This is a genomic window from Pseudomonas sp. LBUM1653, from assembly GCF_059716115.1.
Window position 1 is genome coordinate 1,440,293 of sequence record NZ_CP166803.1, and the last position, 55,374, is coordinate 1,495,666.

Below are 55,374 nucleotides of genomic sequence, written 5' to 3' on the forward strand. Positions count from 1 at the left end.
GGCTGGCAACCGCCTGGCCTGCCGCAGCCGGTGCACTGGTGTTGACCTGCGTGGTGTGCAGCCTGTTTGCCAGTCGTGAGAACGGTGCGCAGATCGGCATGAGTTTTATGCGGGGTATTTTCCTGGCCATTCCAGCGGCCTTTATCGTCGGGCAGATTTTGCTGCCGCAATGGAGCAGTTTCGCGATGCTTTGCCTGGGCATGGGTGTGCCGCTGTTTTTCGGCGCGCTGGGCATGGCCAAGGCGCAGATCGGCGCTACGGCCACTTCGTTTTGCCTGCATTTCATTGTGTTGGTCGCGCCGCTGAACCAGATGCAGTTCGGCGTCGCGACGTTCTTCAACAGCGTGCAGGCCATGGTGATCGGTGTCGGCGCGGCCGTGCTGGCGTTCCATTTGCTGATCCTGCGCAACCCGACCTGGCATGGCCGACGCCTGCTGGCGGCAACCCTTGACGATCTGGTGCGCCTGACCCGGCGCAACCTGGCCGGCGCCGAAAGCTGGTTCGGCGGGCGCATGGCCGACCGCTTGCTGCAACTGGCGCGGCATTATCCGGAACTGCCGGAACCGGCGCGCAGTCGCTGGGACGACGGCTTGCTCGGCCTGGACATCGGCGACGAATTGCTGCACCTGCGCTTGAGTCTGGCGGTGGCACAGGTGCCGATCACGGCGCCGCAACGGCGTTATCTCGATGACCTGGAAAAGGTCCTGCGCCAAGGTCCGGCCGGTAGTCGCGCCGAGGCATTGGCCGAGCCGAGCGAAGCGTTGCTGCAAACCTTGTACGCCTTGCCCCCCAGCGACGCGGTGAAGCTGGCCCAGGGCGCGGTGTTGCAATTGCAAAACAGCTGGCGCGCCTGGTGCCATCAGCAGGAGGAAATTGATGGGCTTGCGTGAGTGGTCGCTGGGCGGCGTGCTGCTCAGCCCGTTCCTGATTTATGTGGTGCTGGCACTGTTGGTGACCGGCGCCTTGCGCCTGTTATTGCGCCTGACGCCGGTGAGCCGCTGGATCTGGCATGAAGCATTATTCGATTGCGCCTTGTACGTCTGCGTATTGACCGTGATCACCGTCGTCCTCGGACCTTTGTAAGGAGTTGAATATGCGGACCTCCGTACGTGTCGTGGTCACCCTGTGTCTGGTGGCGGTGGCGATTTTTGCAGGTTGGCATTTGTGGCAGTACTACATGCTGACACCCTGGACCCGCGACGCGCGCATCCGCGCAGACGTGGTGGTGATTTCCCCGGATGTGTCGGGTTGGGTTCGAGAGCTCAAGGCCTACGACAACCAGCAGGTCAAGGCCGGCGATCTGTTGTTGAGCATTGACCGCGACCGTTTCGAAGCCGCGTTGGAAAAGGCCCAGGCCGTGGTGCAGACCCGCCAGCAGCAACTCAATTTACGCGAGCGCGAAGCCAGCCGACGCGCCAGCCTCGGGCCGCAGGCGATCAGTGCGGAGCTGCGGGAAAACGCGCAGATCAACGCCGGTATCGCTCGTGGCGAACTGCGCGAAGCCCAGGCCGAAGCCAAGGCCGCGCAAATCAATCTGGACCGCAGCCAGGTCCATGCCCCGCGCAACGGGCACATCACCAACCTGCGCCTGGCCCAGGGCAACTATGTGAATGCCGGGCAATCGGTGATGGCCCTTATCGATGACTCGACCTTCTATGTGCAGGCGTATTTCGAAGAAACCAAACTGCCGAGGATTCGCGTCGGCGACCCGGTAAAAGTCTGGTTGATGAGTGCCGGGGATGCCTTGCAGGGGCGGGTGGAAAGCATCAGTCGGGGGATTACCGATCGCAACACCACGCCGGATGGCCAGTTGTTGGCGGAGGTGGAGCCGACGTTCAACTGGGTTCGGCTGGCGCAACGGATACCGGTGCGGATCAAATTGGACAAGGTGCCTGAAGGGCTCAACTTGAGTGCGGGGATGACCGCGAGCGTGCAGGTGCAGGAGGGTTCACGCTGAGTCTTGATCGTTCCCACGCTCTGCGTGGGAATGCAGCCCGGGACGCTCCGCGTCCCTTCAACAGCCGAACGCGGAGCGTCCGTGGAGGCATTCCCACGCAGAGCGTGGGAACGATCGATCGAAGCGGGCGGATCAGCCAATGCTGATCGGCGGCAACTCGGTCAAGGTCACACTCTGTTGCTTGCGCGGCGCCAGGATCTCCGCCTCGCCATCCACCACCAGCTCATCGCGCTGGTTGAACACGCGGGTGGCAATGCGCACACGAAACTTCGGCAGTTTCTCGAGAATTTCCAGGCGCACCGTCAGGGTGTCGCCAATCTTCACCGGCTTCTGAAAGCTCATCTGCTGGCCGATGTAGATAGTGCCCGGCCCAGGCAGCTCGCAGGCGACCGCGGCACTGATCAGCGCGCCGCTGAACATGCCGTGGGCGATACGCTCCTTGAACATGGTGCTGGCGGCGTATTCGGCGTCCAGGTGCACCGGGTTGTGGTCGCCGGACATCGCGGCGAACAGCTGGATGTCGCGCTCTTCAACGGTTTTGCTGAAGCTGGCGGTCTGGCCGATTTCGAGGGCTTCGTAAGGGGTGTTGGTAACCTGGGTCATGTGTCTCGATTCCTGTGACGAATTAAAAAATTCACAAAAAACTATTCGGTTCGCTGTGGTCGCGGATTGCTCAACGACTGGTTGATCCAGGCCAACACGTCGGTCGTCACTTCATCGCGGTTGATGTCGTTGAACAGTTCGTGCCGTGCCTGCGGGTAAACGGTCAGTTGCAGGCTCTGGCTACCAGCCTCGCGCAGCGCGTTGGCCAGATCCTTCAGACGCTTGCCTTCACTCACCGGATCACATTCGCCGCCAATCACCAGCAGTGGCAGGCCCGGATCGATCTGGGCGAGATTGGACGCTTTACTGATTTGCTGCAACCCGCCGAGCAAATCGATCCACAGCTGGTTGGTACAGCGAAAGCCGCACAGCGGATCGTTGGCGTACAGGTCGACTTCCACCGGGTCACGGCTGAGCCAGTCGAAGCGGGTGCGCGCCGGTTTGAATTTTTTGTTGAACGAGCCGAACGACAGCCATTCGATCAGGGCGCTACGCCCCTTGGGGCCCTGGCGCAGGCGTTCAACACGAGCGATTTGTCGGGCCGCGCGATAAAGGGCCACGGGCTGGAAGTTCGAACCGCTGAGAATGGCCCCGTGCAGGCTGGCGCTGTGGTGCAACAGATAGGCCTGGGCGATGTAGCTGCCCATGCTGTGTCCCAGCAGCACGATGGGCGCTCCGGGGCGCTGCTGGCCGATTTGCTGGTTGAGGCACGCCAGATCGCCCACCACTTTGGCCCAGCCGCCTTCGTCGGCGAAATGGCCGAGCGTCCCGTCTTCGGCAGTTTTGCCATGTCCACGCAGGTCTGGCGCATAGACGCCATAGCCCTGCTCGCAGAGTTTTCCTGCCAGGCGCGCGTAGCGACCGCTGTGTTCTGCCATGCCGTGAGCCAGCAGGATCACGGCCTTGAGCCTGCCAGCAGGCAACCACTGATTAACGAAGAGGCGGCTGCGGTCACTGGTGGTCAGCCAGAACGTGTCGTGGATCATGGCGATTCCTTTCCATGCATGGAGCGCGAGATGGTTGCATTGTATAGCGCATTGCGCCGCTGGCATCAGCCCACCCCACGGCGGGAAGATTCACACGGTCAATGACGCCTTTGCCCATATTTGCCTGATTCGCCATAGCTGCTAGTGTCCGTGAAGCTCCGCGTTCTGTTTTTGAGAAATGACAGATCAGCGGCCCCGGATCGGTTCAGGTAAAGAGGACAAGAACAATGCAACCTGATTTCTGGAATGACAAACGCCCGGCCGGCGTCCCCCTGGACATTGATGTCGCTGAATACAAGTCGGTCATCGAGGTGTTCGAGCGTTCCTGCAAGAAGTTCGCTGATCGCCCGGCTTTCAGCAACATGGGTGTCACCCTGACCTACGCCGAACTGGAACGCTACAGCGCAGCGTTCGCCGGTTACCTGCAAGCCCACACCGACCTGGTGCCGGGGGATCGCATCGCGGTGCAGATGCCCAACGTCCTGCAATACCCGATCGCCGTGTTCGGCGCCTTGCGCGCCGGGCTGATCGTGGTCAACACCAACCCGCTGTACACCGCGCGAGAGATGCGGCATCAGTTCAAGGACTCCGGTGCCCGGGCACTGGTGTACCTGAACATGTTCGGGGCCAAAGTCCAGGAAGTGCTCCCGGACACCGACATCCAGTACCTGATCGAAGCGAAGATGGGCGACCTGATGCCCGCCGCCAAGGGCTGGCTGGTCAATACGCTGGTGAGCAAGGTCAAGAAAATGGTCCCGGCCTACGCCTTGCCCCAGGCCATTTCCTTCAAGAGTGCGCTGCGCCAGGGTCGCGGCCTGGGGATCAAGGCGCTGAAAGCGGGCCTCAACGACATCGCCGTGCTGCAATACACCGGCGGTACCACCGGCCTGGCCAAGGGGGCGATGCTGACCCACGGTAACCTGGTGGCGAACATGCAGCAGGCGCGGGCCTGCCTCAGTCAGTTTACGGGCGATGGCCAGCCGCTGCTGCGCGAAGGCCAGGAGGTGATGATTGCACCGCTGCCGCTGTACCACATCTATGCGTTCACGGCCAATTGCATGTGCATGATGGTGACCGGCAACCACAACGTGCTGATCACCAATCCGCGGGACATCGGCGGTTTCATCAAGGAGCTGAAAAACTGGCGGTTCTCGGCATTGCTGGGGCTCAACACGCTGTTCGTCGCGCTGATGGACCACCCGGATTTCAAGACCCTCGACTTTTCCAGCCTCAAACTCACCAACTCCGGCGGCACCGCGCTGGTCAAGGCCACCGCCGAGCGCTGGGAGCAGTTGACCGGTTGCCGCATCACCGAAGGTTACGGCCTGACCGAAACCTCGCCTGTGGCCTGCACCAACCCGTATGGCGACCAGTCGCGCATCGGCACGGTCGGCCTGCCGGTGCCGGGCACCACGTTGAAGGTCATCAACGACGAAGGTGTCGAGCAGCCGTTGGGCGAGCGTGGCGAACTGTGCATCAAGGGCCCGCAGATCATGAAGGGCTACTGGCAGAAACCCGAAGCGACCAACGAAGTGCTGGATGCCGAGGGCTGGTTCAAGTCCGGCGACATTGCGGTGATCGACCCGGACGGCTTTGTGCGCATCGTCGATCGCAAGAAGGACATGATCATCGTCTCGGGCTTCAACGTGTACCCGAACGAAATCGAAGACGTGGTCATGGCTCACCCGAAAGTCGCCAACTGCGCGGTAATCGGTGTGCCGGACGAGCGTTCGGGTGAGGCGGTGAAGTTGTTCGTGGTGGCCCGTGAGTCGGGGGTCAGCCTTGAAGAGCTGAAAGCCTACTGCAAGGAAAACTTCACCGCATACAAAGTGCCCAAGCACATCGTCTTGCGTGAATCGCTGCCGATGACGCCGGTGGGCAAGATTCTGCGGCGGGAGTTGCGGGATATCGCATAACCGTTGAAATCCCGATCCCTGTAGGAGCGAGCATGCTCGCGATGGACGTCAACGATAACGCGCCCTGTCTGGATGATCGCGTTGTCCGGACGTTTTTCGCGAGCATTCGAGCGTCGACCGGCTGCTCCTACAGTTTTCAAAGCCCCGAATTTCGGGGCTTTCAGCGACATATAGGTTTTTTGCTCTAAAATGACCGGCTGCTATTCTTGAGTCACAAATGTGACCGTAGAGGCCGTTTTTGGCTCTAGTCGACCCTATTCAAAGCTGCTACTCTCGGCGCGCTTTGTGACTTCTCGGCTTGTAAAATAGCCAGATTCACCAATGACCAAACACCAATAATAATCGCATCAAATGCGGTGCTGAATTCGCGTTGCTGAGGAGTGGGCTTCCATGATCGAAGACTTTTGGAAGGATAAGTACCCAGCTGGAATTGCTGCCGACATCAATCCAGACGAGTACCCGAATATTCAGGCAGTGTTGAAGCAATCCTGCCAACGCTTCGCCAACAAACCTGCATTCAGCAACCTGGGCAGGACCATCACCTACGGTGAGCTGTACGAATTGTCCGGTGCCTTTGCCGCGTACCTGCAACAGCATACCGATTTGCAGCCGGGCGATCGAATCGCCGTGCAGCTGCCTAACGTGTTGCAGTACCCGGTTGCCGTCTTCGGTGCCATCCGCGCCGGCTTGATCGTGGTCAACACCAACCCGCTGTACACCGCACGGGAGATGGAACACCAGTTCAACGACTCCGGTGCAAAAGCCCTGGTTTGCCTGGCCAACATGGCGCACCTGGCGGAAACCGTGGTGCCGAAAACCGGGGTCAAGCACGTCATCGTCACGGAAGTGGCGGACCTGTTGCCACCACTCAAGCGTCTGCTGATCAACAGCGTGATCAAGTACGTGAAGAAGATGGTGCCGGCCTATCACTTGCCAAAAGCCGTCAAGTTCAACGACGTGTTGAGCAAGGGTCATGGTCAGCCAGTGGCCGAAGCCAGCCCGGCCAGCAGCGATGTCGCGGTGCTGCAGTACACCGGCGGTACCACCGGCGTGGCCAAGGGCGCGATGCTGACCCACCGCAACCTGGTGGCGAACATGCTGCAGTGCAAGGCGCTGATGGGTTCCAACCTCAATGAGGGTTGCGAGATCCTGATCACGCCGCTGCCGCTGTACCACATCTACGCCTTCACCTTTCATTGCATGGCGATGATGCTGATCGGCAACCACAACATCCTGATCAGCAACCCGCGCGACCTGCCGGCGATGGTCAAGGAACTGTCGAAGTGGAAGTTCAGCGGTTTCGTCGGCCTCAACACCTTGTTCGTGGCCCTGTGCAACAACGAAGGCTTCCGCAAGCTGGATTTCTCGGCATTGAAAGTCACCCTGTCCGGCGGCATGGCCCTGCAACTGGCGGCGGCGGAACGCTGGAAAGCGGTCACCGGTTGCGCCATCTGCGAAGGTTACGGCATGACCGAAACCAGCCCGGTGGCCACGGTCAACCCGATCCAGAACATCCAGATCGGCACCATCGGCATTCCGGTGCCGTCGACCCTGTGCAAAATCGTCAATGATGCCGGTGTCGAGCAGCCGATGGGCGAAATCGGCGAGCTGTGTGTGAAAGGTCCGCAAGTCATGAAGGGCTACTGGCAGCGCCAGGACGCCACTGATGAAATCCTCGACAGCGAAGGTTGGTTGAAGACCGGTGATATCGCCCTGATTCAGCCCGATGGATACATGCGCATTGTCGATCGCAAGAAAGACATGATCCTGGTGTCCGGTTTCAACGTGTACCCGAACGAGCTCGAGGACGTGCTGGCGACCCTGCCGGGCGTTCTGCAATGCGCGGCCATCGGTGTGCCGGACGAGAAGTCGGGGGAGGCGATCAAGATTTTCATCGTCGCCAAACCGGGCGTGACCTTGACCAAGGAGCAGGTGATGGAGCACATGCGCGCCAACGTCACCGGCTATAAGGTCCCGCGTTCCGTGGAATTCCGTGATGCGCTGCCGACCACCAACGTCGGCAAGATCCTGCGTCGGGAACTGCGTGATGAAGAGCTGAAGAAGATCAAAGCGAAGAACGCCGCATAAAACAAAAAGCCCCGCAGACGCGGGGCTTTTTGTTGCGCCTGACACAGGTAGACGACCTGTAGGAGCCGGCTTGCTGGCGATTGCGGTATATCCGACGCATCAATGTTGACTGATACACCGCCATCGCCAGCAAGCCGGCTCCTACAGGCGGAACGGCGCGAAATTGACGTTGGTGCCCGCCGGGCGCATGTCCTGCAGGTACGAATCCTTGTCGGCACTCAGTTCCAGGCTCAGGGCTGCCTTGCGCTTGCCTTCGTTGCGCACCACCAGGCCTTCGAGCTTCTCGCGCAGGAACACTGTCGGCACTTTCAGGTGCAGCAGTTCGTCGGTGTCCGGGGTATGCATCAGCAGGTGAATCCACTCGTACTGACCAACGGCCAGGCGCGACACCGGGATGTCGAACCACCAGATGTTGCGGTTGCGGTTCAGTTCGGTGAAGTGGCAGTTGTTGACGCCTAGCACAGCACCGCCCAGTTCCAGGTTTCTGCGGGCAATGGCCTGCTTTTTATCGAGTTTCATAACATTCCTACAAAATTGGATCTTCAGCGCCAGGGCCTGAATTCGTTGCGCATTCTCGGGGGTTGGCCGGTAAACATAAAGCCCAACCTGCTCGGATCGATGAAATGTCGCGCTAAAAATAAATGAAACTCCGTACAAACGCCTCCGGTCAACCTTCTGTAACCACTTTATTCATCGACATGTTCACAGGAGAAACACCATGAGCAGCACAGGCGATAAAGTTAAAGGCATGGCCAACGAAGCCGCTGGTAACGTCAAACAAGGCGTTGGCAAGGCTACCGGCAACGACAAAATGCGCGCCGAAGGCGTAGTGCAGGAAAAGAAAGGCGAAGCTCAGCAAGCAGTGGGCAAAGCCAAGGACGCTGTGAAAAAAGGCGTCGACAAGGCCTGATTCGGCCTTTGATTGGCGAAAGCGACGGCCATCCACGGATGGCCGTTTTTGTGTCAGCCTGAACTTGAGCACGGAAATTGTTTCCAAGTCGCCAGGTAAACTACTTTGATGTAGAAAACAGCCCCTGAGTCGCCACGACTTCAACCCTATCTTGATTGCGGCGAATGGAGACGCTAATGATTTTCCCGGACATGAGAGGCCTGCCTATCCACCGTGTGATGATGCGCACGGTCACTGAGTTCGTCGACGACGAAATGTCGACCTATGCCTCGGCGCTGGCTTATCAGATGCTGTTTTCGCTGTTCCCCTTCATTCTGTTTCTGATCGCCCTGATAGGTTTCCTGCACCTGCCTGACTTCTTTTCCTGGCTGCGCTTGCAGTCGGAACTGGTGTTGCCGCCCCAGGCGCTGGAGCAGGTTAACCCGGTGATCGACCAGCTCCAGCAATCCAAGGGTGGCCTGTTGTCAGTGGGTATCGTGATTGCCCTGTGGACCGCCTCGGCCGGTGTGCGGCTGATGATGAGCGCGATGAACGCCGCTTACGATGTGGTCGAAGGCCGTCCGGCGTGGAAGCGTTTTCCATTGTCGATCATCTACACCGTCGGTATCGCAGGCATGCTGTTGATCGCTGCCGCGCTGATGGTGCTCGGCCCGCAAGTGATGAGCTGGATCGCGGCGCAAGTCGGTCTCGAGTACTTCATCGTCACCCTCTGGACCATCGCCCGCTGGCCGGTGATCGTGATCCTGCTGATGGTCGCCGTGGCGCTGATCTATTACGTCATGCCTGACGTCAAGCAAGAGTTTCGCTTCATCACACCCGGCTCGGTCCTGGCGGTGGTGGTGTGGATCATTGCATCGCTGGGCTTCGGTCTGTACGTCAAGGAGTTCGCCAACTACAACGCCATGTATGGCAGTATCGGCGCGATCATTGTGCTATTGCTGTACTTCTACATCTCAGCCGCCGTGTTGCTGCTGGGCGCGGAGATGAATGCGGTGATCGAGCACATGTCGCGCGAGGGCAAGGACCCTGGCGAAAAGGTTCCCGGTGAGAATGGTCCCGTCCATGAAGAAAAACACCACGTGTCGGGACTGGGCCGCGATCATTCACAACCCAAACCCACCATTGACGAAACCTGACCATGATTCGTGAAATTCTGAAAATGGGCGATGAGCGCTTGTTGCGCATTGCCCCGCAGGTGCCGGCCGAAATGTTCGACAGCCCCGAGTTGTGGCAACTGATCGACGACATGTTCCAGACCATGGAAAGCGTCGGCGGGGTTGGCCTGGCCGCGCCACAGATCGGCGTCGACCTGCAACTGGTAATCTTCGGGTTCGAGCACAGCGAACGTTACCCGGACGCCGAAGCGGTGCCGCAGACCATTCTGATCAATCCACTGATCACGCCGCTGAGCCCGACTTTGGAAGAGGGTTTCGAAGGGTGCCTGTCGGTGCCTGGCCTGCGTGGCGCGGTGGATCGATATCAGCACATCCGTTACGAAGGGTTCGACCCCAAGGGCGAGCCGATCGTGCGTATCGCTTCGGGGTTTCACGCGCGGGTGGTGCAGCACGAGTGCGATCACCTGATCGGTCGGTTGTACCCGTCGCGCATCAGCGATTTCAGCAAGTTCGGGTTTACCGAGGTGATGTTCCCGGATCTTGATCCCAACGCAGACGACTGACCTGTTACGGCTCCAGGCCCATGGCAATCATCGGCTTGCTGCGGGCGTAGCGACTCAGGCGCTCGATCATGGCGTAGGGCATCGGCGGATCGAAGACAAAGCCACGACGCTGATAAAAATCCCGCAAGTCCGGATGACAGAACAGCCATACGGGGCTTTCAATGTGGCTGACGGCGGCGGCGATTAACGCGGCGGCGACACCCTGTCCGCGACAGGCCGGGTCGACAAACAACCCGGTCAACCAATGCCCGCCGGACACCGGACGCAAACACAGCGCTCCAACGATCTCGTCGCGCCGCGCAACCCACAATTGTGCGTCGCGGACCGCCTTCATCGACGATTGGTGGGCGCGATAAAACTTGTTCATCAATGGCCATAACGGCTCGTCGAGCCGGGTGTACTGGGTATCGGGCATGGTCTGGGACTGTCGGTACGCAAAGCGGACGATTATAAAAGAACACGCCGGCAGCGATAGGTGTATACCTGATCTCACATCCCCAGTCTGTGGAGTACGCATCATGTCCAAAGGTATGGATTCGAAGAAAGCAGCGAAGAAAAAACCGCTGAAGACCGCCATTGAAAAGCGCACGGAAAAGAAAGCCAAGAAGGTGGGCGTGTTCGGTCATTGAGCCCGCGCGGGTGATCGCTCCCATGCAATATGGGAGTGATCCTTATGAAAGAATCTGCAAAATCTGCCCATACAATTCAACCCTGTCTGAGAAAAGTCTGCATGGAGCTAAAGACCAACGCGACGCTGATCATTATCGACCAACAGAAAGGCATCCATCATCCGAAACTCGGTCGCCGGAACAATCTCCAAGCCGAGGAGCGCATGCTGGAACTGCTGGGCCATTGGCGCCGCAGCGCTCGGCCGGTGATCCATGTGCAGCATTTGTCCCGTTCAGAGGATTCAGTGTTCTGGCCTGGGCAGTCCGGGGTGGAATTCCAGGAGCGATTTCTGCCTGCGCCTGGCGAACGACACATTCAAAAACGGGTACCGGATGCGTTTTGTTCGACGGCTCTGGAAGCTGTTTTGCGCGAGGCGGGGATCGACCAATTGGTCATCGTTGGCGTGGCGACTCACAACTCGGTGGAGTCCACGGCGCGCACGGCAGGCAACCTGGGGTTTGAGACCTGGGTCGTGGAGGATGGCTGCTTTACCTTCGACAAGGACGATTTCTTCGGCAATGCCCACTCAGCCGAAGCGGTCCATGCGATGTCGCTGGGGAACTTGCATGGCGAGTACGCCACGGTCATCAGCACCGCACATATTCTGAATAACGACTGAATCTTCGTAGGAGCCAGCGGGCGGCGATCCGACTTGCCGGCGAACCAGGCAGTGCGGTGTGCCAGGCAGGCCGCTTGCTGCGACGCGGCGACCCGACAAGCCAGTCCTACATATCAGACGATCAAGCGCCGTGGCACTTCTTGAATTTCTTGCCGTTGCCGCATGGGCAAGGATCGTTGCGGCCAACGTCTTTCAAGGCGTTACGCACCGGTTCCTGGTGGGCGTGGCCGCAGTTCGGGCCGTGAACATGGCCATGGTCATGATCATGCTGGTGATGGTCATGATCGTGGTTGCAGTCTGGGCCATGGACATGGGGTTGCTGGGTCATCGGGGTTACTCCGGAATTAGATCGGCGGGGATTATCACGCCATTACGCGCCAGGTGCACGTAGTGAGCGATGAATAAACCGGTTTCCATCTCACCTTCCAGACGATAGGGAACAGCCTGCTCGGGGTTTTTCAGCTGTTTGACCAGGTCCTTGACCTTGGGCCACAGGTTGGTACGGATCGGCACCTTGTAAAAACGGCTGCTCCTGGGGTTAACGGAGACCCAGTGTTCATGCTCGCCTTCGGCCAACAGGATGTCGCCCAAGTGGATGCGATACTCCAGGCCACGCACGGTCAACTCGCTGTCGCGGCGATTGTCGATGCGAAAGTGCAGGACGAACCGTTGCTCCATCAGCTTGGCCCGCACGACTTCGACCCTGACCAGATGTACCTCGGGGTCTGGCTCGTCGGTGCTGAACCAGGATGCGCAGCCGCCGAGCCCCAGACAAAGAGCCAGCGTGAGCAGGATGTGTGCGAGTCGCTGGGTGATCATGGTCGTTTTTCTCCCTTGATCCCAGTCTAGCCGTTAAAAGATCGCAGCCTGCGGCGATCCGACTTGCCGGCGGGCGCCCTGACAGCCGACCATTCGCTTGCGGCTGTACCCGGTCCACTGTGGGAGCTGGCCTGCCGGCGATGGCGGCCTGACAGCCGACCTGGATGTTGTTGACCGAGTACATATCCATTCCTGCGGTAACGGCCACTTATGGTTTCGCTCTTACAGCGAGTCACTTGGAAGAGCCTGTAGATACTCTGTTCACGGTCAAGCTTTCGCGAGATGTTTTTTGCTAAAAAGCTTGGCCGTATTAAATTCTTCTCCGGAGCGCATGCATGCCCATAACCCGGTTAGGTATTTGCGCATGACCGCGCCGATGGCTTGCATTTTCTTCTTGCCGCGCGCTACCAGTGCCTCGTAGAAGGCCTTCACATTCTCATCACAACGGATTGCCGTCATCGCCGGCATGAACATCGCTGCACGCAAGTAAGCATTACCGCACTTGGACATTCGTCCTGGCCGGTTCACGCTGGTGCCTGACTGGGTCAGTCTGACATCCAGGCCTGCATAGCGGCTTACCTGTGCCGATTTAAGCGTCACTGGAAGGGTCGTCAGCTCAGCCAGTGCGGCGATGGCCGAGGCCTCTCCAACGCCGGGCGCCGCCATCATGCAGCGAAACTGCAAACTCAGATCCGGGCATTTGGCGATGGCCTCACGTGCGGCTTTCTTCAAGCGATCAATCCGGGAGTCCAGTCCTGCAATCGCCTCCTTCTCATCCTCGATCAGCAGCTCCACACTCGTTTCTGTTGCTTGTAGGGCGTGTAATTCGTTTTTGGCTCGTGTTCGATGGCCAATCAGTCGGTTGATGTGGCGACCAATCGCACGCAGCATCATCTGTTCCGCAGTGGGCGGGACCCACAGCCTAGGCCCCATACGCTCGCCGTATTCGGCCAGCAGTTGGGCATCGATCTGGTCAGTCTTGCTGTTTTGCAACATCAGCTTGGCAAAGTTGTGGAAGCTTTTGGGATTGATCACCGAGACCGGCAAGCCGGCGGCGTGCAACTCCATCGCAAGATCCAGGTAGTAAATACCGGTGGCCTCCATGACAACGCTTAGCGGCTTGAGACGTAGCAGCTTTTCCACAGCGGCCTTGCGACCTTTGGGTGTGTGCTGAATGTCTCCATTGCCTGCTGCTTTGCCGTTCTGCCGCCATCCCATGGCTGAACTGCGAGCACTGATATCTATGCCGACATGCGCATTCATTGCTTTTCACTTCCTTGGCTTTAGGTAAGATTGCACCTGGTTCCCCCGACCTCGAACTTCATGCCACTGCAACCTTGTAATGCGAAGTCCGACTTGTCGGCTTCTCGATACTCTTCGTGGTGGGCAATGAGGCGGGGGGGCCTCTCTACAGACAAGGTCAGGAGCAAATCCTGCCTTCAGGAGCGATCGGCCTCCCCCAGAAACGCACTTACTTGTGTGTACGCTGCCGAGCTTAACCTCTCTCGCTGGGTACAGGGACAACATACAAGGAGCGAGCATGCTCGCGATGGAGGTCAACGATGACGCGGGGAGCCTGACACCCCGCGTGCTCTCAGGTTTTTCGCGAGCATGCTCGCTCCTACAGAGCCCGCCGCGATGGGCCATCCTTGGCCCAGCGCGGCTAAACCGGCATCCATGCCGGTTTACCCACTGCGCAGAACCTCCACTCGGCCTCTCGATGGGGCAAGAAAATCAAAAGCCAAAGCAAAAGCGAGGCGGCCTTAAAGCCGACCTGATTACAGGCTTGTCCGCGATCCAATTGTGGGAGCGAGCCTGCTCGCGATGAACTTCCAGACAACGCGATCATCCAGACAGGGCGCGTTATCGTTGACGTCCATCGCGAGCAAGCATCGCTCCTACAGGGAAACGTGTTCACTTGAAATCAGGTCGGCTGTCAGGCCGCCTCGCTTTGGCTTTAGATTTGGGCGCCCCGTTAACCACGATGGCCGAACGCAGGCATTGCGCAGTGGGTAAACCGGCAGGACGCCGGTTTAGCCGCGCTGGGCCAGGGACGGCCCATCGCGGCGACCCACGGAGCAATGCCGGAGTGAGGGCATGCCGAGCCCAGGCGAGGCACCGAGTGGTGGGGCAAAGCCTTTTGGTTCCTTTTTGCTGGGCCGGCACTCCGGCGTTTGAAAAAGGGACTCGCCGTAAGGGCGAAACCCTAAGTGGCCGTTACCGCAGCAATGGATATGTACTCAGACAACAAATCTCCCACAGGTTTTGACGCGGCGTGGATCAACGTTGGTAGAGGCGCCGGTGGAGGTAGTCACGGGTTGACGGACAGGCTCAGGGCGTGATGGGGCAAGAAAATCAAAAGCAAAAGCAGAGCAAGAGCCGAAGCGAGGCGGCCTACCGGCCGGCCTGGTCGGCAGCCGTGCGCATAAACCACTGTAGGAGCCGGCTTGCTGCGGGCGGCGTTCCGACGATGGGGCCGTTGAATGTTGCATCAGGCTTTCGGACGCCTTCGCCAGCAAGCCGGCTCCTACAGATCGGGGTCAGCTACCGAAGTACCCCGAGCAGCACTTCTTGAACTTATGCCCGCTGGCGCAAGGGCAGGCGTCGTTGCGCCCGATGTCCAGTTGCACCGTAGGGTCGATGAAGTACCAGCGCCCGGCATTCTGCACGAACGACGAGCGTTCGCGATGGCTGTGTTCGCCGCTGCCGTCGTGCCAGCGTGCGATGAAAGTGACGAAGGCATGCTCCGGCTGGCCGCCAAGCACTTCGGAGCTTTCGACTTCAAGGCCCAGCCAAGTGCTCTGGGCGCTCCAGTCAGTGATTGATTGACGATCGAGCCCGGTCTGCTGGGCGGGCAGGGTGGTTGCCACCAGATAATCGATCAGGCCCAGCACGTAGGCGCTATAGCGCGAGCGCATCAGGGCTTCGGCGCAAGGTGCCGGATGTCCGGCATGGTAATGGCCACAGCAGGCATCGAGCAGGGTGCCGCTACCGCAAGGGCAAATGGATGTACTCATTGCGTTACCACCAGTATTTCCCGAAATTTTCCGGATTGGCCCAGAACCGTGAGTTGAGCCAGTCGGGTACTTGTTTATAGTCAAGCAGATCATAGGTGAACAGGGTCAGCACCTGCTCGTCACGCTGGAAGCGTTCGCTGGCTTGCAGCGCCAGGGAGAAAAAATCCGTTTCCTGCCAGCCGCTTGCCGGCAAGTCGGCCAGTACCGCGATGCGGCTGGCGTTGAGGTTGCGAATGCCCCCGAGCAGGTTCAGGCCATCCCGCTTGGGCAAGTGTTCAAGGCAGTCGACCACCAGCGCCAGGTCAAAGCGGCGCGCCGCCAGTTCTGCGGGCAACGGCCCGGGCGCCGTATGCGCCACGCTGCTGTCCGGGTGCGCAAGCTTGAACGCCTCAAGCGCGGGGAATTCGCTGGCGCCAATCAACAACAGGCGCGCGGGGGCGTAACGGTCCAGCAAAGCGGCCAGTGCCTGCTGCGGTGTGCGCGAAGAAATACCTGCAATCATCGAAGATCCTCAATCAGATTTGCCAAGACTAGCCTGCCCGCCGGTTCGAGCCTAGAGCCTGTTTGCTTCAAAAGAGACGATCTCCCGTGAACACGAGACTAAACTGCCATGGCCTATTGCTGGCGGAGATTAAAACTCCGGTCTTTACTCCCTGAATCGGTTCTAAGCCGATCCTTCAGGAGAAAACTAGATGAGCATAGTTCGGACAGCATTACCCCTGGTTCTGCTAACCAGTGTGTTGACTGGTTGCGCAGGTTTGCAGAAAACCGACTGGCCGACCTGTGCGGCGGTCGGTGGTGTCGTAGGTGCGGGTCTCGGCGCGACCGAGAGTTCATCATGGGCCGGTTATGGCGCGTTGGTAGTCGGTGCTACGGCGGCAGCCTATTGCTGGGTTCACGGTGATGGTGACGAAGATGGCGATGGTGTGCTCGACAGCCGCGACAAGTGCCCGGGCACGCCAAAAGGCGTGCGGGTCGATGCCGATGGTTGCCCACCACCAGCACCTGCTCCAGTGGTTGAAGAGGTCGTAGTGGTCAAGGAAGAAGTCATTGTCATTCGCGATGTCAACTTCCAGTTCGATTCGGCCAAGCTGACAGCCGCCGATAAAGACAAGCTCAACACAATTGCCAGTCGCCTGAAACAGGAAGCGGCCAGCGCCCGGCTGACCGTGACCGGTCACACCGACAGCGTGGGCAGCGATGCCTACAACCAGAAACTGTCGGACCGCCGCGCACATTCGGTGGTGGAATATCTGATCGAAAGTGGTGTGCCTCGCAGCAGCTTCGTGTCGGTCACCGGGGCCGGTGAAAGCCAGCCGGTTGCCGACAACAAAACCGCTGACGGCCGCGCGATGAACCGTCGCACGGAAATCAAAATCAACCGCTAGACCCCTCGCGTCCACGGCTTGTGCAGTCGTGGATGCGGGTCTTTACTCCTGTGTAACCGGCATCGGCCGGTGACACAGGAGCTTTCAAAAATGAGCAATCTCACACGGACCGTCTTGCCGGTTCTGCTGCTTGGCAGCCTGTTGACCGGTTGCGCTACTCACAGCGATGGCACCGCCCCCCTCAATCAACGTACCTGGCCGATCTGCAGCCTCATTGGCGGACTGGTCGGCGGAGGCCTGGGCGCTATTGGAAGTAGCGGTTGGGCGGCCGGTGGGGCGGCGCTCGGTATCTTGTCCGGTGGCTTGATCTGTTATGCCCAGGATGGCGACGAAGACGACGATGGCGTATTCGACCGTCGCGATCGCTGCCCTGACACACCTGCCAATACGCCTGTGGAGCATCATGGTTGCCCGCTGCCGCAATACCCGGCCAGCGTGAAACCTGAACCTGTGCAAGCCGAAGTCATCACCCTGAGCGATGCCGACGATGTGTTGTTTGCCTTCAATAGCGCTGACTTGACCCCCAGCATGCAAAGCAAGCTGGATTCAGTCATGGGTAAACTGCAGGACCCCAGCGTCGAGAGCATCAAGGTGATCGGTCATACCGACAGCGTCGGATCGGATGAGTACAACCAGGACCTGTCGCAAAGACGTGCCAGCAGCGTCGCTGGATATCTGCTCAGCCAGCACGTTGCGCCAAATAAAGTCACCAGCGAAGGCAAGGGTGAAAGCGAGCCTGTTGCCGATAACGAAACCGAAGAAGGACGCGCGAACAATCGCCGCGTGGAATTGCACATCAATCGCTGAGCCGCGCAATAGAGCCGTCGGGCGATGATTTACGTCGTTCCGTCGGCCATTTGCCATCTTCATCAAGAATTTTCGCATGTCCTCTGGCTTATCCCGCGTGGAAGCCGTTACTGTGCGTGCAAACAATAATTCTGATCGGGGGCGCGTATGAAGGTGATATGGGGGCTGGGGAGGCTGTTGACCCTGGTGTTCTGGCTGGTGGTGCTGGTCAATCTGCTGATGCCGTTCATCTATCCACTGCACCTGCTGGTCAACCTGGCCGGCTGCCTGCTGGCGGGGCTTCATCTGCTGGAGGCGGTGTTCTGCTACCGCAGCCTCAGGGGCCGTGCCCACCCTTGGCTCGATCGCTTGAAAGTGCTCATTTTCGGCGTTTTTCACCTGCAAACCATCCCGGCTCCTACCGCACGTAAGGCTTCCCATGCGTAAACTCTGTCTGCTCGCCGCCCTCATTAGCCCATTGGCTTGCGCCCAGGTAGTGAGTGTCGAAACCAACTCGCTGATGCGCCTGCCCAACACCACCAGCACCTTGCAACTGGAACGCCTGGAAGTGGCTGACTACGGCACCTTGCTGATTCCCTCGAACGTGATCGAAGTCAGCGTCGGCGAACTGCATCTGGGCCGCGACGCGCGAATTACCATTGTCCCCGGCGAACAGGCGCTGGAGCTGAAGGTCAATCGCGCCGAGTTGTCCGAAGGCAGCCAGATCACCGCGCGCGGCGCACCCGGGACTTACCAGAAGGCTGCCCGCTCCGGGCGCAATCTGAACTTGCAGATCAAGGCACTGAAGGCGCCGCAACTACTGGTGGATGCTCGCGGTGGCGCGGGTGCGCCGGGGTTTGTCGGCCTCGACGGGGCCAACGGCCAGGCACCGGGTTGCACTTGGGGCCAGGCGGGTCGCGGTGCCGATGGCAGCGATGGCAGTGATGGCCAGGCAGGTGCGCCTGGCGCGGCGGTCAGACTGGCAGTGCCGCGCGATTACCCGGCAGAACAGATCAAGGTTCAAGTGGCTGGCGGTGCAGGTGGCGTGGCCGGACCTGGTGGCAAGCCAGGGGCAGGCGGTAAAGCCAAGGGCTGCCTTGTCTACAAAGCCGATGGCGGCAAGAGCGGCAAGCCTGGCGTTGACGGGCAACCAGGGGCTGCGGGGGTTGCGGGTTCGGTGTCTGTTCAGCGGTTGTAATTCCCGAGACCGATCGTTCCCACGCTCTGCGTGGGAATGCCTCAAGGGACGCTCCGCGTCCAGTGACGCGGAGCGTCACGGGCTGCATTCCCACGCGGAGCGTGGGAACGATCAAAACATCGGTCGTGCCGCGGCAATCGCCACCAACACCAGGCCAACAATCAAATTGATCCCCACCAACCGGCGAATCCTTCCCAGCACCGCAGCCCCCGCCGGCCAATCCTGGGCCGTCACCGCGGTGCGCAACTCCGGCAACATCAACGCCTGGATCCGGATAAACAACGCGGTCATCACGACATACAACCCCATCATCACCTGCACGTAACGTGGCGCCGTTTCAAAACCGGTGTATTGCAAATGAATCATGCCGACACCGCTGATCGGCAACAGCACCACCGCGACCCAAACCCAGCGAAAAAAACCCTGAAACACTTCTAGCCAGAGCTTCAGCCGGGCAGGGCCTTCCAGTGCCTTCAAAGCCGCGGGGCGCAAGACCATCCAGGCGAAAAACATGCCGCCGACCCAGACCAGGGCCGCCAGTACATGCAGGCTATAAATGAGGCTAAAAGGTGTCATCGGGTTACTCCGTTCTGCGCGGGATTAATTAGCGGGGTATGATAGCGACCGAACCGAACCACTGAAAATTTATCCAGCGTTTTTTGCGCCCGACAATCCATGATCAGCACCGAACTCAAAACCACGATCCAGGGCGCCTATTCGCGTTTTCTCGAAGCCAAGAGCCTCAAGCCGCGCTACGGCCAACGTCTGATGATCGCCGAAATCGCCAAGGTCCTCGGTGACATCGACACCGACGACGAAGGCCGGCGCAGTGGCGACCCCGCGATTGTCGCGGTGGAAGCCGGCACCGGTACCGGCAAGACCGTGGCCTACAGCCTGGCGGCCATCCCCACGGCCAAGGCGGCCGGCAAACGCCTGGTGATCGCCACGGCCACCGTCGCCTTGCAAGAGCAGATCGTCTACAAGGATCTGCCCGACCTGATGCGCAACAGCGGACTGAATTTCAGCTTCGCGCTGGCCAAGGGGCGTGGACGCTACATGTGCCTGTCCAAGCTCGACATGTTGCTTCAGGAAGGTCACGCACAAACGGCCACCGCCCAGCTATTCGAAGAAGAAGGCTTCAAGATCGAGGTCGATGAGGCCAGTCAGAAGCTGTTTACCAGCATGATCGAGAAACTCGCCGGCAATAAGTGGGACGGTGACCGCGACAGCTGGTCCACTGCCCTGGAGGACGCCGACTGGGCGCGCCTGACTACCGATCACAGCCAGTGCACCAACCGCCATTGCCCGAATTTTGGCCAGTGCGCCTTCTACAAGGCCCGCGAAGGCATGGGCAAGGTCGATGTGATCGTCACCAACCACGACATGGTCCTGGCCGACCTGGCACTGGGTGGCGGTGCCGTGCTGCCAGATCCGCGCGACACGATCTACGTGTTCGACGAAGGCCATCACCTGCCGGACAAGGCCATCGGTCACTTCGCCCATTACACGCGCCTGCGCTCCACCGCCGACTGGCTGGAAACCACCGCCAAGAACCTCACCAAACTGCTGGCCCAGCATCCCTTGCCGGGTGACCTGGGTAAGTTGATCGAACAGGTGCCGGAGCTGGCGCGGGAGATCAAGACCCAGCAACAGTTCATGTTCACTGCCTGCGAGCAGGCCGCCGATTTCAAGCCCGGCGAAGATGTCGAAGGCCGCGAACGCCCGCGTCACCGTTTCGTCGGCGGGGTGATTCCCGAGCACATGCGCGAAATGGGCATTGAACTGAAGAAAGGCTTCGCGCGCCTGACCGACCTGTTTACCCGCCTGACCGAGTTGCTCAAGGAAGGCATGGACGGCGAGGTCAACATCGGGATCGCCAGTAACCAGGCCGAAGAGTGGTATCCGCTGTTCGGCAGCCTGTTGTCCCGCTCTTCGGGCAACTGGGAATTGTGGGTCGCTTTCACCGCTGAAGACCCGGAAGACAACCCGCCCATGGCCCGCTGGCTGACCCTGGCGGAAAGCGGCTCGCTGTTCGATATCGAGGTCAACGCGAGTCCCATCCTGGCGGCGGAAATGCTCCGGCGCAACTTGTGGAACGTGGCCTATGGCGCGCTGGTGACTTCGGCTACATTGACCGCCCTGGGCACCTTCGACCGCTTCCGTATGCGCGCCGGCCTGCCGAAAAAAGCCGTGACCGCCGTGGTGCCGAGCCCTTTCCATCACGCCGACGCCGGTGTGTTGCGGGTGCCGAACCTGAACGCCGATCCGCGGGATGCGGCGGCCCATACCGCAGCGATCATCCGCGATCTGCCAGAGCTGGTCGAAGGCTCAAGGGGCACCCTGGTGCTGTTTTCCTCGCGCAAGCAGATGCAGGACGTGTTCGACGGCCTGGACCGTGACTGGCGCAAGCAAGTGTTCATTCAAGGCAACCTGTCGAAACAGGAAACCCTGAACAAACACAAGGCGCGGGTCGATGGCGGTGATTCCAGCGTGCTGTTCGGCCTGGCGAGTTTTGCCGAAGGGGTCGACTTGCCCGGCGCGTACTGCGAGCACGTGGTGATCGCCAAGATTCCGTTCTCGGTACCGGATGATCCGGTCGAAGCGGCATTGGCCGAATGGATCGAGGCCCGTGGGGGCAATCCATTCATGGAAATTTCGGTTCCGGATGCCTCGCTGAAACTGGTCCAGGCCTGCGGTCGCCTGCTGCGCACCGAAGAGGACCGCGGCACCATCACCTTGCTCGATCGGCGCCTGGTCACCCAGCGCTATGGCAAGGCGATCCTCAATGCGTTGCCTCCCTTCCGTCGTGAAATTTCCTGATAAACCGGTGGGCAGTTTTGCCCACCGTGTTGTCTATCTCTCTACCATCGCTTTTCCATTGGCCCATCCGGGTCGTTAGGGAGAATTCCGTTCTCATGATTCGCTGTTCGCTACCTGCCGTTCTTGCCCTGTTGTTCGCAACGCCCCTGCTGGCCGCACCCGCAGGCCAACAGACGCTGTTCAACTTTGTGCGCCCCGCCGACGTGGTCCAAGTGGCAACCCAGGACGCCAGCCTGCCGCAGTCCAACGCCGAACAGACGCCCGAAGGCGAAGTGCTGCGCCGGGTGACGTTCAACCCGGTTGCCCGGCCAACCCTGCGCCTGTCCCCGCAGACCGGGGCGTGGGACTGGTCGCAGTCGGGCGTCATGAGCCTGCGGATCCAGAGCGCGATGAACTGGGCCGTGACCCTGTACGTGACGATCCAGAGCAACGACGGCAAGACATTGATCAGTCGCGTCGATCTTCCAGCCGGCCCGGCGCAGACCCTGTTAGTGCCATTGCAGCCGACTTCGTCGCTGAGCCAAGGCATGAAGGCGGGTCCGCCGATGCCGATGACGATCGACGGTCAGCGTGTGTTGCTGGCCAGCAGTGCCGGTGAGCTGAACCGTAGCCAGGTGGTGTCGGTCAGCTTGTCCATGGACCAACCGAAAGTCGCCCAGAGCATTCTGCTGGAGCGCTTTGGCGTGCAGGACGGCGAAGGGGTGACCCAAACGGTCTATGGCGGGCTGGTGGACGTTTATGGCCAATCGACCCGGGCCAAATGGCCAGAAAAGGTCAGCAGCGACGAACAATTGAAAAGCGCCGCCGCCAAGGAACAACAGCAGCTGAAAACCTGGCTGGTTGAGCGTGAAAAGTCCTCCCTGGACAAGTTCGGCGGGTGGACCAACGGGCCGACGTTCAAGGCCAGCGGCTTTTTCCGCACCGAAAAACGCGACGGCCGCTGGTACCTGGTGACGCCGCAAGGGCATCCGTTCTACTCGCTGGGGGTCAACACCGTTACGGCGGACGTTAACCAGACGTATGTTGCCGGTCGTGAATGGATGTTCGAATCCCTGCCCAAGGTTGACGAACCGCTGGCCAATCACTTCGGTGAAGGCGACAACCGCGGTGGTAACGGTGTCGATCAGGGCCGGGGCTTCAATTTTGGAAAGTGGTACGACTTCTATGGCGCCAATTTGCAGCGTCGGTACGGCGACCCTTGTGCTTTGGGTAGCAATACCAAGGCTGACGTTGCTGAAGCGGCCAAGGCCGACGCAGTAGAGGCAATGGCTGAGAAGGCTTCCGAGCCCGCCGTCGCGCCATCTACGGCCGAATCCGCCAAGGCCGGCGCCATCGATGCGACAGTGGCGAACGCTGAGTCAAAACCTGCCGAGCCGTGCAAAACGACGTTTGATGAGCAACGCTGGACCCGCCATACCCTCGATCGCCTGCAGGCCTGGGGGTTCAACACCCTCGGTAACTGGAGCGCTCCGACCCTGGTTGACGCTGAACGCGTTCCATACACCTTACCACTGTCGATCGTCGGCGATTACGCCAGCATCAGCACCGGCAGCGACTGGTGGGGCGGAATGCCCGACCCATTCGACCCGCGTTTCGCCATGGCGACCGAACGCGCCGTGGCCATTGCCGCCCGCGACCACCGCGACGATCCATGGCTGATCGGTTACTTCGCCGACAACGAACTGGCCTGGGCTGGTCCCGGCGATGACCCGAAAGCCCGTTACGCGCTCGCGTATGGCACCTTGAAAATGACCACCGACGTGCCGGCCAAGCGCGCGTTCCTCAAGCAATTGCGCGACAAATATCGCAATCAGGCGGGCTTGTCGAAAGCCTGGGGAATCGATCTGCCAGCCTGGGAACTGATGGAAGACCCAGGCTTCGTGCCGCCGTTGCCAAGCGCCGAGCACCCGGAAATCGAGGCCGACTTCAGATACTTCCAGAAGGTTTTCGCAGACACCTACTTCAAGACCATTTCCGATTCGCTCAAGTGGCACGCGCCGAACCAGCTGTTGCTCGGTGGCCGGTTTGCCGTCAGCACCCCGGAAGCCGTTGAGTCCTGTGCGCAGTACTGCGACGTCCTGAGCTTCAACATGTACACCTTGCAACCCCAGGACGGTTACGACTTCGCCAAACTGCGCAGCCTCGACAAACCGGTGTTGATCACCGAATTCAACTTCGGATCGACCGATCGCGGCCCGTTCTGGGGCGGCGTGACCCAACTGGCGAAGGAAGAAGACCGTGGCCCGGCCTACATGAACTTTCTGAAACAGGCGCTGGGCGAACCGTCGATTGTCGGCGTGCACTGGTTCCAATACCTCGACCAACCGGTGACCGGGCGCCTGCTGGATGGCGAAAATGGTCACTTTGGTCTGGTGGGGATTACCGATCAGCCGTTCCAGGGCTTTGTCGACAGCGTGCGCAAGAGCAATCTGGCGGCGCTCGATCAGTTGGGCAAAGAGGCCCAGAAGGCCGCAGGCGAGGTCGACAAAGCGAACCATGACGCCGAGGGCGGGCGAAAGGCTGAGGCCGGCAAAGGCCCGGGGAAGGGCGCTGGTGGGCATTCCGGCAAGGGTCAGTGACTCCGATTCCTGTGGGAGCGAGCCTGCTCCGGGCGGCGTTCCGACGAAGGCGTCTTCACAGGCTCTAAAAATTTCTGATCAGTTCTGCGAGTGATTGACCGCCCAGCCTGCCCCTGTTCCCAAAACCCCCAAGGGCTGGAACAATGCGGGCCACTTTACAGAACGTTTGCGGGGAGTAGCGGGTGCAGATTCAGGGTCATTACGAGCTTAAGTTCGAGGCAGTGCGTGAAGCGTTCGCGGCGCTGTTCGACGATCCTCAGGAACGTGGCGCCGCATTGTGCATCCAGATCGGCGGCGAAACCGTCGTCGATTTGTGGTCCGGCACCGCCGACAAGGATGGGGCCGAAGCCTGGCACAGCGACACCATCGCCAACCTGTTCTCTTGCACCAAGACCTTTACCGCCGTCACCGCCCTGCAACTGGTGGCCGAGGGCAAGTTGCAACTGGATGCCCCGGTGGCTCGCTACTGGCCTGAATTCGCCGCCGCCGGCAAAGAATCGGTCACTCTGCGCCAGCTGCTTTGCCATCAGGCCGGGCTGCCAGCGTTGCGCGAGTTGCTGGCCCCCGAAGCGCTGTACGACTGGCAAATCATGGTCGACGCCCTGGCCGCCGAAACACCGTGGTGGACGCCGGGTGAAGGCCACGGTTATGCGGCAATCACTTATGGCTGGCTGGTCGGCGAGCTGCTGCGCCGTGCTGACGGCCGTGGACCCGGTGAGTCCATCGTGGCGCGGGTTGCCAAGCCTTTGGGCCTGGATTTTCACGTCGGCCTGGCCGATGAAGAGTTTCATCGCGTGGCGCATATCGCCCGCGGCAAGGGCAGTGTCGGCGATGCCGCGGCCCAGCGTCTGCTGCAAGTGACCATGCGTGAGCCAACGGCCATGACCACCCGCGCTTTCACCAATCCACCCTCGGTGCTGACCAGCACCAACAAACCGGAGTGGCGGCGCATGCAGCAGCCGGCGGCCAATGGCCACGGCAATGCCCGTAGCCTGGCCGGGTTCTACGCCGGTTTGCTCGATGGCAGCCTGCTGGAAGGCGAGTTGCTCGACGAACTGACCCGCGAACACAGCCTTGGCGAGGACAAGACACTACTGACTCGAACCCGCTTCGGCCTGGGCTGCATGCTCGATCAACCGGATGTGCCCAATGCGACCTTCGGCCTGGGCGCGCGAGCGTTCGGGCATCCGGGCGCTGGCGGTTCTGTTGGTTTCGCCGACCCCGAGCATGATGTGGCGTTCGGATTTGTGACAAATACCCTGGGGCCGTACGTCTTGATGGATCCGCGCGCACAAAAGCTTGTGCGGGTACTGGCCACTTGTCTGTAAATCACGCTTAAAGGTTCCGGAGCTGGAACCCGACAGCCTTTTCAGTTTCCAAGCGTCTGTTTATGCGGGCCGATCCGGCCTGATTTTCATTACTTCATTTTTGTGGATATCCAATGTCAACCAAACCCACCCTCGCCTTGGCACTGTGCTTCGCTATTACCGGTTGCGCACAGACTCCTAAAAATGATGTAGACGGCGGCAGTTGGTGGCCGTTCGGGTCTTCCGACAAAGTCGCGACCAAGACACCGGCTCCAGCCCCGACCCCGACCCCGGCACCGCTGAAACCGGTTGCCGCGCCGGTTGCCAAGACTGAAAGTGCCAGCCCTTGGTACTGGCCGTTCGGCTCCGAGAAAGCGCTCGATAAAAAACCAGAGGTAAAGCCCGAGGCCAAACCGGTAGAAGTAGCCAAGGCCAAGGCTGAGGCCGATGCGGGTGGCAAGTGGTGGTGGCCGTTCGGCGGCAAAGAGCAGAGCACTGCCAAAGCCGTGCCGATGCCGGATCCGAAAGTCACCCAAGCCTGGCTCGACGACTACGAACCGCGTCTGCGAGCAGCGATCAAGGACAGCAACCTGCAACTCGAACGCCGTGAAAACGTATTGGTGGTGACCGCGCCGGTGGAAGGCTCGTTCAACCCGGACCGCCCGGCCATGCTGCTGCCGGTGACGCTCGGCCCGTTCACTCGTGTTGCGAAAATCCTTGAAGTCGACCCGAAGACTGCCGTGCTGGTACTCGGTCACAGCGATACTTCGGGCGCAGCGCCGGCCAACGTTAAGTTGAGCCAGGAGCGTGCGCAATCGGTGGCGGCGATCTTCCGTCTCAGCGGTCTGCAGCGTGATCGCCTGATGCTGCGCGGCATGGGTGGCGAAGCCCCGCGTGCCGCCAACGACAGCGTTGAAGGCCGTGCCTTGAACCGCCGAGTGGAGCTGTTGGTCACACCGCAAAACACCATGGTCGCGTTGCTGAGCAAGTACAATATGCCGGCCCCGGCACCTGTGCGCATGGTCGCGGCCCAGGACATCAAACCTGTGGCCAAGCCTGTGACTCCAGCACCTGCCGACGCGAAGAAAGCGGCTGCACCGGTCGCGAAAAAAGCGCCGGCCAAGAAAGCCGCCAAAGCTCCAGCCAAGAAGGCACCGGCTAAAACCGCTACGCCAGCGAAAAAGACTGCACCGGCCAAAGCTGCTGCCGACGCGCCGAAGGTCGCCGCCGATACCACAAAGAAGTGATTCGTTAACCATAAGGAATGCGCCATGACCAAGGCCCTGGCTGATATGCGCCGCGACTACACCCGTGATGGCCTGACCGAGGCGCAAGCCCCGGCCGAGCCCTTTGTGCTGTTCCACCAATGGTTTGCCGACGCGGTGAAAACCGAGCAGGCACCGGTGGAGGCTAATGCCATGACCTTGGCCACTGTCGACCAGGACGGACGGCCGCATTGCCGCATTCTGCTGCTCAAGGGCCTGGATGCGCAGGGCTTCACCTTCTTCACCAACTACGACAGCGCCAAAGGCCAGCAGCTGGTGGCGAATCCATTCGCGGCAATGACGTTTTTCTGGCCGACATTGGAGCGTCAGGTACGAATTGAAGGTCGGGTGGTGAAGGTCACTCCCGAGGAGTCCGACGCGTACTATCAGGTGCGCCCGCTGGGCAGCCGCCTCGGTGCCTGGGCTTCGCCGCAGAGCCGGGTGATAGCCGATCGCAATGAACTGGAGTCGCTGCTCAAGGATACCGAGCAACGTTTCAGCGATAGCCAACCTCACTGCCCTGAACACTGGGGCGGTTATCGCCTGCTGCCAGAGCGCATCGAGTTCTGGCAGGGCCGTCCGAGCCGTCTGCACGACCGGCTCAACTATCGTATGCAGGGCGCCAGCTGGATTCTTGAACGTCTGGCGCCTTAAGCAGTCTACCGCTCGGGATAGTCTGCCGCTGCGGCCTCAAGCCACTGCGGCAGGTCTCGACGCCTGATTTTCAGCGCCTGGGCGCTCGCCAACTGTTCGAGCATGAACGCTTTTTTCTGCTCGTCCTTGCCGGCCAGCGCCAATGCCAGGTCCCGGTCCATCCAGCGTCTGATGCGCACGTACAGCCACCCATGGAAGTACAGTCCGGCGACGGTAGTGACGACAATGATAAAGTAATCCATGTAGGTCCCTGGTCAGTGGCGCAGTCTTGCGAATAGGCCGCCACCCTGTGGTGAGTTCGTGGACGGGCCTGTACGGAGCCTGAATCGAAGCAATTTTATCCAGGCAAGGCCGTGACAGGCGTCAAGCTGCGGAGTTTAATGGTTACTTGTCCTTTGGAGTTGATGCTATGCGTAAGTCTGTTCTGCTGGTTGCTTCCTTTTCCACCATGGCGATGTTGCTCACTGGCTGCCAATCGAGCTTGACCGGTGACTCCTATTCCCGTGACGAAGCGCGTCGCGTGCAGACCATTCGCATGGGCACCATCGAAGCCCTGCGACCGGTGAAAATCGAAGGTACCAAAACGCCAATCGGCGGTGCTGCGGGTGCAGTAGTCGGCGGTGTCGGCGGCAGCGCCATCGGCGGTGGCCGCGGCAGTATCGTCGCAGCGGTCATCGGCGCAGTTGCCGGCGGGTTGCTGGGCTCGGCTACCGAAGAAGGCCTGACCCGCACCCAGGGCGTGGAAATCACCGTGCGCGAAGACGACGGCAGCATGCGCGCCTACGTGCAACAGGTTCAGGAAAACGAAGTATTCCGTGTCGGCGAGCGCGTGCGCATTGCCACGGTTGATGGCACCAGCCGCGTTTCCCACTAAGCGGGAATACGGGTAAAAGAAAACCCCGACCAGGTGACTGGATCGGGGTTTTTTTTAGCGTCGGTTTCCAGCATCAGGTTACAAATCGCTGTTCTTCAGGGCAGTTTCAATTATCTGCTCCGGTATTGGTTCGCGAGCGTTTCCCCCATCACCAAAAAACTCACTGGGCCAGAAAAAAAGCTCGGAAATACGAGCATCTGGAATATTGAGTGCCAATATTTCCAGCCAGAAGTCGGTGGCGTGTTCCGGGCTATCGGCATTCATGACTCTTCGAGCCATTTCGATCAGTTCAGTTTGGGAGATGTCCTTCAGGCGTCGTACATAGGGCCCCGCCAGGATCTGGCGAACCCATGTGTCATGATCTTGGGTTCCTTGAAAGTCGAGAAAGGTTAGATCGGTCATGGCCTCTCGATTGAACTCAACCAACTGATTCCTGGTTCGATCCTGATCTGCGCCATCAATTTCGGCAGCAAGGTCTGCAAGACGAGCAACTTTGGTTTCGCAAAGATGCGGGGGCATTAGTTCCTGACGAAGCGCCATAACCCTCTCCAAAATTACTGAATTCGACCCTGCTTGCATAAGGCAAAAGGCACGAGTTAGAAATCGTAAAGTTATCGAGAAAGGCTTGGAGATTTATGCAGGCTGCATCCGTAAAGATCGTAGGAAAAGTCCGGCAGCTCTGTGCGTCATGTGTAGGAGCGAGCTTGCTCGCGATGGACGTCAACGATGACGCGGGGTGTCAGGTTTCCAGCGTTATCGTTAACGACCATCGCGAGCATGCTCGCTCCTACGAAGATTTCCGGGATTGGAAGTTGTTGCGCCGTCCGGGGCTATGCCGGCTGTAGCACAGCCTTGCGACTCGCCGCCGCCGTCACCGCATAGCCAATCAATGCTGCCAGAATCGAGCCGGTCAGAATCCCCATCCGGTCCATGCCCGCGTAGTCACTGACGCCCGGTTCAAAGGCCAGCGAACCGACGAACAGGCTCATGGTGAAGCCGATGCCGCAGAGAATCGCCACACCCAGCACCTGGCCCCAATTGGCACCCTGGGGCAGGGCTGCGATGCCGGTTTTCACCGCCAGCCAGGTCAGGCCGTACACGCCGACGGTCTTGCCCAGCAGCAGGCCGATCGCAATGCCCATTGGCACGTCATGGGTGAAGCTCTCGGCGGTCACGCCAATCAGGGACAGGCCGGCGTTGGCGAAGGCGAACAGCGGCAGGATGCCGTAGGCCACCCACGGATGCAGCGCGTGTTCCAGTGTCAGCAGGGGCGACGGTTCGGCGTTTTTCGTGCGCAACGGGATGCAGAAAGCCAGGGTCACGCCCGCCAGCGTGGCATGCACACCGCTCTTGAGTACGCAGACCCAGAGGATCAGGCCAATGATCATGTACGGTCCGAGCTTCACCACGCCGAGCCGGTTCATTCCGATCAGCGCCGCGATGCAGGCTGCGGCCAGTGCCAGGGACAGGGTCGACAGTTCGCCGGAATAGAAAATCGCGATGATGACGATGGCGCCGAGGTCGTCGATGATCGCCAGGGTCATCAGGAACAACTTCAGCGACACCGGCACGCGTTTGCCCAACAGCGCCAGTACACCGAGCGCGAAAGCGATGTCGGTGGCAGTCGGGATCGCCCAGCCGTTCAGGGCCGGTGGGTTGTCACGGTTGAGGAACCAGTAGATCAGCGCTGGCACTACCATGCCGCCAATGGCGGCCGCACCGGGCAGGACGATCTGCGAAGGCTTGGACAGTTGCCCGTCGAGGACCTCGCGCTTGACCTCCAGCCCGATCAACAGGAAGAACATCGCCATCAGCCCGTCGTTGATCCACAGCAGCAGCGGCTTGGCGATTTTCAGCGCGCCGACCTGAGCGACGACGGGGGTTTCCAGCAGGCCGTTGTAAAGCCACGACAGCGGGGAGTTGTTGATGATCAACGCGAGGATAGCCGCGGCGATCAGTAACAGACCGCTGGCAGCTTCCAGCTGAAAGAAACGCGTGAACGTGCTACGCAGAGGCAAAGTCGCTCTCCATCGATAAAGTCAAAAGGTGGCACACCCTAACCCGTACCGTTAGTTGTTAAAACAAAAGTTATATTCTTTTTTGTTATATGTCGTAACAGCGCGATTCTGCGGCAAGGACCTGAGCCTAGCAGTTACCGGACGTATTGGAACTCAGCTGTATCTGTGCTGGATGTAGGATTTTTCCTAAGCTTGAGGTTGAGGCTTGTGACAACGCCGCCTATTGCCTGATCCATCGAGATAACCACCATGAGCGACAACCGACAGTGGTCCCGCGAAGCCATCCGGATCATCGAAGCCGATTTCCAGCGCAGCGCCGACACTCACCTGATTCCTTTGCCCCTGCCAGGCTTTCCAGGCATCGAGTTGTACTTCAAGGATGAGTCGAGCCATCCCACCGGCAGCCTGAAACATCGCCTGGCACGGTCGCTGTTCCTGTATGCGCTGTGCAATGGCTGGCTCAAGCCCGGTGCGCCGGTGATCGAGGCGTCCAGCGGTTCGACGGCGATTTCCGAGGCGTACTTCGCGCGTTTGCTGGGGGTGCCGTTCATTGCCGTGGTGCCGGCCAGCACGTCGAGGGAGAAGATTGCGCAAATCGCTTTCTATGGCGGGCAGACGCATCTGGTCGCGGACCCGACGCAGATTTACGCCGAGTCCGAACGCCTGGCACGTGAACACGACGGGCACTTCATCGACCAGTTCACCTACGCCGAGCGTGCGACCGACTGGCGAGCGAACAACAACATCGCCGAATCGATCTTCCAGCAGATGCGCTTCGAAAAGCACCCGGAGCCGAGCTGGCTGGTGTCCAGTCCCGGCACCGGGGGCACGACGGCGACCCTGGGGCGTTACGTGCGTTATCGCCAGCACGCCACCCGCGTGTTGTGTGCCGATGCCGAACGCTCGGTGTTTTTCGATTATTACCAGACCGGCGATGCCAGCCTGCGCCTGGACCACGGTTCGCGGGTCGAAGGCATTGGGCGGCCCCGGGTGGAAGCGTCATTCCTGCCCAAGGTCATCGATGCGATGGTCAAGGTGCCGGACGCGTTGTCGCTGGCAGCCATGCATTACCTCGCCGAACGTCTGGGGCGTCATGTCGGCGGATCGAGCGGGACCAACCTGATCGGCGCCTTGATGGCAGCGCAGCAGATGGCGGCGGCGGGGGAGGAGGGGTCGATCGTGGCGATTCTGTGCGACAGCGGCGAGCGTTATGCCACGACGTATTACGATCAGGCGTGGCTCAAGGCCGAGGGGTTTGAGTTGAGCGGGTTGATCGATGCGGTGGCAGCGACGGTCGAGCGCGGCGAGCCGCTGCCGGCTTCGGTGTTGCGCGCCAATATCTAAGATCTTTCAGACGCCGGAGACCACTGTGGGAGCGAGCTTGCTCGCGATGGCGGCATCACATTCAACACAGATGTTGATTGATCTACCGCATCGCGAGCAAGCTCGCTCCCACAGGGATTTGTGCTGTTTCAGAAGTTCTGTATCAGGCTTCGAGGCCGAGAATATCGCGGGCCACAGCTTCCGCAATGCGAATGCCATCCACACCCGCCGACAAAATCCCGCCCGCATAACCCGCGCCTTCACCGGCCGGGAACAAGCCCTTGACGTTCAGGCTCTGCATCGACTCGTTGCGGGTGATGCGCAGCGGCGACGAAGTGCGGGTTTCGATCCCGGTCAACACGGCATCGTGCAGCGAGTAACCGCGAATCTGTTTCTCGAATGCCGGCAAGGCTTCGCGAATCGCTTCGATGGCGAAGGCCGGTAAGGCCAGCGCCAGGTCACCCAGGGCAACGCCCGGCTTGTAGGACGGTTCAACGCTGCCCAACTCGGTGGACGGCTTGCCGGCGATAAAGTCGCCGACCAGTTGCGCCGGTGCTTCGTAGTTGCTGCCACCGAGCACAAAGGCGTGGGATTCCAGGCGTTCCTGCAACTCGATACCGGCCAACGGCCCGCCCGGGTAATCGACTTCCGGGGTAATCCCGACAACGATCCCGGAGTTGGCATTGCGCTCGTTACGCGAGTACTGGCTCATGCCATTGGTGACCACGCGGTTTGGCTCGGATGTCGCCGCGACCACCGTGCCGCCTGGGCACATGCAGAAGCTGTAGACGGAACGGCCATTCTTGGCGTGGTGCACCAGTTTGTAGTCGGCGGCGCCGAGTTTCGGGTGGCCGGCGTACTTGCCCAGGCGCGCCCGGTCGATCAGCGACTGCGGGTGCTCGATGCGGAAACCTACCGAGAACGGCTTGGCTTCCATGAACACGCCACGGCCGTGCAGCATGCGGAAGGTGTCCCGGGCGCTGTGGCCGAGGGCCAGGATCACGTGTTTCGAGTGGATTTGCTCGCCACCGTTGAGTTCGACGCCAACCAGTTGGCCGTCCTCGATCAGCACGTCGGTAACCCGCTGCTGGAAGCGCACTTCGCCGCCCATGGCGCGAATCTGCTCACGCATGTTTTCCACAACGCCAGTCAGACGGAACGTGCCGATGTGCGGTTTGCTAACGTAGAGAATTTCTTCCGGTGCACCGGCCTTGACGAATTCATGCAGGACCTTGCGCCCGATGAACTTCGGATCCTTGATCTGGCTGTAGAGCTTGCCGTCGGAGAATGTCCCGGCGCCGCCCTCGCCGAATTGCACGTTGGACTCGGGGTTGAGCACGCTTTTACGCCACAGGCCCCAGGTGTCCTTGGTGCGCTGGCGCACTTCGGTGCCGCGCTCGAGGATGATCGGCTTGAAGCCCATTTGCGCCAGCAGCAGCCCGGCGAAAATCCCGCACGGACCGAACCCGACGACGATCGGGCGCGCGCTCAGATCGGCCGGCGCCTGGCCGACCATTTTGTAGCTGACATCCGGTGCCACGTTGACGTTACGGTCATCGGCGAACTTGTGCAGCACCGCCGCCTCATCGCGAACATTGAGGTCGATGGTGTAGATGAAGCACAGTTCGGAGGACTTTTTACGCGCATCGTAGCTGCGCTTGAACAAGGTGAAGTCGAGCAAGTCATCGCTGGCGATGCCCAGGCGCTGCAGGATGGCAGGGCGCAGGTCTTCATCGGGATGGTCGATCGGCAACTTGAGTTCGGTGATTCGTAACATGGCAGGATCCGGTTCGCGGGGCGCACAACTGCGCCAGGGCGTTTGAAACCGGCGATTATAAGCCCCAAAGGCGCAGGCCCGTGAGGCTTAAACGATCAGTCGTCGCGCGATCCGCCGAAATACCCGCAACCGCGCTGTACCTTGCCATCGATGCGCAGTTCGGCACTCATGTGCTGCAGGCTCCCCGTGCTGTTGTCGATACAGCGTTGTGGTGCGACCCACAGTTCGATGTGCTGGTTATTGGCTTCGGTGCTGAGGTTGAAGCGGCCTTCGCCCAACTGCTCTTCGACGTAGGGCACCGCCAACGGCGCCTGGCCGACGCGTTCGAGGACCATGCCTTTGCCGGTGACTCTCACGCTCCACTCGGGGGCATGGCCGGCGGCGCGCAGGATCAGCTTTTTGAAGTCGGGATCGGCACAGGCATTGCCCGAACGCTCGACGCGGTACAGCTGTTCGACGTCCAGTTGCCCGTCGCCGGAACCGGAAACGATCCGCCCGCGCACATCGGCAAACAGTTTGCCCTGGGCATCGGCCAGGCTCGCGGCCTGTTGCAGGACGCTGGTACCGCCCGTGTCGTTGACCACATAACGTTTCTGCTCGCCGCATGGCTGGAACAACAGCTTGCCGTCGGCTGCGCTCAACTGGCCCTGCATGCGGGTCTGGCCTACGTGGGAAGCGCTTTCACGCGAGCCATCGAACAACTGACAGGCGGCGAACAGCGGAAGAAGGGCAACGAGGACTAAGGAACGGGCAGCACGCATCTTGGGGTCTCCTGACAAGTGCCGCCACGTTACTCAGCCTGACCGTTCATCACAACCCATGAGTAGGACTTGCATTGGAAACGACGCCGCGCAAGAAACATTCAGCTGTACTTGAATCACCAAGGCGAAAGGAATTTGGTCGTAACCTTGTCGGTCTTTTTGATGCAGGAGGTGTTATGAGGGGCTCAGGCAAGCTGATTCTTGTGGCATTGGGAATGATGGCAGCGATGCAATGCCTGGCGGCAGACATCGCTTTTACGTCCAGGTCGGACTTTAGCGCCATCAACCTGGAGCTTAAACGGATCGATGATCATAATCCGCAATCCATTGGCCTCAACGTCATGCTTAGCCCCGATGCGCAACGCCGTCTGGAACAGGTAACGCGTCAGGAAATGCATCAGCCGTTGCGGCTGTCCATCAACGGCATTCTGGTGTCGACCGCGACGGTTCAATCGGTGATCAAAGGTCCCGGTCTGATGATATCCGTACCGCGCGAGATAGCCGGCAATCTGCTGCCCACCCTGTTGGAGGCTCCGGCATCCTGATGCGGCGCTGAGTCAGCGCCCCACCTTGAGTCTGATCAGATGTGAAAGGTCTGGCCGGTCTGCAAGCCTTCGACACTCTTGGCGTAGGCCAATGCCACATCGGCCGCTGGAACCGGTTTGAAGCCGCGGAAGTACGGTGCGTATTTGCCCATGGCTTCGACCAGCACGTTCGGGCTGATCGAGTTGACCCGCAGTCCGCGCGGCAATTCGATAGCGGCGGCACGGACAAAGCTGTCCAGCGCACCGTTGACCAATGCTGCCGAGGCGCCGCTGCGGATCGGGTCGTGGCTGAGCACGCCGGTGGTGAAGGTGAACGACGCGCCGTCATTGGCGAACTCGCGACCGATCAGCAGCAAGTTGACCTGGCCCATCAACTTGTCTTTCAGGCCCAGGGCAAAACTCTCTTCGGTCATTTCATCCAATGGGGCGAAGGTCACGTTGCCGGCGGCGCAGACCAACGCATCGAACTTGCCCGTTTGCTCAAACAGTTTGCGAATCGAGTCGCTGTCACTGATATCCACCTGGAAGTCTCCGCTATTGCGGCCAATGCGAATGATCTCGTGGCGCTGGGACAGTTCCTTGTCGACGGCCGAACCGATGGTGCCGCCTGCGCCGATCAAAAGAATTTTCATGCTGGCTGATCCTCGTATCGATTGAATGAGGCTTCAGTTTAGAGTGGTTTTTTCTACGGATAAGCGCACTAATAGGCAACCTTTGGTTTTCAAATGGAAACAATCCATGAGCGAGATGGATGACCTGGCGGCATTCGCCGTGTTGATCGAAGCGGGCAGTTTTACCTTGGCGGCGCAGCAATTAGGTTGCAGCAAGGGCCAGTTGTCCAAGCGCATCAGCCAGTTGGAAGCGCAGTTTTGCGTGGTCCTGCTGCAACGCACTACCCGGCGCTTGAGCCTGACGGCGGCAGGCGCTGCGTTGTTGCCCCAGGCCCAGGCGCTGGTGGTGCAAGTCGAGCGCGCGCGCCAGGCGCTGGCGCGCCTGAAGGACGACATGGCCGGCCCGGTAAGGATGACGGTACCAGTGTCACTCGGGGAAACCTTTTTCGATGGCTTGTTGCTGGAGTTCTCCGCCCAGTATCCCGAGGTGCAGATCGAGCTCGAGCTCAACAACAGTTACCGTGATCTGTCCCGTGACGGTTTCGATCTGGCGATCCGCTCCGATGTGGCAGTTGACCAGCGCCTGGTGGCGCGCCCGCTACTGGCGTGGCGGGAATTGACCTGCGCCAGCCCGGCCTATCTGGAGCAATACGGTGAGCCGCAGACCCCTCAGGCGCTGGCCGAGCATCGTTGCTTGCTTAACAGCCACTACAGTGGCCGGGAGGAGTGGTTGTATCACCAACAACACGAGCTGCTGCGGGTGCGGGTTTCGGGGCCGTTCGCCAGCAACCATTACAACCTGTTGAAAAAAGCCGCACTGGCTGGCGCCGGCATTGCCCGCCTGCCGTCCTACGTATTGCCGGCGGAACTGGCTGACGGGCGTTTGCGATGGCTCCTGCGTGATTATCAGACACGGAGCATGCCGATGTACCTGGTGCATCCGTATCAGGGTGGTTTGCCCAAGCGTACGCAAGTATTGGCGGATTATTTGATAGGTTGGTTCAAGCGCAGCGGGGAAGCGTTGGATCGGCTGTAGATCATCACGCGGCCCCTGTAGATACTCTGTTCACGGTCAAGCTTTCGCGAGATGTTTTTTGCTAAAAAGCTTGGCCGTATTAAATTCTTCTCCGGAGCGCATGCATGCCCATAACCCGGTTAGGTATTTGCGCATGACCGCGCCGATGGCTTGCATTTTCTTCTTGCCGCGCGCTACCAGTGCCTCGTAGAAGGCCTTCACATTCTCATCACAACGGATTGCCGTCATCGCCGGCATGAACATCGCTGCACGCAAGTAAGCATTACCGCACTTGGACATTCGTCCTGGCCGGTTCACGCTGGTGCCTGACTGGGTCAGTCTGACATCCAGGCCTGCATAGCGGCTTACCTGTGCCGATTTAAGCGTCACTGGAAGGGTCGTCAGCTCAGCCAGTGCGGCGATGGCCGAGGCCTCTCCAACGCCGGGCGCCGCCATCATGCAGCGAAACTGCAAACTCAGATCCGGGCATTTGGCGATGGCCTCACGTGCGGCTTTCTTCAAGCGATCAATCCGGGAGTCCAGTCCTGCAATCGCCTCCTTCTCATCCTCGATCAGCAGCTCCACACTCGTTTCTGTTGCTTGTAGGGCGTGTAATTCGTTTTTGGCTCGTGTTCGATGGCCAATCAGTCGGTTGATGTGGCGACCAATCGCACGCAGCATCATCTGTTCCGCAGTGGGCGGGACCCACAGCCTAGGCCCCATACGCTCGCCGTATTCGGCCAGCAGTTGGGCATCGATCTGGTCAGTCTTGCTGTTTTGCAACATCAGCTTGGCAAAGTTGTGGAAGCTTTTGGGATTGATCACCGAGACCGGCAAGCCGGCGGCGTGCAACTCCATCGCAAGATCCAGGTAGTAAATACCGGTGGCCTCCATGACAACGCTTAGCGGCTTGAGACGTAGCAGCTTTTCCACAGCGGCCTTGCGACCTTTGGGTGTGTGCTGAATGTCTCCATTGCCTGCTGCTTTGCCGTTCTGCCGCCATCCCATGGCTGAACTGCGAGCACTGATATCTATGCCGACATGCGCATTCATTGCTTTTCACTTCCTTGGCTTTAGGTAAGATTGCACCTGGTTCCCCCGACCTCGAACTTCATGCCACTGCAACCTTGTAATGCGAAGTCCGACTTGTCGGCTTCTCGATACTCTTCGTGGTGGGCAATGAGGCGGGGGGGCCTCTCTACAGACAAGGTCAGGAGCAAATCCTGCCTTCAGGAGCGATCGGCCTCCCCCAGAAACGCACTTACTTGTGTGTACGCTGCCGAGCTTAACCTCTCTCGCTGGGTACAGGGACAACATACAAGGAGCGAGCATGCTCGCGATGGAGGCCCGGGCGCCGCGGGCTTCAAACAGCCCGCGTTTTCGTTAACGTCCATCGCGAGCATGCTCGCTCCTACAGGGGGGCAATGTGGTTGTTGAAGTTTTTGGTGGGCATAAAAAAACGGCCCGCAAAGGCCGTTTCTTGTTTACCGTCAAGGCTTAGCCGCCCAAGTACGCATCACGCACTTTCGGATCTGTCAGCAGCGCTTCACCGGTCCCTGTCATCACCACCCGGCCGTTTTCCAGCACGTAGGCGCGGTCAGCGATTTTCAGGGCCTGGTTGGCGTTCTGCTCGACCAGGAACACCGTCACACCGTCCTTGCGCAGCTGTTCGATGATATCGAAGATCTGCTGGATGATGATCGGGGCCAGGCCCAGCGAAGGCTCATCGAGCAGCAGCAGCTTGGGCTTGCTCATCAGCGCACGGCCGATGGCGAGCATTTGCTGTTCGCCGCCGGACATGGTGCCGCCACGCTGGCTGAAGCGCTCTTTCAAACGTGGGAAAAGTCCGAGAACTTTGTCCATCTGTTCCTGATAATCGCCTTTGGCGGTGAAGAAACCACCCATGGAAAGGTTTTCTTCCACGGTCAGACGGGAAAACACCCGACGACCTTCCGGCACCACGGCAATGCTCTTGCGCATGATATGCGAAGAGTCCTGCCCGACCAGTTCCTCACCCATGTAGCGGATGCTGCCGCTGTGGGCGCGTGGCGAACCGCACAGGGTCATCAACAGCGTGGATTTGCCGGCACCGTTGGCGCCGATCAGGGTCACGATCTCGCCCTGGCGGACTTCGACGTTGACGCTGTGCAGGGCCTGGATTTTGCCGTAGAAAGTGGAAACGTTTTCGAACTGCAGCATTTACGCTTCCCCCAGGTAGGCTTTGATCACTTCAGGATTGTCGCGGATCTGTTCCGGCGTACCATCGGCCAGAGGCGTGCCCTGGTTTATCACGACGATGTGGTCGGAAATGCTCATGACCAGTTTCATGTCGTGTTCGATCAGCAGCACGGTGACGTTGTGCTCTTCACGCAACATGCTGATCAGCGCCTTGAGATCTTCGGTCTCCTTCGGGTTCAGGCCGGCGGCCGGTTCGTCGAGCATGAGGATCCGGGGACGGGTCATCATGCAGCGGGCGATTTCCAGGCGCCGTTGCTGACCGTAGGCCAGGGTGCCGGCCGGACGGTTGGCGAACTCCTTGAGGTTGACCTTTTCCAGCCAGAACTCGGCGAAATCCATGGCCTCACGTTCGCTCTTGCGGAAACCCGGAGTCTTGAACAGGCCGGCCAGGAAATTGGTATTCAGGTGACGATGCTGGGCGATCAAGAGATTCTCGACCGCGGTCATGTCCTTGAACAACCGCACGTTCTGGAAGGTTCGCACCACGCCTTTGAGGGCGATCTTGTGGCCCGGCAGGCCCTCGATCGGCTCGCCATCGAGCAGGATGCTGCCGCCGCTCGGCTTGTAGAAGCCGGTCAGGCAGTTGAACACGGTGGTCTTGCCGGCGCCGTTGGGGCCGATCAGTGCAACCACCTGTTTCTCTTTGACGCTCAAGGCAACGCCGTTGACCGCCAGCAAGCCGCCGAAGCGCATGCTCAGGTTTTCTACTTTAAGGATCTCGCGGCTCATTTGCGCAGCTCCATGTGAGGACGTTGCATGGGCAGCAGACCCTGAGGGCGCCAGATCATCATCAGTACCATCAAGGCACCGAACATCAACATGCGGTACTCACTGAACTCACGCATCATTTCCGGCAGCAGGATCATCACCACCGCGGCCAGGATCACGCCCAGCTGCGAGCCCATGCCACCCAATACCACGATGGCGAGGATGATCGCCGACTCGATGAAGGTGAAGGACTCCGGTGTCACCAGGCCCTGACGGGCAGCGAAGAAGCTACCGGCGAAACCGGCGAAGCTTGCACCCAGGGTGAACGCCGAAAGCTTGATGATGGTCGGGTTCAGACCCAGCGCACGGCAGGCGATTTCGTCTTCACGCAATGCTTCCCACGCGCGGCCAAGCGGCATGCGCAGCAAGCGGTTGATGACGAACAGCGCGCCGAGTGCCAGCAACAGAGCAACCAGGTAGAGGAAAATCACCTTGTTGATCGAGTTGTAGGCGATGCCGAAATACTCATGGAAGGTCTGCATCCCTTCGGCGGCTTTACGTTCGAAGGTCAGGCCGAAGAACGTTGGTTTCTCGATGTTGCTGATGCCGTTCGGACCGCCCGTGAGGCCGGTCAGGTTACGCAGGAACAGACGGATGATTTCACCGAAGCCCAGGGTCACGATCGCCAGGTAGTCACCGCGCAAACGCAGTACCGGGAAACCGAGCAGGAAGCCGAAGGTGGCTGCCATCAGACCGGCGATTGGCAGGCAGATCCAGAAGCTCAGACCGTAGTAGTGCGACAGCAGCGCATAGCTGTAGGCGCCAACGGCGTAGAAGCCGACGTAACCGAGGTCGAGCAGGCCAGCCAGACCGACCACGATGTTCAGGCCCAGGCCCAACATCACGTAGATCAGCACCAGCGTCGCAATATCCACTGCGCCGCGAGAACCGAAGAACGGCCAGACCAGGGCGCCGGCGATCAACGCAATGATGATCCAGCGCTGGGTGGTCGGCAGGGTCAGGAAGTTGCTGGCCTTGGCCGGAATCAGCGGCATGCTCGGCGAGGAGCGCCAGGCCGAGCTGATCTGCTGGTCGAACAAAACGCGCAGGAACATCAGCACCGAGCACACGGCGATGGTGATCAACGTGGCGTCGCTGGTGCCATGAACTTCGAGGTTGATGCCAACGATGGTCAGCTTCAGACCGAGTACCGGATAGGCAACGGCCCATACCAGCAAGGCACTGAACAGTGCCTGTTTAAGATTCCTAGTCATACCTTCTCAACCTCCGGACGGCCCAGCAGGCCGGTTGGCCGGAACAACAACACCAAAACCAAGAGACCGAAAGCCACGACGTCCTTGTACTGGTCGCCGAAGATATCGGCACCGAAGGCTTCCGCCACGCCCAGTACCAGCCCGCCAAGCATGGCGCCCGGAATGCTGCCGATACCGCCCAGTACCGCTGCGGTGAAGGCCTTGAGGCCGACCAGGAATCCGGCGTTCGGGTTGATCACACCGTATTGCATGCTCAGCAGCACGGCCGCGATGGCCGCCAGCGCTGCACCGATGACGAAGGTCAGGGCGATGATGTTGTTGGTGTTGATACCCAGCAGGTTGGCCATCTTGATGTCTTCGGCACAGGCGCGACAGGCGCGACCCAGGCGAGAGCGGGAGATGAACAGCGTCAGGCCGAGCATGGCGACCAGGGTCACCACGAACACCACGATTTGCATGTAGGAAATCAGCACTTCATGTGCGCCACCCGGTCCGAAGGTAAAGTTGCCCGGAATCAGGTTGGGGATGGATTTGTCCTTGGAGTCTTGCGCCAGCAGAACCGTGTTCTGCAGGAAGATCGACATGCCGATGGCGGAAATCAGCGGGATCAGACGGTTGCTGCCGCGCAAGGGGCGGTAGGCGATCCGTTCGATGCTGTAGCCGTAGGCACTGGTGACGACGATGGTCGCCAGGAAAGCGGCGGTCATCAACAGCGGAACACTGTCGAGTCCCAGCATGGCCAGCCCGGCGATGGCGATGAACGCCACGTAGGAGCCGATCATGTACACCTCGCCGTGGGCGAAGTTGATCATTCCAATGATGCCGTAAACCATCGTATAGCCGATGGCGATCAGGGCATACGTGCTGCCAATGGTCAGACCATTAACCAGCTGTTGGAAGAAGTGATAGATGTCAGGCATTACAGCGCTCCTAAAAACCTGATACGCATTTCACTGGTGGAGTCATTTTCCCGCCCGGGCCCCGTGGATCTGCATCCACTTCGAATCCGGGGTTTGCCAGCGAACCGCTGATGACGGTTTTGAGATTTTCAGGTGGGGAGACTAGCGGATCACGCCAGCGCGGCCCAGATACGTTCGTAAAACAAAGCCCACGGCACGCCGTGGGCTTTATTGGCAGTCAGTCAGGCAACGCCTTACTGAGGCTTGGCTTCAGTTTTTGGTTTGCCGAAGTGCCACTCGTAAACCACGAATTTGAAGTCTTTCAGGTCGCCCTTGGCGTCGAAGCTCAGGTCACCGGTTGGAGTCTTGAAGGTACCGGCGTGGATGGCTTCAGCCACTTTGGCGGAGTCTTCGGACTTGGCTGCCTTGATACCTTCGGCAATGACGGTCACAGCCGAGTAGGCCGGGAACACGAACGGACCGCTTGGATCTTCTTTCTTGGCCTTGAACGCATCAGCCAGGGCGACGTTGGCCGGATCCTGGTCGAAGGATTTCGGCAAGGTCACCAGCAGGCCTTCGGAAGCGTCCTTGGCGATCTGCGAGATGGAATCGTTACCCACGCCTTCCGGACCCATGAACTTGGCTTTCAGGCCTTTTTCCTGGGATTGGCGCAGGATCAGGCCCAGCTCCGGGTGGTAGCCGCCGTAGTAGACGAAGTCGACGTTGGCTTGCTTGAGCTTGGCGATCATCGACGAGAAGTCCTTGTCGCCGGCGTTGACGCCTTCGAACACGGCAACCTTGACGCCTTTGCCTTCCAGGGTTGTCTTCACGGCGGTGGCGATGCCTTCACCGTATTGCTGTTTGTCGTGCAGGACGGCAACGATTTTCGGTTTTACGAAATCGGCGATGTAGTTACCGGCGGCAGGGCCCTGGGCGCTGTCCAAGCCGATGGTGCGGAACACCATTTTGTAACCACGGGCGGTGATGTCCGGGCTGGTGGCGGCCGGGGTGATCATGATCACGCCTTCGTCTTCGTAGATGTCCGAAGCCGGTTGAGTGGAGCTGGAGCACAGGTGGCCGACCACGAACTTGACGCCGTCGTTGACGACCTTGTTCGCGACCGCTACCGCTTGTTTCGGATCACAGGCGTCATCGTACTCAACGGCTTCGAGCTTCTTGCCGTCTACGCCGCCTTTAGCGTTGATCTGTTCAATGGCCATTTTGGCGCCGCTGAACTGCATGTCGCCGTATTGGGCTACAGGACCGGTCTTGGGGCCGGCGATGCCGATCTTGATGGTGTCAGCTGCGAACGAATGGCTGGCAACCCCGGCCAGAACCATAGCGGCAAACAGTTTGGAAATCTGCTTAGTAGCCTTAGTCATAGTGCTCCACTCTTACTGTTGTAATTTTTATAGTCCTGGCGCCGTTGGCGGCAGAACCGGGTCAGATATCTACGACATCCCCCGGAAATGCCCCCCGGCAACTGTACCGGTACAGTGTAGAGCGCCGATTGTCAGCCTGGGAAGCTGGCGCCAGGGGGCAAAACTTGGGGGTGTCGCTTTTTTGAAAGAAAAAGTCAGAATTGCGGCGGGGGTTTGACGGGCTTATAGCCATTTTCCGTGCATTCCTTGGCTTTCCTGCGCTTTTCATTCGGTAATGCAAATTGCTTCTGGGTTTTTCTGCCCGACCACCGACGTTATCATTGCGTCGATTTCTTTTCCGGACCGGACCCATGACTGAAGAACCTAGCACCCTCTATGCCAAGCTGCTTGGAGAAACCGCATCTATTACCTGGAAGGAGTTGGAGCCGTTCTTCGCCAAGGGTGCCCTATTGTGGGTCGACCCCGGCCTGGATTTGATCGCTGCCGCCGAGGCCATGGCGACCGATGACGGCGAGAAAGTGGCTGCCTGGCTGGCCGCCGACAAAGTCGCCAAGCTGTCTGAAACGCGGGCGCTGGATCTTTTCCAACGCGATCCGCCGTTGTGGGCAGTGGTGGTTTCACCGTGGATTATGATTCAGGAAAAGGCGCAGGCATGAGTGATTGCACCATGCTGGTGCGATGGCTTGGCGGGATAAGTGTGTAGCCGAGTAGCGTGATGGCAGGTTGCCGTAGAGAAAGGCCACGCTTCACGGTGACGTAAACGTAACGGGAACAGTTGGGGGAGCATCCTGCGGACTGCTTAATTGTTTCTGGATGTTGAATTTGTGCTGTATGAGAGGCCGTCATCGCGAGCAAGCTCGCTCCCACAGGGGGAGGTGGTGTTCACAAAATTGTGCCCAACACCGATCACTGTGGGAGCGAGCTTGCTCGCGATTGGCGGCGACCCGGTTTTGCGCCGGACTTAGAAAGTCTTGCCCGTATGGTTATTCAGCGAAATAACCTTGGTCTTGCCGATCCGGTGACGATAGATCTCACGCAGGTATTTAATCGCTTTCTTCACGCAATCGCGGGACAGGCGGATGTCGTTGATCGAGACAAACTTGTCCTTGTCGTTGATCAACTCGCGATACTTTTTCTCGTACATCGGTTTGATCGCATACCAATTGGTATCGAGAATTTTCGCCGGGTTCTCGAACTCGTTGAGCAGGTCGTCGATCAGGTCTTCATCGAATTGTTCGTTGATGATGAAGTCCAGCACCGAGTTGTCCAGGGTGTCATCGAAGCGGTAAGGGGTGCGCGCAAAGCAACGCTTGATAAACGCCACGATCAAGGTCAGGAAATCGTCCGACAGGCACGGGCTCTTGGCGATCAGGGTGGTCAGCGAAAGGTTGGCCGAGGCGCCGATCACTAGTGCATAGCGCTTGAGCGTGGTGTTGGGGAACAGGCTGTTGAGGTGGGTCTTCAAGCGGTTCAGGTCCATGTAGGACAGCTTGTAGTCTTTGGGCAGGGAAACGATCGACACCACCGACGAACAGTTCTTGAAGAAGTGCAGATCGTGCAGGGCGGCCGCGTCGTACCCGGAATTCTTGTACTGCTCCAGCGACGCCCGATAGCGCTTGGACTCGATCGGCAGCAAACTGATGCCTTCGATGGCCTGGGTGACCTTGTTGAAGTGCGGCAGGTCGATCGAGCGGAAGAACAGGTCGTCGATGTTCAGGCGCTGCGGTTCTTTGTCGAAGACCTTGAATTTGTCGCTGCTCGGCGGCGGGGTTTCCGGCACCACGGATTCGGCATAGGCAATGGCCACCGGGCCGGCAAGGCTCATGAACAGGTCGTTGGCGTCCAGGCGAATGGTTTCGCCGATGTCGATGCCGGCACGGCGGAAATAGTTCTGGTCGTAGTCGGTCGTGACAGCCTGCGCGGTCAGAATGTTGAAGATCTGCTGCGAGATGTACTGGTTGGCATGCTTTTCCATCGCGTTGACGTCGATGTTCTGGATGTTGCCGTCATCGCTTTCTTCGGCGTAGCGCATGATGTCGTTGGAGATCAGCATCATCGCGTTCCATGGGCGGATACGGCCCATGACACTGGCTTCACTGCTGTCTTCGTTGGCGAAGTTGTAGGAGAAGTCCCATTCTTCCGACAGGTATTTGCACAGCAGGCGGCCGGCGTTGATGTGCAACGCTTCGGACATTTCACTGCGGTGATCGGAAATGTTCGGCAGTACGCAGATGCCGCTGGTGAAGATCGGCTCGAAGACGAAGGAGTGGCCACTTTTGCTGTCGTGCTCGTCCATCGGCTTGGTGTCGAACGTCTTGCTCATGTACGAGTGTTGCTGGGCCAGGCCGAACTCCGAGGCCATGCCAGAGCCGGTACCGCCACCGGCACTGAAGATCGAAAAATACAGGCGCGACTGGTTGGCCTTGATGCCGCAGCTGTCGATCAGGTACGAGTGAATCATCTTCCAGTCGGGACTGGAGAAACGCTGGGTGTCCTTGTTCAGGATGATCTTGGCCAGGTACTGGCCGAGGATCGGCGCGTTACCGGCACCCCCGGCATGGACTTCCGACAGGTCCATGATTTTCATTTTGCTGTAGTCGCGCAGGAAACCGCTTTTTTCGCCTTTGCGTGAGAAGCGGATACGCCCCGCAATGTCCTTGTCCAGGTCGCCCAGCATCACCAGCGGTTCTACCAGGAACACCGGTTTGGTGGCCTTGTTCGACCCCAGGCGCAAATTGTTACGAATCCACTGTGCCGGGCTGTAGCCTTTTTCCGCATAGCGCTTGTCTGGCGAGAGGCGATCTTCGTTGTTGAATTCGTTGAGGTAGAACTTGCGGGCGTTGTAGACCAGTTCCGCGACATCCAGTGCGATGTTCGAACCGCAGCGGCCCAGGCCAATCAGGCACACCGACGGAAATTCCTGATCGTTGTGCTGTTCGTTGTCGCCTTCCAGATGCGCTGGGCGGGGGAACACCATGTCGCGCAGGCCGTCGAGGTTGTCGAGGATGCGATCGGTGTTGGTTTCGGTGAAGTACAGGTATTGCTGGGTCGCGAGCGGGCGCGACGGCGTCAATGGCTTCGACGGTGCGGGGCTGTTCGCCGCCGGGCTCAGCGTCAGGTCGGAAAGGGCAGGGGCCGGGTTGTTTTTAGAAGTCATTGTTCGCCATGTACCTGGGCTGGTTGGTCAGGCGACATACTGTCGTCGACCGTCACGGAATGAGAACTCGCGTCTTTTATCAGCGCGTATTTATCCCGGGCGGCGCAGTCACGCTTGTGCGTCGCTCGGCGGAATCCTTTCCTGAGTCTTGATAAATCGGCCAATATTCGGTGTTCTTTAATCCAAAGGAGGCAAAATGATGTCAACGCTACCGGCCCTGGGTTTTGCCGGAATCGGCCTGATGGGCCTGCCGATGTGCCGGCGTTTGCTCGCCGCGGGTTACCCACTGACGGTGTGGAACCGTAATCCGGCCAAGTGCGCACCGCTGGTCGAGGCGGGTGCACGCCAGGTCGCTACGCCTGCCGAGTTGTGCGAGCACGCCGAGGTGGTCATGTTGTGTCTGGCGGATACCTCGGTGGTTCGCGAGGTGGTTTTCGGCAAGTCGGGCATTGCCGAGGGGGCGAAAAAGGATCAACTGCTGGTGGATTTTTCCAGCCTGGAACCCACGGCGACCCGGGAGATGGCGACAGAACTTGGCAAAGCAGGCATGGGTTGGCTGGATGCGCCGGTGTCCGGTGGGGTGGTGGGTGCCGAAGCCGGCAGCCTGGCGATCATGGTCGGCGGCACCGTGGCAGACCTTGAACGCGTCAAACCGGTTTTGTTGAGTCTCGGCCAGCGAGTGACGCACATGGGCGCCGTGGGAGCGGGGCAGGTGACCAAGGCCTGCAACCAGATGATCGTTGCTTGCAATGCGCTGGTCATCGCCGAAGTGGTGGCCTTGGCGGAGCGCTCCGGGGTCGATGCCAGCCTGATCGCCGAGGCACTGGCCGGTGGGTTTGCCGATTCAAGGCCCTTGCAGTTTCTGGCGCCGCAAATGGCCGAGAGTCGTTTTGAACCGGTCAAATGGCACGTGCGGACTTTGCTCAAGGATCTGGACTCTGCGGTGAAGTTTTCCCGCGAACAAGGTTCGGCGACGCCGATCAGCGGCCTGGCAGCGCAATTGATGCGTCTGCATGGGAGCCAGGGTTTCCTCGAGAAAGACCCGTCTACATTAGTGCAGTTGTACCGTGAGCCAGACTCAGGTGCGTGACGCTGTACGAATGTTTGCGCTGGTTGATTTCGTTCAGCACGGGCTGCAGTTCGCTCAGCGGTACCGGACGGCTGAGCAGGTACCCTTGGACGAAGTCGCAGCCGTGGCATTCGAGAAACTGGTACTGCTCGAAGGTTTCGACGCCTTCGGTAACCACCTCCAGATGCAGGGTGTGGGCCATGACGATGATGGCCTGGACGATCTCCATGTCCTGGGTGGCTTTTGGAATGTCCTGGATGAATGAGCGGTCGATCTTCAGCGTGTTCAGCGGCAAGCGCTTGAGGTAAGCCAGGGATGAATAACCGGTGCCAAAGTCATCGATCGACAGCGAAACGCCGAGGGCGCGTACCTGCCGCAGCGACACCAGCGTATCGGCAATGCTGCCCATCAGCGCATTCTCGGTGACCTCCAGTTCCAGTCGATAAGGCTCCACCCCGGCACTGCGCAACGCCAGTGAGATTTCGTCGCTCAGTTCTTCGCGCGCCAGGGTCAGGGGTGAGCAATTGATGGCGATCTTCAAGTGCTCGCAACCCTGGCGCGACAGCTCGCTCAAATCCTCACAGGCCTTGCGCAGCACCCAGTTGTCCAGCTCGGTGATCAGGCCATTGGCCTCGGCGATGCCAATGAAGCGGTCCGGCGCGAGGAATCCGTGGACGGGGTGTTGCCAGCGGATCAACGCTTCGAGTTTGCTGACCTGGCCGGTTTTGAGGTCATAGATCGGTTGGTAATAGAGCATCAGGCCCGTTTCTTCGCGCAGGGCATGGCGCAGTTCCTCCTCCAGTTGCAGCTCCAGCATGGCGCGCGCTTTCAGGTTGGCACTGAAGAAATTCAGGGCGTTACGGCCGCTGTCCTTGGATTGATACATCGCCAGGTCGGCGTTTTTCAGCAGTTCTTCACAGGTCTTGCCGTCCTCGGGAAACACGCTGATGCCGATGCTGGTGGTCATGACCATGCGCCGCCCGGACAGCTCGATGGGTTCCTTCAATTTCAGCATGATGCGCTGGGCCATCTGTCGCGCTTCTTCACGGTCATGCAGGTCGATGAGGATGCAGAATTCGTCGCCACCAAAGCGTGCCACCACATCGTCATGGGTGCGTACCGAGCTTTTGATGTGCCGGGCGAGCACCTTGAGCAGTTCATCGCCGGCATCGTGGCCGAGGCTGTCATTGATGCGCTTGAAATGGTCGATGTCGAGGAACAGGACGGCGAGCATGCCGCCTGCGTGAGTACGCTCCAAGAGCTTCTCGGCGAAGAGCTGGTTGAACCCGCGACGGTTGACCAGGTTGGTCAGGGCGTCATAGTGCGCCACCTGTTGCAGGGACATGCGCGCCTGGTCCAGTTGGCTGAGCAGCGAGTTGACCCGCAGCAGGTCACGATCCTTGTGCTGCAGCTTCTTGTCCGCCAGCGCCGCGCTGATGCAACTGCCCATGATGAGCAGCGTCATGACAGCTACCGTCAGGCCCAGTTGCAGATGGTTGTTTTCACCGGGCTGGGTCAACAGGCTGCCGGTTGGCAGTACCAGGTTGAAGGCGGCCATGCCAGTGAAATGCAGGCTGTAGATGCCTGCTCCCAGCACCAGGCTGGCGCCGCATTTGAGCAGCTGGTGAAAAATACCCCCGCCATTGCGCAGATAGCTCGCCAGCAGTAGCGCCGCCAGACTGGCGCCGATAGCGATCATGATGGAAAGGATGAACAGTGCAGGTTGGTAATAAGCTGTCGCTTGCGAACGCATGGCGGCCATGCCCACGTAGTGCATGGTGGCGATGCCCAGACCAATGATGATCGACGCCTTGCAGCATTGCCGGAAATTCAGGGTAGGCAGGCTGAGGGTGTGCATCGCCAGCCATGACGCACACAGGGCGATCAACAGCGACAAGAGTGTAATGGGCAAATGGTAATGCACGTCGATCGGCGCCTGGAATGCCAGCATGCCAATGAAGTGCATGGCCCAGATTCCGCCGGCCAGGCATCCGGCGCCGATCCAGCGCCATAGACGTTGCGAAGCAGGTTTTTGCGCCTGGGCAATCCGTTCGGCCATATCCAGCGTGGCAAAACAGCCGGCGCAGGCGACCAGAAAAGCCAGCAGCACCAGAAAAGGGTCATGTACGCAATGGAGTATGACCTGTCCGCTGTCTGCTAGCTCTGTAGTGAAATGCAGACCAAGCCACTCCATCGCATGCCCCGTGTTTATCTCCCTGGCCAGCAATCAACGCTGGCGAATGTGTTGGAGTATAGAGGCCGTGGATTGATCGCAAGGGATAGTGGCACATTGTCTCCCAATGATTTTGGAATGGGCCTTAGTTCGTTTGGAAATATAATGTTGCATGGGCCGCATCGGTTTCCATGAACGGGTATCAGCTTTACGAATAATTACAGACAGTCCTGGCCTGCCTGACTAGATTGCAGGTTCCGGGCTCGGATGCACTGGAATTGAAGCCCCCATAACAATAAAAGAGACGGACCCATGCAGAACTCGACCCAAGCGGCGAATGCCTGGCGCATTCTGTTCCTGCTTTTCCTGGCCAACCTGTTCAACTTCTTCGACCGCACGATCCCGGCCATCATCATCGAACCGATCCGCATGGAGTGGCACCTCAGCGACTTTCAACTGGGGATCATCGGTACCGCCTTTACCATCGTCTATGCGATCGCCGGCCTGCCGCTGGGACGAATGGCCGATACCGGCTCGCGCAGCAAGTTGATGGGTTGGGGCCTGGCGGCGTGGAGCGGCCTGACCGCAGTCAACGGCATGGTCGGTAGCTTCTGGAGTTTCCTGATTGTGCGCATGGGCATCGGTATCGGTGAAGCCAGTTACGCACCGGCCGCCAACTCGCTGATCGGCGACTTGTTCCCGGCGCATCGCCGGGCGCGGGCCATGGGCATATTCATGCTCGGGCTGCCGTTGGGTCTGTTGTTGGCGTTCTTCACCATCGGCGCGATGGTCAAGGCGTTTGACAGCTGGCGTGCTCCGTTCTTCATTGCCGCTGTGCCGGGGCTGATCCTGGCGATCTTCATGTTTTTCATCAAGGAACCCAAGCGCGGTGCGGCCGAAAGCGTGCAGGTGTCGCAGGAGAAGGTTGACCGGCCTATCCGCCGTATCCTGGCGGTGCCGACTTTCCTGTGGCTGGTGTTGGCCGGGCTGTGCTTCAACTTCGCGACATATGCCTGCAATTCGTTTCTGGTGCCGATGCTGCAGCGTTACTTCCTGATGCCGTTGCAGGAAGCGGCGGTGGCGACCGGGATCATTGTCGGCGTGACCGGGTTGGTCGGCCTGACCCTGGGTGGCTGGGTGGCTGACAAGATCCATCAGCGGGTCGCCAATGGGCGTCTGTTGTTTGCCGCGTTCAGTTTGATTATCTCGACCTTGTGTACTGCCTGGGCGCTGCATTCGGGGCGGATCGAGATCGGCGTGTTCGTGGCCGTGTTCAGTCTGGGCTGGTTGTTTGCTTATAACTTTTACACCTGCGTTTACACGGCGATTCAGGACGTGGTCGAGCCACGCCTGCGTGCGACGGCCATGGCCCTGTTTTTTGCCGGGTTGTACTTGTTGGGTGGCGGTCTTGGACCGGTCGTGGTGGGCGGGTTATCCGATCACTTTGCCCACACGGCGATGCTTACGGCGGGTGCCGAGCAGATGACCGAGGCGTTCAAGGCGGTAGGCCTGCATGATGCAATGTACCTGATCCCGGTGGCGCTGTTTTTCACCATGGTGTTTCTGGTGTTGGCTTCGCGGTGTTTTGTGAGGGATGCCAAGCGGATGAAGGATGGGTTGGTGGGGGTAGTTGAACCAGTGGGTTCTGCGGCGACTGCATAATCGCTATCGCGGGCAAGCCCGCTCCCACAGGGCTGCGGGTGGGCATGATCGTTCCCACGCTCCGCGTGGGAATGCAGCCCGGGACGCTCCGCGTCCCTTTCGAGAGCTGGAACGCGGAGCGTCCCTTGAGGCATTCCCACGCAGAGCGTGGGAACGATCAGGCCCGCATCGCTGCGGGCCTTTTTGTTCAAGCGGTGGAGCAGGGGACTTAACCCGCCACCAACACCCGGATCGCTTCCAGTCGCAGCGCAGCCTTGTCGAGCATGGCCAGGCCTTGTTCGCGTTGCTTGCGCAAGGCAACCAGTTCGCTGTCACGTACGGTCGGGTTGACCGCTTGCAACGCGGTCAGGCGTGCCAGTTCTTCGTCGGTATCGGCGGCCAGGCGACGTTGCGCCTCTGCCACGCGTTCGGCGTGACGTGGGTAGATCTTGTCTTCGCCGGCGTTGATCCTTGGCGTCAGCTGATCGCGCTGGGCCTGGATGAACTTGTTGGCGCTGGCGCGCGGCACGCTTTCCAGTTGATCGTTCAAGGTCTCGAACGACACCCGGGCCGACAGGTCATTGCCATTGGCATCGAGCAGGCAGCGCAGGGCGGCCGGCGGCAGGTAGCGGCCCAGTTGCAGCGAGCGCGGGGCGACTACTTCGCTGACGTAGAGCAGTTCCAGCAACACGGTGCCAGGTTTCAGCGCCTTGTTCTTGATCAGCGCCACGGCGGTGTTGCCCATGGAGCCGGACAGCACCAGGTCCATGCCGCCCTGGACCATCGGGTGTTCCCAGGTGATGAACTGCATGTCTTCGCGCGACAGCGCCTGGTTGCGGTCGTAGGTGATGGTAACGCCTTCGTCGTCGCCCAGCGGGAAGCTGGCGTCGAGCATTTTTTCGCTCGGCTTGAGGATCAGGGCGTTTTCCGAATGGTCTTCGCTGTCGATGCCGAATGCATCGAACAGGGTTTCCATGTAAATCGGCAGGGCGAACTGGTCGTCTTGCTCGAGGATGGCTTCGACCAGCGCATCGCCTTCACCGGCACCACCGGAATTGAGTTCCAGCAAGCGATCACGGCCGCTGTGCAGTTCGGCTTCCAGGCGCTCACGCTCGGTACGGGCTTCGTCGATCAGCGCTTGCCATTCTCCATCGTCGGCTTCTTCGAGCAACGGCAGCAGGCGCGGGCCGAACTGATGTTGCAAGGCGTTGCCGGTCGGACAGGTGTTGAGGAACGCGTTCAGTGCTTCGTGGTACCACTGGAACAGGCGCCCTTGCGGGCTGGTTTCCAGGTACGGCACGTGCAGTTCGATCGTGTGCTTCTGGCCGATCCGGTCCAGACGACCGATACGTTGTTCCAGCAGGTCCGGGTGGGATGGCAGGTCGAACAGCACCAGGTGATGAGAGAATTGGAAGTTGCGGCCTTCACTGCCGATTTCCGAGCAGATCAGCACTTGCGCGCCAAACTCTTCGTCGGCGAAGTAGGCGGCGGCGCGGTCACGCTCGAGGATGTTCATGCCCTCGTGGAACACCGTGGCCGGGATGCCGGAACGCACGCGCAGCGCGTCTTCCAGGTCCATGGCGGTTTCGGCGTGGGCGCAGATCACCAGTACCTTGGTGCGCTTGAGCATTTTCAACTGGTCGATCAGCCACTCGACGCGCGGGTCGAATTTCCACCAGCGCTCTTCTTCGTTGGCGTCCGGCTGGGCCTGGAAGCTGACTTCCGGGTACAACTCGGCGTGATCGCCCAGCGGCAGTTCGAGGTATTCGTCCGGGCACGGCAGCGGGTAAGGATGCAGTTTGCGCTCCGGGAAACCCTGGACCGCGGCACGGGTATTACGGAACAGCACACGGCCGGTGCCGTGGCGATCCAGCAGTTCGCGCACCAGGCGGGCGCTGGCCTCGGTGTCGCCATCGTTGACGGCGGTCAGCAGGGCTTCGCCTTCGTTACCGAGGAAGCCATGAATGGTTTCATGGGCTTGCGGCGACAGGCGACCTTTTTCCAGCAGCTCCTGAACGGCCTCGGCCACCGGGCGATAGTTTTCGCTCTCGGCGCGGAACGCAGCCAGGTCGTGGAAGCGGTTCGGATCGAGCAGGCGCAGACGGGCGAAGTGACTGTCCTGGCCCAGCTGTTCCGGAGTCGCGGTCAACAGCAGGACGCCCGGGATCGTTTCAGCAAGTTGCTCGACCAGAGAGTATTCAGGGCTGGCCTGATCTTCGTGCCACACCAGGTGGTGTGCTTCGTCGACCACCAGCAAGTCCCAACCGGCCGCAAACAGCGCGTCCTGGGCTTTCTCGTCGTCCACCAGCCACTCCAGGGCCACCAGGGCGAGCTGGGTGTCTTCGAACGGGTTGGAGGCATCGCTTTCGATGAAGCGTTCTTCGTCGAACAGCGCGACCTGCAGGTTAAAGCGGCGGCGCATCTCCACCAGCCACTGGTGCTGGAGGTTTTCCGGCACCAGGATCAGTACGCGATTGGCGCGGCCCGAGAGCAGTTGGCGATGGATCACCAGACCGGCTTCGATGGTTTTACCCAGGCCCACTTCGTCTGCCAGCAGAACCCGTGGTGCAATGCGGTCGGCCACTTCGCGGGCGATGTGCAGCTGGTGCGCGATCGGTTGCGCACGCACGCCACCCAGGCCCCACAGCGAGGACTGCAGTTGGCGGCTGGTGTGTTCCAGGGTGTGATAACGCAGGGCGAACCAGGCCAGGGGGTCGATCTGCCCGGCGAACAGACGGTCGCTGGCGAGACGGAACTGAATGAAGTTCGACAGTTGGGTTTCCGGCAGGGTGACCACTTCGTTCTGCGCGTCGAGGCCGTGATAGACCAGCAGGCCATCGACGTCGTCGACTTCGCGTACGGTCAGTTTCCAGCCTTCGAAGTGAGTGATGGTGTCACCCGGTGAAAACCGCACACGTGTGAGGGGCGCATTCCGTAGCGCGTACTGGCGAGTGTCGCCAGTGGCCGGGTAGAGCACGGTCAGCAAGCGGCCGTCCTGTGCCAGAACGGTGCCCAAACCCAGCTCCGCTTCGCTGTCACTGATCCAGCGTTGCCCCGGTTGATACTGCTGCGCCATGCTGCCTGACTCCCACCTTGAAAAAGCGGGCTATCTTAACGGAATCAGGTCTCCAGACCAAAGGAATACCTGTGCAGGAACTGCCTTGGGCTGCGATCTTTTGATCTTGCCGGGCTGAAGAAATCGTAGCCTGCGATAGTTGCCGCCGTGCCAATCGGGACACAGTTTGCGACCGATGGCTCAAGTCGTCGTCGCCGCGGCCGACAGCCTGCTGACAGGAGACTGATAAATATGCTGCCACCGATGCTCCCCTTGAGTGCCGTGCCGATCACTTCCCAGCACGACCCGGTTCGCCCGCGCCCGGATATCGCGCCCGTCGTGCCGATGCAGGAAAGCGCCAGCGACAGCACCATCGACCTGCAAAAGCGCGATCCGGAAGAGGCCGCCCTGCTGCTGCGCGAGGAACAGCGGCGTAAGCAAGAGCAACAAAGACGCCGCCGTGAAGCCGACGAGGACCCTGAAGCGCACATGGCGATCCCGGGCAATGAACTCAATGCCGACAACACCGTGCCGGTGGCCCCGTTGATGGAAGGCCAGCCTCGTCAGGGGGTGTGGGTCGACATCGAGATTTAAGCCCGTGGCTGGTCAGCGCCGTCGCCAGACCGCATTATTGGCACAATCCTGCCGAAGCCTGCGGCAACTGAATTTCATTTCAAGCGATGCACTGACGCCATGAGCCAAGATGACAAGCTGATCGACCTTAATGCCGAACGCGCCAAGCGTGTCCATGACCTTAACGACAAGCGCCTGAATGAAGTGCGCCAGGCGTTCGAGCAGGCCATGCCGTTGGGCAAAGCGAAGAAAAAGCCGAAGAACAAACCCAAAAAGCGTTGAATCCCCCCTGCATCGATTGATGCAGGTCATTTTTTCCCTCCTTCCGTGCCCGGTCCCGGGCAACATTGATCCCGGTCAATATTCTCTCCTGCCCGATTGGTTACCTTGGCTCCATCGCAACAGGGCAACTGCAGGAGACGCGTCATGTTTTTCGACAACGTGGTGATCGCCGGAGTGCTGACCGTCAGCCTCATGCTTATGTTTTTCGCAGGGTTCGGATTTTTTATCTGGAAAGACTCGCACAAGCGGAAAAAGCCGTAGGTCTTTCTGGATGCAATGAGCACGCAAGGCATTTTGGGCAACTTCGGTTGCCCTTTTTTTCGCCTGCGATTCCTTAAAGTTGTTGATCGTTCCCATGCTCCGCGTGGGAATGCCGCCCTGGACGCTCTGCGTCCACCTGTGACGCGGAGCGTCACGGGATTCATTCCCACGCAGAGCATGGGAACGATCTGGTGTTCACATTCAGGAAGGTAATAAAAAAGGCGCGGTCCTCACGGAGCGCGCCTTTTTCGTACAGCTGCCTATCAGCTACCGAGTGCCTTCGACGCCAGCCAGAACAGACCGGCCGACAGCGCCACCGTGGCTGGCAGGGTCAGGACCCAGGCCAGCAGGATGGTCTTGACGGTACCGCCTTGCAGGCCGCTTTTGTTGGCGACCATGGTGCCGGCTACACCCGAGGACAGGACGTGGGTGGTGGACACCGGCAGGCTGAAGATGTTGGCCATGCCGATCAGGCTCGC

54 protein-coding genes (2 of these 54 only partly in view) are annotated in these 55,374 nt (G+C 59.8%); 28 read left to right on the forward strand and 26 right to left on the reverse strand.

Annotated features, from left to right (window positions below):
* The 3 genes in view from ACA054_RS06485 to ACA054_RS06495 are tightly spaced (at most 10 nt apart) and all read left to right on the forward strand, a layout consistent with a single transcriptional unit that may run on beyond the window.
* Window positions 1-890, forward strand: partial view of an FUSC family protein gene (locus tag ACA054_RS06485; RefSeq protein WP_497688664.1) — the 3' portion only. It extends 1,099 nt beyond the left edge of the window; the window shows 890 of its 1,989 coding nt (coding positions 1,100-1,989); its start codon lies beyond the left edge, outside the window; its stop codon occupies window positions 888-890.
* Window positions 877-1,083 (forward strand): DUF1656 domain-containing protein, encoded by a 207-nt coding sequence (locus ACA054_RS06490; RefSeq protein WP_497688665.1) that lies wholly within the window; start codon window positions 877-879, stop codon window positions 1,081-1,083. The genes ACA054_RS06485 and ACA054_RS06490 overlap by 14 nt, the downstream gene beginning before the upstream one ends.
* Before the next feature lie 10 nt (window positions 1,084-1,093).
* Entirely contained in the window at window positions 1,094-1,957 is an 864-nt protein-coding gene (locus ACA054_RS06495) for an efflux RND transporter periplasmic adaptor subunit (protein WP_497688666.1), read from the forward strand.
* Window positions 1,958-2,089: 132 nt separating this feature from the next.
* Here ACA054_RS06495 and ACA054_RS06500 read toward each other — a convergent pair whose 3' ends face one another.
* Window positions 2,090-2,560 (reverse strand): MaoC family dehydratase, encoded by a 471-nt coding sequence (locus ACA054_RS06500; protein WP_046816629.1) that lies wholly within the window; start codon window positions 2,558-2,560, stop codon window positions 2,090-2,092.
* Between the two features lie 41 nt (window positions 2,561-2,601).
* On the reverse strand, window positions 2,602-3,546 hold the full coding sequence (locus tag ACA054_RS06505) for an alpha/beta hydrolase (protein WP_497688667.1): 945 nt from the start codon (window positions 3,544-3,546) through the stop codon (window positions 2,602-2,604).
* Between the two features lie 227 nt (window positions 3,547-3,773).
* Between ACA054_RS06505 and fadD2 the strand changes: the two genes are divergently transcribed.
* Window positions 3,774-5,462: a long-chain-fatty-acid--CoA ligase FadD2 gene (fadD2, locus tag ACA054_RS06510; protein ID WP_497688668.1), complete on the forward strand. Its 1,689-nt coding sequence runs from the start codon at window positions 3,774-3,776 to the stop codon at window positions 5,460-5,462.
* A 390-nt stretch (window positions 5,463-5,852) separates the two neighbouring features.
* The gene (gene fadD1 / locus ACA054_RS06515) at window positions 5,853-7,550 is read left to right on the forward strand and encodes a long-chain-fatty-acid--CoA ligase FadD1 (protein ID WP_497688669.1); all 1,698 of its coding nucleotides are present in this window, start codon (window positions 5,853-5,855) and stop codon (window positions 7,548-7,550) included.
* A gap of 141 nt (window positions 7,551-7,691) precedes the next feature.
* Here the strand turns inward: fadD1 and ACA054_RS06520 are convergent, their stop codons facing one another.
* Window positions 7,692-8,069, reverse strand: a complete 378-nt coding sequence (locus tag ACA054_RS06520) for a hypothetical protein (RefSeq protein WP_497688670.1) — start codon at window positions 8,067-8,069, stop codon at window positions 7,692-7,694.
* A 199-nt stretch (window positions 8,070-8,268) separates the two neighbouring features.
* On the opposite strand from ACA054_RS06520, the gene ACA054_RS06525 reads away from it, so the two are divergent.
* From ACA054_RS06525 to def, 3 genes are all read left to right on the forward strand, one after another.
* Window positions 8,269-8,460, forward strand: coding sequence for a CsbD family protein (locus tag ACA054_RS06525; RefSeq protein ID WP_020798093.1), 192 nt, complete (start codon window positions 8,269-8,271; stop codon window positions 8,458-8,460).
* 176 nt (window positions 8,461-8,636) lie between these two features.
* The gene (locus ACA054_RS06530) at window positions 8,637-9,596 is read left to right on the forward strand and encodes a YihY/virulence factor BrkB family protein (protein WP_497688671.1); all 960 of its coding nucleotides are present in this window, start codon (window positions 8,637-8,639) and stop codon (window positions 9,594-9,596) included.
* A 2-nt stretch (window positions 9,597-9,598) separates the two neighbouring features.
* Entirely contained in the window at window positions 9,599-10,138 is a 540-nt protein-coding gene (def, locus tag ACA054_RS06535) for a peptide deformylase (protein ID WP_497638314.1), read from the forward strand.
* Window positions 10,139-10,142: 4 nt separating this feature from the next.
* Here def and ACA054_RS06540 read toward each other — a convergent pair whose 3' ends face one another.
* Window positions 10,143-10,553, reverse strand: coding sequence for a GNAT family N-acetyltransferase (locus ACA054_RS06540; protein ID WP_497688672.1), 411 nt, complete (start codon window positions 10,551-10,553; stop codon window positions 10,143-10,145).
* A gap of 315 nt (window positions 10,554-10,868) precedes the next feature.
* On the opposite strand from ACA054_RS06540, the gene ACA054_RS06545 reads away from it, so the two are divergent.
* Window positions 10,869-11,426, forward strand: coding sequence for a cysteine hydrolase family protein (locus ACA054_RS06545; protein WP_497690255.1), 558 nt, complete (start codon window positions 10,869-10,871; stop codon window positions 11,424-11,426).
* A gap of 121 nt (window positions 11,427-11,547) precedes the next feature.
* On the opposite strand, the gene ACA054_RS06550 is transcribed toward ACA054_RS06545, so the two are convergent.
* The 5 genes from ACA054_RS06550 to ACA054_RS06570 all read right to left on the reverse strand — a co-directional run bounded on the left by ACA054_RS06550 (window position 11,548) and on the right by ACA054_RS06570 (window position 15,764).
* Window positions 11,548-11,754 carry an SEC-C metal-binding domain-containing protein gene (locus tag ACA054_RS06550; RefSeq protein WP_008056806.1) on the reverse strand — a complete coding sequence of 69 codons (207 nt, stop codon included), beginning with the start codon at window positions 11,752-11,754 and terminating at the stop codon, window positions 11,548-11,550.
* 5 nt (window positions 11,755-11,759) lie between these two features.
* Entirely contained in the window at window positions 11,760-12,245 is a 486-nt protein-coding gene (locus ACA054_RS06555; protein ID WP_497688673.1) for an LEA/WHy family protein, read from the reverse strand.
* A 267-nt stretch (window positions 12,246-12,512) separates the two neighbouring features.
* The gene (locus tag ACA054_RS06560) at window positions 12,513-13,508 is read right to left on the reverse strand and encodes an IS110 family RNA-guided transposase (protein WP_497685826.1); all 996 of its coding nucleotides are present in this window, start codon (window positions 13,506-13,508) and stop codon (window positions 12,513-12,515) included.
* A 1,277-nt stretch (window positions 13,509-14,785) separates the two neighbouring features.
* Window positions 14,786-15,262: a YchJ family protein gene (locus ACA054_RS06565; protein ID WP_497688674.1), complete on the reverse strand. Its 477-nt coding sequence runs from the start codon at window positions 15,260-15,262 to the stop codon at window positions 14,786-14,788.
* Window positions 15,263-15,266: 4 nt separating this feature from the next.
* Entirely contained in the window at window positions 15,267-15,764 is a 498-nt protein-coding gene (locus ACA054_RS06570) for a DUF6231 family protein (RefSeq protein WP_497688675.1), read from the reverse strand.
* 190 nt (window positions 15,765-15,954) lie between these two features.
* Between ACA054_RS06570 and ACA054_RS06575 the strand changes: the two genes are divergently transcribed.
* The 4 genes from ACA054_RS06575 to ACA054_RS06590 all read left to right on the forward strand — a co-directional run bounded on the left by ACA054_RS06575 (window position 15,955) and on the right by ACA054_RS06590 (window position 18,634).
* Window positions 15,955-16,650 carry a PA1041 family peptidoglycan-binding anchor lipoprotein gene (locus ACA054_RS06575; protein ID WP_497688676.1) on the forward strand — a complete coding sequence of 232 codons (696 nt, stop codon included), beginning with the start codon at window positions 15,955-15,957 and terminating at the stop codon, window positions 16,648-16,650.
* A 90-nt stretch (window positions 16,651-16,740) separates the two neighbouring features.
* Window positions 16,741-17,457, forward strand: coding sequence for a PA1041 family peptidoglycan-binding anchor lipoprotein (locus ACA054_RS06580; RefSeq protein ID WP_497688677.1), 717 nt, complete (start codon window positions 16,741-16,743; stop codon window positions 17,455-17,457).
* A 147-nt stretch (window positions 17,458-17,604) separates the two neighbouring features.
* On the forward strand, window positions 17,605-17,883 hold the full coding sequence (locus ACA054_RS06585) for a DUF1145 domain-containing protein (RefSeq protein ID WP_497688678.1): 279 nt from the start codon (window positions 17,605-17,607) through the stop codon (window positions 17,881-17,883).
* Window positions 17,876-18,634, forward strand: a complete 759-nt coding sequence (locus ACA054_RS06590; protein ID WP_497688679.1) for a collagen-like triple helix repeat-containing protein — start codon at window positions 17,876-17,878, stop codon at window positions 18,632-18,634. The genes ACA054_RS06585 and ACA054_RS06590 overlap by 8 nt, the downstream gene beginning before the upstream one ends.
* Before the next feature lie 111 nt (window positions 18,635-18,745).
* On the opposite strand, the gene ACA054_RS06595 is transcribed toward ACA054_RS06590, so the two are convergent.
* On the reverse strand, window positions 18,746-19,210 hold the full coding sequence (locus ACA054_RS06595; protein ID WP_497688680.1) for a CopD family protein: 465 nt from the start codon (window positions 19,208-19,210) through the stop codon (window positions 18,746-18,748).
* 99 nt (window positions 19,211-19,309) lie between these two features.
* Here ACA054_RS06595 and dinG point away from each other — a divergent pair, with 99 nt between their 5' ends.
* The 5 genes from dinG (at window position 19,310) to pdxH (ending at window position 27,259) form a co-directional block, all read left to right on the forward strand.
* Window positions 19,310-21,454: an ATP-dependent DNA helicase DinG gene (dinG, locus tag ACA054_RS06600; protein ID WP_110748887.1), complete on the forward strand. Its 2,145-nt coding sequence runs from the start codon at window positions 19,310-19,312 to the stop codon at window positions 21,452-21,454.
* A 95-nt stretch (window positions 21,455-21,549) separates the two neighbouring features.
* Window positions 21,550-24,033: a beta-galactosidase gene (locus ACA054_RS06605; RefSeq protein WP_497688681.1), complete on the forward strand. Its 2,484-nt coding sequence runs from the start codon at window positions 21,550-21,552 to the stop codon at window positions 24,031-24,033.
* 182 nt (window positions 24,034-24,215) lie between these two features.
* On the forward strand, window positions 24,216-25,361 hold the full coding sequence (locus ACA054_RS06610; RefSeq protein ID WP_497688682.1) for a serine hydrolase domain-containing protein: 1,146 nt from the start codon (window positions 24,216-24,218) through the stop codon (window positions 25,359-25,361).
* 113 nt (window positions 25,362-25,474) lie between these two features.
* A complete protein-coding gene (locus ACA054_RS06615) occupies window positions 25,475-26,587 on the forward strand; it encodes an OmpA family protein (protein WP_497688683.1) in 1,113 nt (370 codons plus the stop codon).
* A gap of 24 nt (window positions 26,588-26,611) precedes the next feature.
* Window positions 26,612-27,259, forward strand: a complete 648-nt coding sequence (gene pdxH / locus ACA054_RS06620) for a pyridoxamine 5'-phosphate oxidase (RefSeq protein WP_497688684.1) — start codon at window positions 26,612-26,614, stop codon at window positions 27,257-27,259.
* A 5-nt stretch (window positions 27,260-27,264) separates the two neighbouring features.
* On the opposite strand, the gene ACA054_RS06625 is transcribed toward pdxH, so the two are convergent.
* Window positions 27,265-27,501, reverse strand: coding sequence for a hypothetical protein (locus tag ACA054_RS06625; RefSeq protein WP_497688685.1), 237 nt, complete (start codon window positions 27,499-27,501; stop codon window positions 27,265-27,267).
* Between the two features lie 167 nt (window positions 27,502-27,668).
* Here ACA054_RS06625 and ACA054_RS06630 point away from each other — a divergent pair, with 167 nt between their 5' ends.
* On the forward strand, window positions 27,669-28,133 hold the full coding sequence (locus tag ACA054_RS06630; protein ID WP_020798113.1) for an outer membrane lipoprotein: 465 nt from the start codon (window positions 27,669-27,671) through the stop codon (window positions 28,131-28,133).
* A 78-nt stretch (window positions 28,134-28,211) separates the two neighbouring features.
* On the opposite strand, the gene ACA054_RS06635 is transcribed toward ACA054_RS06630, so the two are convergent.
* Both ACA054_RS06635 and nhaA read right to left on the reverse strand, forming a co-directional pair.
* Window positions 28,212-28,673, reverse strand: a complete 462-nt coding sequence (locus ACA054_RS06635) for a hypothetical protein (protein ID WP_497688686.1) — start codon at window positions 28,671-28,673, stop codon at window positions 28,212-28,214.
* Window positions 28,674-28,963: 290 nt separating this feature from the next.
* On the reverse strand, window positions 28,964-30,151 hold the full coding sequence (gene nhaA / locus ACA054_RS06640; RefSeq protein ID WP_497688687.1) for a Na+/H+ antiporter NhaA: 1,188 nt from the start codon (window positions 30,149-30,151) through the stop codon (window positions 28,964-28,966).
* A gap of 249 nt (window positions 30,152-30,400) precedes the next feature.
* Here nhaA and ACA054_RS06645 point away from each other — a divergent pair, with 249 nt between their 5' ends.
* On the forward strand, window positions 30,401-31,495 hold the full coding sequence (locus ACA054_RS06645; protein ID WP_497688688.1) for a PLP-dependent cysteine synthase family protein: 1,095 nt from the start codon (window positions 30,401-30,403) through the stop codon (window positions 31,493-31,495).
* Between the two features lie 142 nt (window positions 31,496-31,637).
* Here ACA054_RS06645 and ACA054_RS06650 read toward each other — a convergent pair whose 3' ends face one another.
* Together ACA054_RS06650 and ACA054_RS06655 are read right to left on the reverse strand one after the other, a co-directional pair.
* Window positions 31,638-33,251, reverse strand: coding sequence for an NAD(P)/FAD-dependent oxidoreductase (locus tag ACA054_RS06650; RefSeq protein ID WP_497688689.1), 1,614 nt, complete (start codon window positions 33,249-33,251; stop codon window positions 31,638-31,640).
* 95 nt (window positions 33,252-33,346) lie between these two features.
* Entirely contained in the window at window positions 33,347-34,012 is a 666-nt protein-coding gene (locus ACA054_RS06655; RefSeq protein WP_497688690.1) for a COG3650 family protein, read from the reverse strand.
* A gap of 74 nt (window positions 34,013-34,086) precedes the next feature.
* Here ACA054_RS06655 and ACA054_RS06660 point away from each other — a divergent pair, with 74 nt between their 5' ends.
* On the forward strand, window positions 34,087-34,557 hold the full coding sequence (locus ACA054_RS06660; RefSeq protein ID WP_497688691.1) for a hypothetical protein: 471 nt from the start codon (window positions 34,087-34,089) through the stop codon (window positions 34,555-34,557).
* A 35-nt stretch (window positions 34,558-34,592) separates the two neighbouring features.
* Here the strand turns inward: ACA054_RS06660 and ACA054_RS06665 are convergent, their stop codons facing one another.
* Window positions 34,593-35,189 (reverse strand): short chain dehydrogenase, encoded by a 597-nt coding sequence (locus ACA054_RS06665; protein ID WP_497688692.1) that lies wholly within the window; start codon window positions 35,187-35,189, stop codon window positions 34,593-34,595.
* A 106-nt stretch (window positions 35,190-35,295) separates the two neighbouring features.
* Between ACA054_RS06665 and ACA054_RS06670 the strand changes: the two genes are divergently transcribed.
* Window positions 35,296-36,204, forward strand: a complete 909-nt coding sequence (locus tag ACA054_RS06670) for a LysR family transcriptional regulator (protein ID WP_497688693.1) — start codon at window positions 35,296-35,298, stop codon at window positions 36,202-36,204.
* A gap of 36 nt (window positions 36,205-36,240) precedes the next feature.
* On the opposite strand, the gene ACA054_RS06675 is transcribed toward ACA054_RS06670, so the two are convergent.
* The 6 genes from ACA054_RS06675 to ACA054_RS06700 all read right to left on the reverse strand — a co-directional run bounded on the left by ACA054_RS06675 (window position 36,241) and on the right by ACA054_RS06700 (window position 42,684).
* Window positions 36,241-37,236, reverse strand: a complete 996-nt coding sequence (locus ACA054_RS06675) for an IS110 family RNA-guided transposase (RefSeq protein ID WP_497685826.1) — start codon at window positions 37,234-37,236, stop codon at window positions 36,241-36,243.
* Window positions 37,237-37,680: 444 nt separating this feature from the next.
* Window positions 37,681-38,382, reverse strand: coding sequence for an ABC transporter ATP-binding protein (locus ACA054_RS06680; protein ID WP_497688694.1), 702 nt, complete (start codon window positions 38,380-38,382; stop codon window positions 37,681-37,683).
* Window positions 38,383-39,150, reverse strand: coding sequence for a high-affinity branched-chain amino acid ABC transporter ATP-binding protein LivG (gene livG / locus ACA054_RS06685; RefSeq protein WP_497688695.1), 768 nt, complete (start codon window positions 39,148-39,150; stop codon window positions 38,383-38,385).
* Entirely contained in the window at window positions 39,147-40,403 is a 1,257-nt protein-coding gene (locus ACA054_RS06690) for a high-affinity branched-chain amino acid ABC transporter permease LivM (RefSeq protein WP_497688696.1), read from the reverse strand. The genes livG and ACA054_RS06690 overlap by 4 nt, the downstream gene beginning before the upstream one ends.
* A complete protein-coding gene (gene livH / locus ACA054_RS06695; RefSeq protein WP_497688697.1) occupies window positions 40,400-41,323 on the reverse strand; it encodes a high-affinity branched-chain amino acid ABC transporter permease LivH in 924 nt (307 codons plus the stop codon). Before livH ends, ACA054_RS06690 begins: the two co-directional genes overlap by 4 nt.
* 233 nt (window positions 41,324-41,556) lie before the next feature.
* Window positions 41,557-42,684 carry a branched-chain amino acid ABC transporter substrate-binding protein gene (locus ACA054_RS06700; RefSeq protein ID WP_497688698.1) on the reverse strand — a complete coding sequence of 376 codons (1,128 nt, stop codon included), beginning with the start codon at window positions 42,682-42,684 and terminating at the stop codon, window positions 41,557-41,559.
* Window positions 42,685-43,034: 350 nt separating this feature from the next.
* Here ACA054_RS06700 and ACA054_RS06705 point away from each other — a divergent pair, with 350 nt between their 5' ends.
* Window positions 43,035-43,340: a DUF2288 domain-containing protein gene (locus ACA054_RS06705; protein ID WP_497688699.1), complete on the forward strand. Its 306-nt coding sequence runs from the start codon at window positions 43,035-43,037 to the stop codon at window positions 43,338-43,340.
* Window positions 43,341-43,645: 305 nt separating this feature from the next.
* Here ACA054_RS06705 and ACA054_RS06710 read toward each other — a convergent pair whose 3' ends face one another.
* Entirely contained in the window at window positions 43,646-45,841 is a 2,196-nt protein-coding gene (locus ACA054_RS06710; protein ID WP_497688700.1) for a hypothetical protein, read from the reverse strand.
* A gap of 196 nt (window positions 45,842-46,037) precedes the next feature.
* Between ACA054_RS06710 and ACA054_RS06715 the strand changes: the two genes are divergently transcribed.
* The gene (locus tag ACA054_RS06715; RefSeq protein WP_497688701.1) at window positions 46,038-46,931 is read left to right on the forward strand and encodes an NAD(P)-dependent oxidoreductase; all 894 of its coding nucleotides are present in this window, start codon (window positions 46,038-46,040) and stop codon (window positions 46,929-46,931) included.
* Here the strand turns inward: ACA054_RS06715 and ACA054_RS06720 are convergent.
* A complete protein-coding gene (locus ACA054_RS06720) occupies window positions 46,888-49,104 on the reverse strand; it encodes a putative bifunctional diguanylate cyclase/phosphodiesterase (protein WP_497688702.1) in 2,217 nt (738 codons plus the stop codon). The genes ACA054_RS06715 and ACA054_RS06720 overlap by 44 nt on opposite strands.
* A 291-nt stretch (window positions 49,105-49,395) precedes the next feature.
* Between ACA054_RS06720 and ACA054_RS06725 the strand changes: the two genes are divergently transcribed.
* Window positions 49,396-50,745, forward strand: coding sequence for a spinster family MFS transporter (locus ACA054_RS06725; protein ID WP_497688703.1), 1,350 nt, complete (start codon window positions 49,396-49,398; stop codon window positions 50,743-50,745).
* A gap of 208 nt (window positions 50,746-50,953) precedes the next feature.
* Here ACA054_RS06725 and rapA read toward each other — a convergent pair whose 3' ends face one another.
* Window positions 50,954-53,800, reverse strand: coding sequence for an RNA polymerase-associated protein RapA (rapA, locus tag ACA054_RS06730; RefSeq protein WP_497688704.1), 2,847 nt, complete (start codon window positions 53,798-53,800; stop codon window positions 50,954-50,956).
* Between the two features lie 231 nt (window positions 53,801-54,031).
* Here rapA and ACA054_RS06735 point away from each other — a divergent pair, with 231 nt between their 5' ends.
* The 3 genes from ACA054_RS06735 to ccoM all read left to right on the forward strand — a co-directional run bounded on the left by ACA054_RS06735 (window position 54,032) and on the right by ccoM (window position 54,895).
* Window positions 54,032-54,373: an aspartate-semialdehyde dehydrogenase gene (locus tag ACA054_RS06735; RefSeq protein ID WP_497688705.1), complete on the forward strand. Its 342-nt coding sequence runs from the start codon at window positions 54,032-54,034 to the stop codon at window positions 54,371-54,373.
* 99 nt (window positions 54,374-54,472) lie between these two features.
* Window positions 54,473-54,634 carry a hypothetical protein gene (locus tag ACA054_RS06740; RefSeq protein ID WP_008016476.1) on the forward strand — a complete coding sequence of 54 codons (162 nt, stop codon included), beginning with the start codon at window positions 54,473-54,475 and terminating at the stop codon, window positions 54,632-54,634.
* A 144-nt stretch (window positions 54,635-54,778) separates the two neighbouring features.
* A complete protein-coding gene (gene ccoM / locus ACA054_RS06745) occupies window positions 54,779-54,895 on the forward strand; it encodes a cytochrome c oxidase subunit CcoM (RefSeq protein ID WP_306167737.1) in 117 nt (38 codons plus the stop codon).
* A gap of 263 nt (window positions 54,896-55,158) precedes the next feature.
* Here the strand turns inward: ccoM and ACA054_RS06750 are convergent, their stop codons facing one another.
* Window positions 55,159-55,374, reverse strand: the 3' portion of a protein-coding gene (locus tag ACA054_RS06750) for an inorganic phosphate transporter (protein WP_008056861.1). It continues 1,260 nt past the right edge of the window; the window shows 216 of its 1,476 coding nt (coding positions 1,261-1,476); the start codon falls outside the window, past its right edge; the stop codon is at window positions 55,159-55,161.

What these genes read in the sequence shown, in the direction of transcription:
- rapA (WP_497688704.1), bottom strand. Translation starts at nt 53,800, where the DNA reads ATGGCGCAGCAGTATCAACCGGGGCAACGCTGGATCAGTGACAGCGAA.
- fadD1 (WP_497688669.1), top strand. Translation starts at nt 5,853, where the DNA reads ATGATCGAAGACTTTTGGAAGGATAAGTACCCAGCTGGAATTGCTGCC.
- ACA054_RS06575 (WP_497688676.1), top strand. Translation starts at nt 15,955, where the DNA reads ATGAGCATAGTTCGGACAGCATTACCCCTGGTTCTGCTAACCAGTGTG.
- ACA054_RS06690 (WP_497688696.1), bottom strand. Translation starts at nt 40,403, where the DNA reads ATGACTAGGAATCTTAAACAGGCACTGTTCAGTGCCTTGCTGGTATGG.
- ACA054_RS06495 (WP_497688666.1), top strand. Translation starts at nt 1,094, where the DNA reads ATGCGGACCTCCGTACGTGTCGTGGTCACCCTGTGTCTGGTGGCGGTG.
- ACA054_RS06520 (WP_497688670.1), bottom strand. Translation starts at nt 8,069, where the DNA reads ATGAAACTCGATAAAAAGCAGGCCATTGCCCGCAGAAACCTGGAACTG.
- ACA054_RS06585 (WP_497688678.1), top strand. Translation starts at nt 17,605, where the DNA reads ATGAAGGTGATATGGGGGCTGGGGAGGCTGTTGACCCTGGTGTTCTGG.
- ACA054_RS06705 (WP_497688699.1), top strand. Translation starts at nt 43,035, where the DNA reads ATGACTGAAGAACCTAGCACCCTCTATGCCAAGCTGCTTGGAGAAACC.
- ACA054_RS06710 (WP_497688700.1), bottom strand. Translation starts at nt 45,841, where the DNA reads ATGACTTCTAAAAACAACCCGGCCCCTGCCCTTTCCGACCTGACGCTG.
- ACA054_RS06595 (WP_497688680.1), bottom strand. Translation starts at nt 19,210, where the DNA reads ATGACACCTTTTAGCCTCATTTATAGCCTGCATGTACTGGCGGCCCTG.
- ACA054_RS06675 (WP_497685826.1), bottom strand. Translation starts at nt 37,236, where the DNA reads ATGAATGCGCATGTCGGCATAGATATCAGTGCTCGCAGTTCAGCCATG.
- ACA054_RS06645 (WP_497688688.1), top strand. Translation starts at nt 30,401, where the DNA reads ATGAGCGACAACCGACAGTGGTCCCGCGAAGCCATCCGGATCATCGAA.
- ACA054_RS06680 (WP_497688694.1), bottom strand. Translation starts at nt 38,382, where the DNA reads ATGCTGCAGTTCGAAAACGTTTCCACTTTCTACGGCAAAATCCAGGCC.
- ACA054_RS06505 (WP_497688667.1), bottom strand. Translation starts at nt 3,546, where the DNA reads ATGATCCACGACACGTTCTGGCTGACCACCAGTGACCGCAGCCGCCTC.
- ACA054_RS06540 (WP_497688672.1), bottom strand. Translation starts at nt 10,553, where the DNA reads ATGCCCGATACCCAGTACACCCGGCTCGACGAGCCGTTATGGCCATTG.
- ACA054_RS06670 (WP_497688693.1), top strand. Translation starts at nt 35,296, where the DNA reads ATGAGCGAGATGGATGACCTGGCGGCATTCGCCGTGTTGATCGAAGCG.
- ACA054_RS06525 (WP_020798093.1), top strand. Translation starts at nt 8,269, where the DNA reads ATGAGCAGCACAGGCGATAAAGTTAAAGGCATGGCCAACGAAGCCGCT.
- ACA054_RS06605 (WP_497688681.1), top strand. Translation starts at nt 21,550, where the DNA reads ATGATTCGCTGTTCGCTACCTGCCGTTCTTGCCCTGTTGTTCGCAACG.
- ACA054_RS06500 (WP_046816629.1), bottom strand. Translation starts at nt 2,560, where the DNA reads ATGACCCAGGTTACCAACACCCCTTACGAAGCCCTCGAAATCGGCCAG.
- ACA054_RS06700 (WP_497688698.1), bottom strand. Translation starts at nt 42,684, where the DNA reads ATGACTAAGGCTACTAAGCAGATTTCCAAACTGTTTGCCGCTATGGTT.
- ACA054_RS06615 (WP_497688683.1), top strand. Translation starts at nt 25,475, where the DNA reads ATGTCAACCAAACCCACCCTCGCCTTGGCACTGTGCTTCGCTATTACC.
- ACA054_RS06630 (WP_020798113.1), top strand. Translation starts at nt 27,669, where the DNA reads ATGCGTAAGTCTGTTCTGCTGGTTGCTTCCTTTTCCACCATGGCGATG.
- ACA054_RS06490 (WP_497688665.1), top strand. Translation starts at nt 877, where the DNA reads ATGGGCTTGCGTGAGTGGTCGCTGGGCGGCGTGCTGCTCAGCCCGTTC.
- ACA054_RS06530 (WP_497688671.1), top strand. Translation starts at nt 8,637, where the DNA reads ATGATTTTCCCGGACATGAGAGGCCTGCCTATCCACCGTGTGATGATG.
- ACA054_RS06635 (WP_497688686.1), bottom strand. Translation starts at nt 28,673, where the DNA reads ATGGCGCTTCGTCAGGAACTAATGCCCCCGCATCTTTGCGAAACCAAA.
- livG (WP_497688695.1), bottom strand. Translation starts at nt 39,150, where the DNA reads ATGAGCCGCGAGATCCTTAAAGTAGAAAACCTGAGCATGCGCTTCGGC.
- livH (WP_497688697.1), bottom strand. Translation starts at nt 41,323, where the DNA reads ATGCCTGACATCTATCACTTCTTCCAACAGCTGGTTAATGGTCTGACC.
- ACA054_RS06735 (WP_497688705.1), top strand. Translation starts at nt 54,032, where the DNA reads ATGCTGCCACCGATGCTCCCCTTGAGTGCCGTGCCGATCACTTCCCAG.
- ACA054_RS06555 (WP_497688673.1), bottom strand. Translation starts at nt 12,245, where the DNA reads ATGATCACCCAGCGACTCGCACACATCCTGCTCACGCTGGCTCTTTGT.
- ACA054_RS06715 (WP_497688701.1), top strand. Translation starts at nt 46,038, where the DNA reads ATGATGTCAACGCTACCGGCCCTGGGTTTTGCCGGAATCGGCCTGATG.
- ACA054_RS06590 (WP_497688679.1), top strand. Translation starts at nt 17,876, where the DNA reads ATGCGTAAACTCTGTCTGCTCGCCGCCCTCATTAGCCCATTGGCTTGC.
- ACA054_RS06655 (WP_497688690.1), bottom strand. Translation starts at nt 34,012, where the DNA reads ATGCGTGCTGCCCGTTCCTTAGTCCTCGTTGCCCTTCTTCCGCTGTTC.
- pdxH (WP_497688684.1), top strand. Translation starts at nt 26,612, where the DNA reads ATGACCAAGGCCCTGGCTGATATGCGCCGCGACTACACCCGTGATGGC.
- ACA054_RS06740 (WP_008016476.1), top strand. Translation starts at nt 54,473, where the DNA reads ATGAGCCAAGATGACAAGCTGATCGACCTTAATGCCGAACGCGCCAAG.
- ccoM (WP_306167737.1), top strand. Translation starts at nt 54,779, where the DNA reads ATGTTTTTCGACAACGTGGTGATCGCCGGAGTGCTGACCGTCAGCCTC.
- ACA054_RS06580 (WP_497688677.1), top strand. Translation starts at nt 16,741, where the DNA reads ATGAGCAATCTCACACGGACCGTCTTGCCGGTTCTGCTGCTTGGCAGC.
- ACA054_RS06665 (WP_497688692.1), bottom strand. Translation starts at nt 35,189, where the DNA reads ATGAAAATTCTTTTGATCGGCGCAGGCGGCACCATCGGTTCGGCCGTC.
- ACA054_RS06625 (WP_497688685.1), bottom strand. Translation starts at nt 27,501, where the DNA reads ATGGATTACTTTATCATTGTCGTCACTACCGTCGCCGGACTGTACTTC.
- fadD2 (WP_497688668.1), top strand. Translation starts at nt 3,774, where the DNA reads ATGCAACCTGATTTCTGGAATGACAAACGCCCGGCCGGCGTCCCCCTG.
- def (WP_497638314.1), top strand. Translation starts at nt 9,599, where the DNA reads ATGATTCGTGAAATTCTGAAAATGGGCGATGAGCGCTTGTTGCGCATT.
- dinG (WP_110748887.1), top strand. Translation starts at nt 19,310, where the DNA reads ATGATCAGCACCGAACTCAAAACCACGATCCAGGGCGCCTATTCGCGT.
- ACA054_RS06650 (WP_497688689.1), bottom strand. Translation starts at nt 33,251, where the DNA reads ATGTTACGAATCACCGAACTCAAGTTGCCGATCGACCATCCCGATGAA.
- ACA054_RS06550 (WP_008056806.1), bottom strand. Translation starts at nt 11,754, where the DNA reads ATGACCCAGCAACCCCATGTCCATGGCCCAGACTGCAACCACGATCAT.
- ACA054_RS06720 (WP_497688702.1), bottom strand. Translation starts at nt 49,104, where the DNA reads ATGGAGTGGCTTGGTCTGCATTTCACTACAGAGCTAGCAGACAGCGGA.
- ACA054_RS06725 (WP_497688703.1), top strand. Translation starts at nt 49,396, where the DNA reads ATGCAGAACTCGACCCAAGCGGCGAATGCCTGGCGCATTCTGTTCCTG.
- ACA054_RS06565 (WP_497688674.1), bottom strand. Translation starts at nt 15,262, where the DNA reads ATGAGTACATCCATTTGCCCTTGCGGTAGCGGCACCCTGCTCGATGCC.
- ACA054_RS06545 (WP_497690255.1), top strand. Translation starts at nt 10,869, where the DNA reads ATGGAGCTAAAGACCAACGCGACGCTGATCATTATCGACCAACAGAAA.
- ACA054_RS06560 (WP_497685826.1), bottom strand. Translation starts at nt 13,508, where the DNA reads ATGAATGCGCATGTCGGCATAGATATCAGTGCTCGCAGTTCAGCCATG.
- ACA054_RS06570 (WP_497688675.1), bottom strand. Translation starts at nt 15,764, where the DNA reads ATGATTGCAGGTATTTCTTCGCGCACACCGCAGCAGGCACTGGCCGCT.